Origin of the sequence: Mesorhizobium sp. NPDC059025 (genome assembly GCF_042739655.1) — a bacterium.
Taxonomy (GTDB): domain Bacteria; phylum Pseudomonadota; class Alphaproteobacteria; order Rhizobiales; family Rhizobiaceae; genus Mesorhizobium.
In genome coordinates this window covers 223,959-278,958 of the sequence record NZ_JBHYIM010000007.1, presented here as the reverse complement: position 1 = coordinate 278,958, position 55,000 = coordinate 223,959, and the positions used below count along the sequence as shown (strand labels likewise).

The following is a 55,000-nucleotide window of genomic DNA, read 5'->3' as shown; positions in this document are numbered from 1 at the left end:
CTTTTCCTTTGGAGAACGAAATGCGGATCGAGATACTGGCTGCGGTACCGGTCGTCTTCGCGCTGCTGGCGGGAAGCGTTCAGGCTCAAATCCCCGACGAGCCCGCCGTCACCGCCTGCAAATCGACCGGCTTGTTGGCCTTGCAAGAGAAGTCCAAGGACATCACCGACCTCGTGGTCGATATGGAGAGCGTCGCGGTCAGCAAGGCTGACACCAAGGTTGAAGATGTGCCGGTCAAAACCGTCATCCTCGGCGAAGCCTATATTGCTCGAAGTGGAAAAACCGGAGCGCCTGATCGCTTCGTCTGCCTTCTGGGCGAAAAGGGCAAGGTGCTGTTGACCTTCTTCACCGCACAGTAAAGCAAATTCCGGTACGGCGCGTTTCGAGAATCGCCGGGGAGGGGCGGTACGAAGTCCCCGTTTTCGTTCCAAGTGCACGCGTGCGTCCTGGCACGGATGTCTACGAATTCCACCTCGTTGCAGCTCTGAGGGAAGGGCCGCTTTGCGCCGTCCATCTCGCCGTCACGCTCAACTTTGCCGCTGCCCGAAAGCGGACATTTCGACAACGGGTAGAGTTTAAGGTTGCTCCCTTCGAGACGTTCCGATCTTAGGCAGGAACCCGTTTCGCGCGACTTGCCCCGCCTTTCCGAAGGCTGAGCCTTATTCGGCGGCCATCGCTATTCGCAATTCCGTCTCCTCCACCGCGTCCTTTTGGATCTCATCCGCGGTCGGCTTGATCCGGAACCACGCGGTATAGAGCGCGGGGAGGAAGAGCAGGATCAGCACCGTGCCGACCGCCGTGCCGCCTATCAGCGTATAGGCCATCGATCCCCAGAATATGGAGTGCGTGAGGGGTATGAAGGCCAGCACCGCTGCAAGCGCGGTCAGGATCACAGGTCGGGCGCGCTGCACCGTGGCCTCGATGACGGCATGATAGTCGTCAAGGCCGGCGGCCTGGTTTTCCTTGATCTGCTCGGTCAGGATCAGCGTGTTTCGCATCAGGATGCCAGCCAGTCCTATGAGGCCCAGAATGGCGTTGAAGCCAAAGGGCTGGTTGAAGGCAAGCAGCATGGGTACCACACCGACGAGGCCGAGCGGTGCCGTCAGCACCACCATGAACATCGTCGGAAACGACCGCACCTGCAGCATGATGACAATCAGCATGGCGGCGATCATGACCGGGAAGACCTTGGCCAAGGCGGTGTTGGCCTTTTCAGCCTCCTCGATCGATCCGCCCATTTCGATGCGATAGCCGGCCGGAAGGGATGCGATCAGCGGCTGCAAGGCCTCCATGACCTGCTTGGAGATCTCCGGAGGCTGCGTGGCCTCATTGATGTCCGAGCGGACCGTGATGACAGACATGCGATCGCGGCGCTTCATGATCGGCTCTTCCAGACGGATTTCCGAATGCCCGATCTGGTCGAGCGGAATCTGCCGGCCATCGCGGCTCATCACCGAGAAGTCTGCTAGACGCGATGGATCCAGCCGTTCCCCGCCGGCGCTGCGCGCCACGACGGGAACGTTGCGGATGTCCTCACGAACCTGCGTGACAGGAATGCCGGTGAGAAGGAACTGGAGCTGCTGGCCCACCTCCGCCGGTGATAGGCCGATGAGGTTCAGCCGATCCTGATCCGGGACAAAGCGAAGCACGGGCGTGCGATTTCCCCAATCGCGGTTTGCCTCCCGCACGTCGGGGACGGTTCGCATGATGTCGAGAGCCTTTTCGGAGATGCTGTAGAGTTGCGCCGGATCGGGTCCGATGATCCGGAACTCGACAGGGAAGACCGAGGGGGGACCGAACACGAACTGCGTGACGCGCACAAAGGCCTCGGGCGCGAGCCCCTGGGCCACCGCCTTACGGAGCCTGTGTTTCAGGGCATCGCGCGCCACCGCGTCCGGTGTCAGCACGACGATCTTTGCGAAAGCGGGATCAGGCAGCTCCGGCGACAGCGCCAGGTAGAATCTCGGCGCTCCCTGACCGATATAGCTGGTGACGATCTCGGTCTCCGGCTGATGATCAAGCCAGTGCTCGAGCTTCTCGACCGCCGCGGTTGTCGTCTCAATGCTGGTGCCTTCAGGTAAGCGAACCTCCACCAGCACTTCGGGGCGGTCGGATGTAGGGAAAAACTGCTGTTTGAGGGTGCCGATGCCAATCACGGAAAGCGCGAAGGCGATGCCCACGATGCCACTGGTCACGAATTTGTGGCGCACGGCAAAGGTGATGAGCCGCCGCAGACGCCGATAGTTTGGCGTGTCGTAGATCGCGTGCGTGCCACCGGGGATCGGCTTGATATCGGGCAGCATCTTGACGCCGAGATAAGGCGTGAAGACCACCGCGACGATCCAGGAGACGATGAGGGCAAAGCCGACGACCCAGAAGATGTTGCCGGCATATTCGCCGGCCGTCGAGTGCGCGAACCCCACCGGCAGGAAACCGGCGACCGTCACGAGCGTACCCGACAGCATCGGCGCCGCGGTGTGGCTCCAGGCATAGGCCGCCGCCTTGATGCGATCCATGCCCTCTTCCATTTTCACCACCATCACCTCGATGGCGATAATGGCGTCGTCGACGAGAAGGCCGAGCGCCAGAATGAGGGCGCCGAGCGTGATGCGGTCGAAGAACCGGCCGGTCTCCAGCATGATGAGGAAGACAGCGGCCAGCGTCAGCGGAACGGCGGCCGCAACCACGATACCGACGCGCCAGCCGAGGCTGACGAGGCTCACCAGAAGCACCACGCCAAGCGCCATCGCGAACTTCAGCATGAATTCGTCGACCGCATGCGTGATGTTGACGGCTTGGTCGGTCACCTTGTCGAGCGTCATGCCGAGCGGCAGCGCCCCTGCGATAGCCGTCGTCCTCTCCTCTAGCGCCTTGCCGAGCGCCAAGCCGTTCCAGCCTTCCTGCATGACCGCCGCGAGCATGATGGTGGGTTCGCCCTGATGGCGGATGAGATAAGTGGGAGGGTCCTCGTAGCCGCGGCGGACGTCGGCAACGTCGGAAAGCTTCAGTGTGCGCCCTCCACCAACAATCGGCGTGTCGGCGATCGCCTGGACGCTGTCATAGGCGCCGTTGAGCCTGATGAAGACCTGTGGTCCCTTGGTATCGATCGAGCCCGCAGGCGCGACGCTGTTCTGTCGTTGCAAGGCGGCGACGATATCCTGGGCCGACACGCCAAGGGTGGCCAATTTAGCGTAGGAGAACTCGACGAATATCTGTTCGGGACGCTCACCGAGAATGTTAATCTTTTTGACGCCGGGCACATGCAGGAGATCCTGACGGATTACCTCGGCCTGCCTTGCCAGTTCACGCATCGGCATCCCATTGGCCTTGAGTGCATAAAGGGCGAAGCTGACATCGGAATATTCGTCATTGACGAAGGGGCCGTAGACGCCAGACGGCAGGTTTCGGGCTTCGTCCCCGAGCTTCTTACGGGCCTGGTAGAACTCCTCCTGCACCTCCGATGGCGGCGTGCTGTCCTTCAGCGTAAGCGTCATGAGCGCGAAACCCGGCCGTGTCGTCGTATCGACCCGGTCGTACCAGGCCAGTTCCTGGAGCCGCTTCTCCAGCGGCTCGGCGACGAGATCCTGCATCTCGCGCGCCGTCGCGCCCGGCCATGCCGCCGTTACCGTCAGGTTCTTGATGGTGAAGCTCGGGTCCTCCGCCCGCCCGAGGTTGACGAAGGCGTAAGCGCCGGCAGCCACCAGCAGGAGGATGAAGAACAGGGTGATGGCGCGTTCGCGAACGGCGATAGCAGAGAGATTGAAGTTCATCACTTGTTCCCGCTTTCAGACGCAGACCTGACGCGCGCGCCCTCCTGCAGGAGATGCGCGCCAAGCGACACGATCGGATCGGCGGAGTTCAGTCCGGAAATCACAGCGGCTTCGCTGCTCATGCGGACGAGCTTAACCGGCCGGAAGTGAACGGTCGACGTAGTGCTTTCGAAAACCCAAACACCGGTCCTCTCGCCATCATCGAGCACGGCTCCGAGCGGCACCTGGATTTCCAGCTGACTCGCCTGACTTGCCAGCCGAATGGTTACCGTCGCGCCAAGCGGCGCTGCCGCAGCTTGTCCGTCAAGCACATAGCGGGCCTCATAGGTGCGCGTCTGGCCATCGGCGGAGTCCGATAGTTGCCGGAGATGTGCCTTATAGCGATGCCCATTGCTCCCGTACACACTGGCCTCGGCCACCGAGCCGATCGCTGGCCGGATCGTTTCGGGAAGCGCGACCACCGCCTCACGAGGACCGGCCCGCGCGATGCGGACCACCGGCTGACCGGCGGAGACGACCTGTCCCGGCTCGCCAAGCGTTTCGAGCACCGTTCCATCCGCATCCGCCACGAGCACCGCGTAGGTCGCCTCATTCTCGGCGACCCGTGCTTCGGCCTCGGCGGCGGCGAGTTGCGCCTGGGCTGTATCCAGCGCGGCCTTTGCCGCCTCGTAGCGCTGACGGGGAACCCATCCATTCTTGAGCAACTTGGCGTATCGCCGTTCATCCGGTTCCGCCTGGACGACTATTGCGCGCGCTGCGGCCACGGCGTTGCGCTTCCCTGTGAGCGCGAGGCGAAGGTCGGTGTCGTCGATCCGCATCAGCGGCTGGCCGGCCTTGACCTGCTGACCGACATCCACGAGGCGTTCCACGATCTTGCCGGGGACGCGAAAACCGAGATTGCTCTCGACCTTCGCCCCGACGATGCCAGTGAAGGAGCGCTCGGACCCCGTCACCGGAGTTGCCGTCACCAGCCTGACGATCGGCGGGTCCTGCCTCGGGTCGCTGACAGCGGCGGCTTCCTGCGCAGGAATGGCAAATGTGACGAAAGCGGCGGCTCCTGACCCTGCGATCAAGACACCGGCCAGCACCAGTAGATTCCTCTTTTTCTTGTCCATCGGCTCGCTTCAAAAATAGATTGCGTTCGTACTCTATAGTTGGTATAGATTTCGAATGCAATCTAAAAAGGAGGTGGCGATGCGGGTAAGTCGCATTCAGGCAGCGGAGAACCGGGAAGCCGTGATCAACGTGGCGAGCCGCCTCTTCAGGGAGCACGGCTTTGATGGTATCGGCCTCAAGGATCTGATGAAGGGCGCCGGCCTGACCCAGGGCGCCTTCTACAAGCAGTTCGCATCAAAGGACGACCTGGCCGCGCAGGCATCCAGGCGAGCGATGGAGCGCGCCTTCAGCCGCTTTTCAGCCGCGGCCGCGGAAAATCCCGACGATCCCCTTGGCGCGGCAATCGCGCTCTACCTCAGCACGGAACATCGCGAAGAGCGGATGGACGGCTGCCCGGTCGCGGCACTCGGTTCGGATGCAGCCAGACAGAGCGCCGACGTAAAGGCGTCATTCGAAGCCGGGATCAGGGAATACCTCGAGATGCTCGGCTCTGGGGTTGGCGAAGCGGAGGGCAAGGAGCGCGGTGGCAAGGCCATGGCGATTCTTTCGACAATGGTCGGCGCGATGGTCCTCTCGCGCGCCGTCAACGACGAGCAGTTGTCGAAGCAATTCTTGGAGGCGGCTGCCAAGAGCGTGAGGGAGTTGTCTGCCGGTACAGCCCAAGAAGAGCAGCGGCAATGACGATGGGTTTCTTCACCCGAGTTCCACGGCCCGGTCGAGACGGAATTTCTCCACCGCAAGAGGGGAATTAGCATGAGGCTCGGACGCAAGCATCGCCATACTGGTCGTTGGCCTCGGCGGCCTGACGGTTCCCGTTTTCGCTGCGCCGCTCGAGCGCGTTTCGCGGGACGATATTTCGCGCCAGACCCAACTCAACCCTTCCATCCACAACACGGAGCTCATCACCATGGATGACGTCATCATCATCGGCGGCAGCTTTGCCGGCCTCGCCGGTGCCCTGCAGCTCGGTCGTGCCCGCCGCAAGGTCACCGTTCTCGATACCGGCCTGCCGCGCAACCGCTTCGCCGGCCACTCACATGGCATGCTCGGCCACGATCACAAGCCACCGCTGGACATCCTGGCCGAGGCGCGGCAGCAGTTGGCGCGGTATCCCGCGATCAAGCTGGTTAATGCGCGGGCCGACAGCATCTCCGGCGCCATCGACGATTTCTCCGTCCTCACTGCCGAGGGCGAAACCCTTGGCGCGCGCCGCCTGATCCTGAGTTATGGCATTGTCGACCAGATGCCTGCTGTTCCGGGCTTTGCCGAAAGTTGGGGCACGGCCATCGTGCCTTGCCCCTATTGCGATGGCTTTGAAGTCGCCGGCCAGCATTGGGGCCTCGTCTGGTCCGGCCCGCAGTCGATGAATCAGGTCAGGTTGTTCCACGATTGGACCGACAGGTTGACCGTCTTCGCCAATGGTTACGATATTCCGCCCGATATCCGGACCGATCTGGAGCGTCGCAACACACCTCTCGTTGACGGTCGGATCACTGAAATCGCCCGTCATGGGGACCATAATGCCATCGTCAAGCTCGATTCAGGCCCCGATGTCGCGGTCGACATCCTGTTCGCGCATCCGCGCAACAAGCCGTCCGCAAGCCTGCATGAGTTACTGGGTCTCGCCACGGTCGAGACGCCGCTCGGCATCGTCCTCAAGGTCGACGAGCGCCGCGAAACCACCGTACCCGGCATCTACGCCGCCGGCGACCTCACAAACCCCCAATTGCCCTCGGTTACAACGGCATCATGGCAAGGCGCGATGGCAGGTATCTTCGCCCAGCAGTCGATGCTGGTTTGAGAGCACAGATTGGAGATGAGCATAGCAGTCGAACCGGACAGCGCCGGTGTGCGCTTCCACCGCCCCTGGTCTATCTGGGAGCGCTGCGAGCGGCGCCGCCCATTTGAGGGAGCGGCGGCTATGCGCTGTCTTTTCGGCCGTTCGCACTATCCCTAACATCTCCCGGAAGCGGACATTGCAGACCGCTCCCCCTGCGATCGTGGTTGCACCACAAGCTGACGTTGGTCATAAGTCGAGAAGGCCGACGTTCGGCTTGGGGCATTCTTACCAGTCGAGTTCCGGAAACCAATGTATGAGCCGACATTTACCTGCCAGTGTTGCAGCATGCGATTGGGACCGAGTAAACGTCTGTTCGCCGAACGGTGGGCGAATCCGGCTTCAAGCCGCACCTGAAGCCACCGCCTTAGGGCGGTGGAGCATTTCTTTACGAAGGTATTTGCAACGTTCGGTCTTGCAAGCTCATCCTATGCGAACGATCTTCAGCCTTTGCGCGTCACCGGGAAGCGAAAACTGTGCGATCTTTCGCTTCTTTACTTTCATGGACTATCCGACGCGTTACGCTGACCCCACACGAGACCAAACCAAAGCTCGCTTCGACTTGTGATCGTCCGTTCGCCGTTAGAAGCACGGCTTGACCACGGCCGTACAATTCGGAATCACGGCAATCTGCCGTGTTAGTTCCATCGACCCATAGAACCGTCCGGGCGACGACCGCGCCGCTTGAATCAAGTAGCTCGAACGGGGTTGTGTTTGACCGCGACCAACCCAAAGACCGAGCGACATATGGACAAATGGTCATTGTCGCTTCGTCCAAATCGCCGAAAAGGTTACCCCGAACATAGCAAACAAGCTTGCTCTCCGTCTGATCGTAGAGAGGCCGACGATCATCCAACGAAATGAGGCGCGGAAGGCCTTCTAAGCCTTCCTCCAAATTGAGCGGGGCGGGTAAGACCAGCCTTGTGCATTCGGCGCTCTCACGCCAAATCCTTGCCCTGAAGAAGCATTCCTCAGCCAGCACGAAGTGACCTGGGGCCAGAACCGAGTAAAGCGAATCTTCAGTGGTTTCGAGCCAATCGTCGTGCTTGAAACCGCCGTATTCTTTGCGCGGAAAAACCGGCCTCAAAGCCCACTCGGGACGGGACTCCGGTTCGATCTGAAATCCTGACAATGAGGGGCCACCGATCTTCTCCCAGACCATCGGGAAAACCCTCGGATCCACCGCCTTGGCGAGCGCCAGTTCCTGCAGAACCCTTCCAAAGCCACGGATCGCCGCCATCGGCAGCGGGCGGCGGTAGCTGAATTGCAGACTCATCCGCCGCAACTGGGCAACGATAGCTGCTTCCGCTTCCGGACCGAACGCGGATCGCCCTCCTTCTCTCCGCATGAAATCCGCGCAGCGCCGCCGCAACAAATCCAACGAGATATCGCAGCGATCGGCCAACATCTGGAAGGGAACCGGCAAGAACGCTGTCCAGGTCCACGGATCGTCGGACCAAATCTGCCTCTGGGTGGAACCGAGTCCCGGGGGTGGTTCAAAATCGAGTGCCTGGTCGGAATCCGAGGTGACCAACCGATAAAAGGCCGGCAGCGGCACGGGCGCGGAATCTTCCATCGGCTCATCGAGATGCGAAAGAACACGCGTGGCCAAACTCGAGACCACGAAGTCGTCATTTGCAGCCGCGTCCCTGGCTTCTGCGACCAGCGCCCCTTGCAAGTGAGAAGCGGTTCTAAGTTGATACATCAACGCAGCCGCCTCCCTATGTCCTTCGGTCTGCTGGCGTAGCAACTCGATCAGCTTCCGAAAGAAGCCTTCCCTTCCTTCGCGGCGTGCGATCAGAGCCGCGGCCGCGCGCGCATGATGTAGCATTTCGGGGCAGGAGAAGCTGAACGCCTTCGCGACAATGAACGCCAGGAGATCCGCGTGACTGCCTATCCCTGTCAGCGGCTCAACAGGTGCCGCGAGCCGGTACTCACGGTACTGCTTTAGATGCTCCTCGGTCTCGATCCAAAACGCCTCATAAGGCAGATCGATGGTGACTTGTTCCAGGACTTCATCGAGGTTGAGAAAAAGCGTGGGGCCGAAGGTTTGGCCTGTCGCAAGCTCGGCCAGCAGAACATCAAATCCCTTCTCACGCCCAGGATCACCTTCAAGGTCGATCCGGAGGCTCTGCACGTCCCGCTTTTGGCCACCGAGGAAGGAGGACCAATGTCCCGTATGGGCAGCCTTCTCCGCCTTGTCAAAGAAACCGAGCGCGCCTGCGCGATCCCCAAATTCGAGGAACCTTTTGGCAAACGCAACCATAACTTTGGCATCGCGCTCCAGATGCGGACGCGCTGTGAAAAAACTCGCAATCTCTTGTTTGGAGGCGGTGCTGGCTAGGCGGTCCGCGGCGCGGCCGTATGAATAGTCCACCCCATCGCCGTGATCGGAGTGGCCGTTCCCGTGCGCCAGAAGCTCGGCGAGATTTGACACGTCGATATCGAGCGACACTCCGCCATTCGACGATCGGCCACCTTCGCCGCGCTCGACTTTTGAAAGGCTTTGAGCGGCCTCGTTGGCGCGGGCAAGAGCCGACGCAATCTGGGCGCTGGTTTCCGGAGCGCATTCTATGACCTGCTCCAGCAACGCGGCGCGCTGCGAAGGCGGACACCACCGCTCGACAGCGGCAACGAGCCGTTCCACAGGTTCTTCGCGGTCAGCGGGGCTCAGCGCTTTCAAGCAGGCTGGAATGCATCGATCCAGCTTATCGTGAAAGAACGGAACGACCAGTCGGCCAAACGCGTCCAATGCAGACGCCGCCAGACCTGCTTCATGCGTCGCGATCGACGCCAGAACTGAATCGGCGAGGCTCGCCCATGAGGTCAGATCGCTTTCAATCAGGCGTGATGCAATACCTGCTGTTGCGTTTGGCACCGCTCCGGCGCCGAGCAGTAAGTCTGGAATGAGCCGCATCGCGGTCTGGTCTCCCTCGGTTTTGTCCATGCCGAGGATAAACTGGGCGAACTCCAGTGCATTGGTCTGTGCCCGGGCGGGAGATGTTCTGCAAGCATTGACGAACGACCACGCCCAGAATGTGTATTGCGGCTCCTTCTTCGCTCGAAGCCAATAGCCAAATGTTTCGTCGTGCAGCGCGCGCAGGACCGCGTGCGCTTCCGTCTTCAGGCCCACGCTGTTGAACGCACGCGCGATGTCGGCCTTCGATGCGACGACTTCCTGAGGGGTTCGGCCTTCCGACGCGTGGGCTTGAACACGTTCGATGCGCCTTCTTGCGCCGTCGATATCGCCATCCAGCTCGAAAACAAGCGACGCAAATTTCAGCTGGAATGGCAGCGACCCGGAAAGACTATTGCCTTCCCCTGTCGTTTGGTCGATGAACCCAACGACTTCCTTTAGCGCCTCGCGGTCAAGTTGACGCGCAATCCGCAGTACTGGATAGGGGAGCCAGCCAAGCGTTTGGAAAAAGCGGTATCCCTGAAAATCGCCGCCGTCGGGCCGGGCGGTGGCGAAAAACAAAATGATCCTTTTGAGCGCGGCGACCACCTGGCCGGCGTTTTCAACTTTCGCTTTCGCGCGCAGCTCGCCAAGTTCGCGAACTTTCTTGTGGGCATTAGCCAGGAGTTCGCTTCGTTCGCCGCGTGGACCAAGCGGCGCCTCGGGAAGGTTCACCCCTGCGAGACCACCAAGAACAACGGTCTCATAAATCTCTCGGCACCTAACCTCGACGCTGTCACCACCATACCCCATCTGGTCGTCGTCAAGGCGAGGGATGGTAAGCTTCTCGGTGAACCGGGTCGCCAGATCAGGCGCGCTGATCTCATGGGCAATGAATGCCGCTTCTCTTTTCCATGATGGGTGGAGCGTGGCCGTCTCGGGCATGGATGCCGCATTGCGGAGGCGTTCGAGCGCCATACCATCGCCATCGCCGGCCTCTGCCGCCGATTGCACCATCAGGCACGCCGCGTCGGATGGGCTTAGCGACAGATCGTTCTGGAGAGTCTCGATGTTCGTATCCGGATGGTCGGTGACGACACCGAGTGCAAGCCGGAATTTGAGGTTGTTCCGATCTGCGACACCGTCGTCATCGCTGAAATGCCGCAGCTTGATCGACATGGAATCGATCAGGGCAGCAAGCTTGTCGATCGGCCGGAACCTGTGCGCTATCCCGATCCAACCCTGCGCCTCACTGACATCCACTTGGCGGTCAAGGCGTCCGCCAAAGAGCACCTCAAGGGGCTCGTTTGCTTCGAATACCTGTCTCGCCGATTCGTACTCCCCTGCGTCCCACAGATGGCCGGCCAGCCGCAGCCAACCATCGCCCGCGCTTCCGGTTTCCAGCGCATGCTTGATCGCAAGGTCTACATCGCCAAGGTCGAGAAAAAGACCAACAAGATCGAGGTCGCTCACGGCTTCGAGCCGGTATTCGATTTCCTTTGAGATCAGGAGCTTGTTGAGCAGCGTAACGCGGTGGCGAGTGGGCTTCACTGCAGCGTAAGTGAGGCGAAGGTCATTGTTGATCTCGCTGGACGGCCTGAAGGCGGCCAAGGATCGACGAAAATAGTCCGCTGTTCCGATCCGCAGCACAGCGGCATCATCACCCGCGCGCGCCCGGTAGCGCAATTCCATCCAATGTTGTGAGTCTTCCGGGGGGGCGGCCGTGGCGATCTCTGCCAAAAGCTTGTTGAACCTCTTTTCGGCATCCGGATCGGGCTTTCCGAACCGTTTCCCTGTCGCCGCGGCGACGAAAAGCCGGAAGCTGTTGTGGAAAATCGCAAGCCGGTCATTGTTGCGCCACGCGAGCAAGAAGCCGGCCTTTTGAAGCACATCTTCGACGGCGCCATCGGAGGAAGCATGCGCCAATTGCTCTGGCGACAAGTCGCCTTCTGCTCGCGCCAGAGTGCCGAGTGCAGACCTTGTCGCGTCGGCCGTTTCAAGCTTTGCCCATACGCGCTCGTAAATCTGCTCCAGCGAGCGGCCAAGCCCGTTGGCGTGCGAGAGAATTGTATCCGCCGCTTCCGACGAGGACGCGACCTTCAAGGCTTCAATAAAATAGCGGGCGGTCAGCGGATGCCCTTGGCATGCGTCGAACAGGCTCTCTCGCTCTACGAAGTCAGGCACCCCGGCCGCATTGGCCATCTGGAAAATTGCGTTTCTGGACAAGGGGTCGATGATGACGCGACGCTCTGATTCGCTTGCTTGCTGGATGATTGTCGGATGCAGATCAGCGAGATCCAGCCGCTGCGTCCCGAGCACAAACAGCACGCCGCTCGGGACCGCGTTGGCGGCGGGAAGCTCCTTGAGAAACGAGAAATCCGGATTCTCCTCGCGCGGCACATGATCCAGCCCGTCAACGACAATGACGGTCTTTCGTCCCGTTTCCTGAAAACGGCGACTGGCCTGGTCAAGCTGCCTCCTGAGCTCAGACCGCAAGTTACTCAGGTCGTCTTGGGCGAACCGTGACCCGTAAAAGCCCTGACTCTTGAGCTCCGCAATCATGTCGTTGAGAAATTCTCCGGCCTCGGCGCGGCCAAGGCCGTGCCGCTGGTCCGGATGGAACGCGAGGTATCGCGATACGCTGTAATTGGCCGTCGAATACATGCTCCGCTGGAGAAGCGTCGATTTTCCGGTTCCCGGCGGCCCGCACAGAGTTATATAACCGCTCGACGCCCTCGTCAGCGCTTCAAGCAGCCTCGCCTCAGTAGCGGTGTTCTCCTGGAAGTCGGGTGGGACGGGAAACTCGTGAACGTTGAACTGGCTCAGCCTGTTCCGCCAGCCGAGCTTCTCAACCAACTCGGTTTCCGACCAAGTGCGCTTCGAGGCAGCCGTGGCAACAAGAGCCGGAAAGAGATTCCTGATCGCCTCGATTCTCCCGCGATCCTCGGGCTGAAAATTCTCGACCTTGTTGCGCGCGAGCTCGGCTCCATCGCACAGTTCAAGGCTGGCTAAGAACTTTGGGAATTGCTGCTCGTCCAAACCGGAAAGGACCTGAAGCTCCCCAAGCTTCGCACTCCATATCGAAGCGGCAATGGCATCAGTGCCGCCGTCATGTTTCGAGATGAACCGCGCAAATTCAGCGCTGTGTCTCGCGCCAGTTGCTCCGCGGTTCACCAACGAGGTGTCGTTGGTGCTGAAGAAACCCGCGAAGATATACTTGAGACGGACCTTTCCAACGCCGAACTTTTGCTCCAGCCCAATCCAGGCATCCGCCATGGTGCGAATGAGCCGGTCCGCCGTCAGGACGGTTGCAAGGGTAACGTAACCCGCGTCCTGAGTGGTCTTGACCTGCGTTGCATGTACCTGTTGCCCAGCATGCACGAGCAAATCATCAAAAATGCCGGCCGATGGCTCGGCAATGGTGATACCTTCGAGCTCGCCATCCTGCATGAGCCTGTAAAGGCGGCACGCCGAATACTCGTATTGCTTCCAGTACCCGCCGATGGCAGCGACTTCACCGGATGCGGATGCTTTCCTTGCTGAATGGAATGTCGTCACGGAGTCCTGCCTGATGCTACCACTGTAAGATAAAGCGAGGCCGGGAACAAACCAAGAATATGCCTTCCCCAACTATCGCGGTTTTTTGCTTCCCGTCCGATCGCGCCTTTTCTTCTCGTCGAGCGAGATATAGCGTGACCGCTGTCGGTCTGCCTCAGCAGCCAATTCGGCATAGTCGTTGCGTATGATTGTCGGGGCAGTGACGATGGTGCACCGAGCACCCTCAAATGTACCGCTGATGTTGCATTCCAGTATGAGAACGCGGACGCGAGGGACCTTGGCCGCGAGACAGGCGATTTCGCCCTGACGCCGGAGTTCACCTACGTTGGGGCTCAGCTTGTCGCGGGACAGCCAGATTTGAATCGGGTTCTCATTACCGAATATCACCCGTCTTGTCGGGTGCTCCGACAAGGTCGGCTTGAGGTCTCGAAGGACCGCGGCCAGATTGTCCCGGGCACTGCCGTTGAAGTCGCGAAGCTGTGCGTCAAAGCCGAGCCAGCCCCTTGGACGAGATTGATCCAAGACTCTCAGTACATCGGCGACTTCGGACGGATAGTCCTGACGCGGCACCGGCGCCGTTTGCCAGTCCTCTTGTTCGAAATGTCGGTCGATCCGGTCGCTGAATGAGTCCCAGGCTATCTTGTCAGCTTTGACGAGCTGTTCCTTCATATCCTGATCGAAGCGATTGCGGACGATGTAAGCGCCGAGATGATCTATTTCATCGAACATCATGGCACGAGGCATGCCCGCGACGGCTTGGCGAACCTCCAAATAGTGAAACAGCTCACCGGTCGTAGGCAGAAATCTGTTCAACACGAACAGGTCATCCACCGACATGGAGATAAAGGGGTGAGCGCCCAAGATGGGAGCAACTTCGGGGATCTCCTTGCACATTGACGAAAACGGCGTGAAGGCTTCCACGGTCAGTCCAATTGGCAGAATTCGACGGAAGTCGCTCAAGCGCAATTTCGCGACCTCTTCGTATTTGCCGTCGGTGAGACGATAGATCGGCATTTCGTTACCGCTCGCGAGATACTCCAGAAAGCGCTTGCACTGCCGATAGGCTTTCAGAACCAATTCCCTGATCGTGCGAATATGCCGGTCAAAGTTCGTGGCGGGGGAATGCATTGCCATAACACCCGCTTTCGCCTCCATCACGAACAACGTGTCGTCCACGCATCCGACAAGGTCGGTCTCCGCCCATTGGCCTGCCGAGTCCTTGAAATAGACCTCTTCAAAGAGTTGTGCCCCTTGCAATTGGGACGCCATCAGGGAAGGAAAGGCGCGCTCGATCAGAGTTTTCTGGTTTTTGTTCCAATCTTCCCGGTAGTCCGGCAAACGGGCGATCAACCCGCGCTGAATTGCGCGGTACGCGGAATCTCGGACGAATTGCCCGTCGGTCGCGTAGTAGCCGTCAAGCAGTTTTACTAAAGGTTTGATGCGCGCGGGAAGCGTCCGGTAAGGCGTGCCGCAGTAATCTCCTTCCGCGAAAAACTCTTTCTCCGCCCCCGGCTCATACGCCAGGTCTTGAAGAATCGTCTCAGGAAGTTTCGTATGCCGGGAAAGATTGCAGATTCCGCCAAAAAAGAGATCGCGCATTGCGCCACCCAATTCAGCGGTGAAGGTCGGATCGCTGCCCTCGATTTTCTCGATGGCCGCATTGAGCTCAACATTCTCGCCCTCGACCAGCGCGTGGCTCTGCTCCATGCGCTTTCCAAGCGTTAAGACCGCATCGCTGTATCCGCCTCGGATGGAATCCGTGATGGCCTGAATGCCCTCAGCAACAGCCGAAGCATCTATTCCGTAAGCTCGCTGGAGTGCGTCCCGGTGCGGCGCCAGAACGAAGCGAAAGAACTCATCCTCAAGGACTTGGTGGCGATGTCCTCGAATGAGTATCCAACTGCTCTTCGCCTCGAATTCAACCGTCGAAGACATGTCACCGAATTCGGACGTCCCGCTTAGCTCGCTGCTGGCCATCGCGTAGAACATGGCCTTCATGCTCAGGCTTTCACATTCCTCAAACAGTTGCGCCACCTTTGCTTCGTCGACTTGCCCTTCGGCAAAAGCGCCAGCGTGGCAACTCCAGACCGCATGAACGTATTCAAGGGCAAATTGAAACTGCTTGATGAGGTCTTGGTCCGGCCCGCTGCCTTTCCCCTTTTTCTGGTGATGCTGGAGGGCACCCATAAAGAACCGAGACCAAAGATAACCGAGGAGCGAGGTCGGCGGATGGGCTAGGATTAACGCGCGTATCCGCTCCGCGGCCTGTTCCATTTCAATTCGTAGTTCTATTGCGGCCTTTTCAAGCTGTAGCTTGCGATCCTCGCCTTTTGCCAGCAGGGCAGCCCCAGCGGCTGCTCCGGCGGGCGTTTGTGTTTTTGACGCGTCGTCGCTACCCATGGGAATCGTCACTCAAGCCAATCCAAATCAGCCATAGTATAATAGCCGCTCTACAATTGCCGGCAGCGAAATCAGCGAATGGGTGCGCCCGTCGAGGCGGACCGGCTCTTGTGAACCACGCCCTGCTTCGCCATGGCTACGCAGGGGCTGAGCGATCAGGCGTTTATCCATTGCAACTGATGGTGAAGAGGCGATCAGGCGAGGCCTCCCGGCATATGCCAATGCAGTCGCTCACACCCCAAGCTTAGGACCCCCAACCGGATGTGCTGCATACTTTCGCTCGGGAGTGGACATTCCCAGTTTCTGTTCAAGGTCACTTTGAGAAGTTCTGTCGACCGACTGCAACGTCTACTTTGTATCGTCAGGGGCCAAAAGCCGCCATTCTGCTTCCGGCCCCATTCCAGACAACAGCTCGGTCGCTGCGCGGATCCCCTATGTCACATGATCTTGAGGCGAGTGGTCCGGCAGCATGGATAAATCGCGAGGCTGAGTTAGGGAGTTTTCTGAGCGAGCTAGCGGAATTGGAAAGCGATATTGACCTCTCGTCGGAGGCGGACAGCCCCGCGTCCCGGCTTCGCCGTCGCATACTGACGCTCCTTAGACCGCCTTGTTGAACCGATCTCGCGGACGCGAATTTGCTTCGAAGCCCCGCCAACTGACTTGCAGCCGCGGATGTCGGGGCTTCTGCGCTTTATGCGCTGCATTCTTGATTGCCGCCGTTCCGGCGGAAACATGCCCTACTTGCTACGAGACAACCGCACGCCCGGTCCGCCGCCATTCGCTGGTATGAACTCGACACCAGCGTGCTCCAAGGCTCGTGTTAAAGCTTCAAGTGTAGACTCTCGCGGGACAGTCTGCGCGCTTTCTATCCTGGCAAGCGTACGAATAGTTACACCGGAGGCGTCAGCGAGGTTCTCGCGAGACCAATCTAACAAGGCGCGAGCCGCTCGTACCTGTTCGGGCGTTATGTCCTTTTTCATGACATTTCTTCTTGCTAAAGTCACAAAAAGTGACATACTTGTCGCCTATTGCGGTCGCACTGGGTGCTCGTAACACCCGGCGCGACCTGACCAAAATCAAGCTGTCTGGAGCTCGGATCATGGCTGATTCCGACAATACCACGACTTTGTCTTTCGTCACCCGCAGGAAGGCAAGCGCGGGACGGGCGGCTACAGCGCTCTTGCGCAATAATTTGGCTGAGCAATCCTCCGATCCTGCGGCTGTGGTGTGGAGAAACTGGCGCGCGGCTCATACGGAAGTTGGTCGGCTCTGCCGGCATCAGCAACGCCTTGAGGCCGATCGGACGCCCGGGACAGGGGGCGTTCGCGACTACGCGGCGGCGTTGCGGGCCGAGAGCGAGGCCGGTGAACTTGCGGTGGACCTGCTCGGCGTGTTGTCCGAGACGCCAGCCTCATCGCTTGCCGGGATTGCGGCCAAACTCGATGCAGTGCTTGGCGAAGGAGAGCCTTCGGAGGGCGATACCGAGTTTCCGTGGCCGCAGTTGCGATCGGCCCTTGAAGACCTCATTCGCATCGGCCGGCTGGGTGAGCCGCCTTTCGCGGACGGGGCGGCGCGCCAGACAGGAACAGGCAGTTCGGCATGACATGGCCCGCTTGGCGGGAGGATCAGGCTTTCGGGTCCAGGAAGCGGACGCCTTCGCCTTTCTGGCCGACGGACAGGAATTCGATGCCGGCTTTGATCAGGGCCGACTCGATCGATTGCAACGTGCTGATGCGGGAATCGACCTTGCCGTTCTCCAGCCGGGCGAGGGCATTGACCGAAACGATCGCCTTGTCTGCGAGCTTCTGCTGCGACCAACCAAGCAAAGCCCGCGCGGCTCGAATCTGTCGTGGACTGACCATGCGGCCACAATCGACAGGCCACGGGCCTCCGCCACGTATAGGGTTATTTTCAACCTCCTAAGGTGTAATAAATGGCTCTTTCGATGGGCGTGAGAAGGCCGTGAGAGAGGGAGTGACTGGTGGCGCGAAGACCGACCTTGTCGAAACCCAGGCGCTTCGGCCGTTTTGAGTCCGAAGCGCAGAGCCATGCTGCCGGCGAGCCGCATCTGGCTGACCAGCATGTCGGCAGGCAGATCGCCACGGTCAGGGTTCAGTCGGACGTTTCGCAGGCACAGCTCGCCCGCTCCATCGGCATCAGCTTCCAGCAGCTTCAGAAATACGAGAATGCGCGCAACCGTGTCAGCGCTTCCATGCTCTACGAGATAGGCAGGTCGCTGGATGTTCCCGTCGGCCGCTTCTTCCAGGGCCTGGCGGGCAACGGCGAGGCCATTGCCGCGGCGGCACCCCTGCCGGTCGACGAGCGGCTGGAGTTCATCGCCAGCGCGGAGGGGCGACGGCTGATCGAGGGGCTGATGCAACTGCCGCCGCGCGTGCGCGGCCGCGTGTCGTCACTAATTGCGGCGCTTGGTGAAGAGATCGCTACCGGACAGCAGGAAAGCTGACGCATCCGCCATCCGTGCATCTCAAGGCGGTTCGGTCCTGATCAGCCGAACTTCCGCGCTGCGGCCAGCGTGATCCGGCCTGACGTTCCCGAGATCGCAATCTCCGTGCCGAAGGCGCGCGAGCGCGCCGCGAAGCCCTGCAGGATCTCTCGCGCAGTATCTCCGGTGGCCGTCAGGGGGACCGGACGGTTTGCTGTGGATCGGGCGTTCTCGTCACCGATTACGACAGGCAGCAGGTCGACGCCGTCGAGATTGCCGCTGCTGTCGTAATGGCAGGCCGCGACAAGGCTTTGCCAGACCTCAGGCGCGCTCCACTCCGTTTCGTCGGGCGGCACGTGGAACAGGAAATTCCCGAGGCCGTAGAAGATCGGCGCGCCATTGTAGAGCTCGACGGCCTGAAGCACCGGCGCGCCATGGCTGACGAACAGGCTGGCGCCGGCGTCTATGCACAGGCGGGCAAAGCCTTGCACCCAGCGCGGGACCTCCTGCCAGCCCGGTTCCCAATGGTGATGATGTAGATAGGCCATGACGAAGTCGCCGCGCGCCGCCGCGAGCCGGATCGCGGCAAGATGGCTGCCGGCACTCTCCCGGTCGATCTCGACGATCCGGCCGTGGCTGTTCGCCCGCTTGAAGATCGTGCCGTAGAAATTGAGCTCGCTGTCGTCAGCGGCCACCACCGGATCATCCGGCTGCGCGTAGTTGGTCAGTTCCGGCGCGGACATTCGCAGCTGCCGGCCCAGCATCGCCAGCCAGTCGAAGTCGCCACCCGTCACCCCGATCTTGCGCAGGGTCTTGAGCCGGTTCACGCCTGGACGGGCGGGACGCGCGGCCGTGCGGTTTCCGGCATACATGTTGGCTGGCCCAGGTCCCGCATCGATGGCAAAAAGCGTCACGTCCCGGCTGCCCAGACGCTGGCGCCCCGGCTTCATGGCGTCCGTTTCGTCGGTTCCGATCCCGGCATGCAGGAAGCCACGCGCCCAGACATCGCCCAATGTGGAAAGAACGCCGGCCGGGCCGAGATCGAAGGCGTGGTTGTTGGCGAGTGCGAGCGTGTTGAAACCCATCGACTGCAACGCATCCAGCACCTGCGGCCTGGAATAGTCGAAATATTTCCCCTTCGTCGGCCACCCGCCATATTGCCCGAGGATGGTCGATTCGAAATTGGTGAAGACGACATCGCCCTGCTCGAGGAAGTCCAGCACCTCCAGGAACCGCCCGTCGCGGATATCGGACACGTCCGTCTTGATCAGCGATTGGCCTGTCACGGCCACGCAGAAGGAATCCGTCATTGAACCAGCCTTGATTGTGGATGAGATGAGAAGCGCCGCGGTGTTTGGCGGCGCGTGCCGATGTTACGAATGATTGCCGGCTATTGCGGGACGGCCGGTGCGATGTCGGTCTTGAACCATTTCTGGCTCAGCGCCTTGATCGTTCCATCCCTGACCGCGGCGGCGATCGCCGAGTTGAACCTGGCGAGCAGCTCGCCATCATCCTTGCGCATGCCGGCGCCGACGCCGGGACCCCACAGGCCGCCATTCACCTGCGGGCCGAAGAAGGTCACGCCGGCGCCCTCGGGCGTTTCCAGAAAATCCCGCCATGTGAAATAATCGGCGAGAGCGCCGTCGACCCTGCCGGCCGCCAGGTCGAGCTTGAGGTTGTCGAGGCTGTCATAGCTGCGCAGGGTGACGACATCGCCGAACAGTTCCTTCAGCACCGCTTCCGAATTCGAGGAGCGCAGCACACCCATCGTCTTTCCGCTCAGCGTTGCGTGCAGTCGTTCGATGGTGGCCTTGCCCTTGTCATCGACGGCGGACAGGTTGAGCCTCTGTCTGGTGTCGCCCGGATCGAGCTGCAGCTCCTTGCGCACGACCAGCTGGTTGTAGCCGGCGGCGTAGGGGCTGGAGAATGCGATCGACTTCTTGCGTTTTTCCGTGATCGCCATACCGGACATGATGACGTCGTATTTGCCGACCAGCAGGGCAGGGATGATGCCGTCCCAGTCCTGGGCCACGAACCTGCATTCGGCCTTGATACGGCGGCAAAGTTCAAGGCCGACATCGATGTCGTAGCCATAGAGCTCGCCTTTCTCGTTGGTTCCGTCCCAGGGCGGCGAAGCGCCCTCGGTGGCTATCGTGATCACCCGGGGCTCCTCCGCCCGGACGTTCAATACCGGCATCATGCAGGCGACAAACACCGTACCGGCCAAAACCATGCGCATGGGGAACCCCTCTTCGTTTCGTTGGAAATCAGGAAAGCTTGGGATCACGGCGTCGTGACCTCGGCATCGGGCAAGGCGGATGCCATCCGCGCCCCGCGTTTTTGTCTGCGAGTGCCGTCCGTGGCGAGACGGTGTTCGAGGAACCGCGTCACCTTCACTGCGACCGATGTCAGCAAAAGGTAGATGGCGCCGGCCACGATGAAGATCTCGTAAGGCGCGAAGGTCGCGGACACCATCTGCCGCGCCATGCCGGTGACTTCCAGCAGCGTCACGGTGCTGGCGAGCGACGAGCCCTTGATCATGCCCACCACCTCATTGCCATAGGCGGGCAGCGATATGCGGAAGGCAATGGGGAAGATGACCAGCCGGGCGACCTGTAAACGCTTCAGGCCGAGTGCCGCTGCTGCCTCCGTCATCCCCTTCGGCACTGACTGCAGGCCGCGGCACAGGATCTCGGTCGTGTGCGCGGTGCTATTGAGTGAGAAGGTCAGCAGTGCGCACCAGAACGGATCCCGCAAAATGACCCAGAAGATGCTTGTCCGCACCGCCTCGATCTGGCCGAGGCCGTAATAGACGAGGAACAACTGCACCAGCATCGGCGTGCCGCGGAAGACATAGGTGTAGGCGAGCACGCCGAGCGACAGGGCCGGGTGGCCGAAAGCGCGCATGAAGGCGAGCGGCACGGACAGGACGAAGCCGGCTGCCAGCGCCAGGACCGTCAGGGTGAGCGTAAGCTTCAGGCCGGAAGAAAGCACCAACGCGGCCTCGATTATCATGCTGAGGTCCATGCTGGTTTCTCCCTATCGATCGAGGGCTGGATAGCGCCGCTCCGCCAGCCGGATCGACAGCAGCGTTGCCGTCGTCAGGCTGAGATAGAGCGCCGATGCCGCGAGATAGAAGGTGAGAGGCGCCCGCATGGAGCCGGCGCCGACAAAGGCAACGCGCATGACATCGGTCAGGCCAATGACCGAAACCAGGGCGGTATCCTTGAACAGCGAAATCCAGAGATTGCCGTAGGCGGGCAGGGCGAGCCGCCACATCTGCGGCGCGATCACCAGGAGCCAGCGCTGCCAGGCACCGAGCCCGAGGGATTTGGCCGCCTCTGCCTGGCCAGCAGGGATCGCCGCGATGGCGCCGCGGAACACTTCGGTGGCGTAGCCGCTGAAGACGACCGAGAGCGCGACAATGCCGGCGCTGAAAGCATCGATCTCGACATAGTGGCCGGTGACCGCACTGGCGAGCGCCGTCCCCCCGAAAAAGATGAGCAGGATGATGACGAGTTCCGGTACGCCGCGGACGATGGTCGTGTAGACCGTGATCGGACCGGCCATCCGCTGGCCGCCGCCGCTCTTGGCAATGGCCAGCGCCAGTCCGAGCGTAGTCCCCACCACCCCGCTGACCAGAGCCAGCCCAACCGTGATCGCGAACGCGCCAAGGAACTGGCCCGCAAAACCGCTCATTGCCTGCCTCTACTGCTGTTCTTTTTTCGAATGAACCAGATCGTGATCTGGATTGCTTGATCGCTAATCAGAGGTTGCTGATTGTAAATCAGCTATCTCAAGGTTAATTTTCACCAATAACGTAACGATATAGCCAATTATTCGACGTTCAATCTATAAATTGAACTATTTGCACTATAATGTGAGGTTATATGATCTCGTAATACAATCGACAGTTGATCATATATTTCTGCTTGATCCAGCCTGAGCTAGGCCGCCGGTGAGATGTAGGTGGGGGATCCGGTACGGTGTCGTCTTCTCGGGGGATCCGATAGCCGGTGAAGCTGACATCAAGGCCTCGGTGCCTGCCGGCACCAACCACCTGCACGAGCGTCGGACGCGGTGACGCCGGCCTTGCAAGGATCTTGTGCGTCTGGCTGGGCGCGGTGCTCTTCGACGTGTGGACGTCCGCAGGTGCGCCGCGGCATCCTTTTCGACCCTGGCCCTCCGGTCGCGCGAAGGAAAGGCACTCGGAGCACCTCTGGGGCCGATGCCGACTGTCATCGCGGAGGCCGCACAGGTAGCCGCCCGAGAGCGGTTCAATCCCAGGGGCGGTCGAGCATCAGTGTCTGCGGGTCGGTATCCAGCACTTTCGCGATCCGCTCGACAACGCCCAGGCTGGGGTTACGCTGCCCTCGCTCGATCCCACCCACGTAGCTGTAAGCAAGGTCGGCTTCGGCGGCGAGAGCCTCCAGAGTCATTTTGCGCTGCAGGCGAACCCTGCGCACATTTGCTCCGAATATCTTCACCAGCCGCATGCGCGCATAGCGATAAGCAAATGGCCGACTTTACCAGTCACTATAATGACTATAGTGTAGGGGATTCGAGATTGTTTCCAGCGAGTTACAGCTTTCACCCGGGGGCATGGATCGACGCCCGAACTCGGCCGGTTTGTCAGGGACGCGAAATGGAGTTGTTGCACAACGGATTGAAGCTCCGGCAGCTGCAAGTCTTCCGCGAAGTGCTGCGCGCCGGCTCAACCCGACGTGCCGCAGCCGTGCTGGGTGTCAGCCAGCCGGCGATCAGCCAGCACGTCAAGCAGTTGGAGGCCACCCTCGGGGTTGCTCTGTTCGAACGCTCGACCAATCGTATCCAGCCCCTGCAGCAGGCCTGGGAATTGCTGCGTAACGTCGAGCTGGCGCTGAACTCCCTCGAGCGGCTGGAAGCCTCGATCTTTGCGATGAAGAATGACGGCCGGCAGCGCATCGCCATCGCCACGCCTGCTGTTTTCGGTTTCGTCACTCTTCCAAAAGTGGTTGCGATCATCCGCACGAAAACGAGTTTGAATGTCCGGACGATTTCGGGAACTTATGAACAGATCGGCGAGCACATCCTCGCCGGCCGCGCGGATCTTGCAATATCGCGGCTTCCTGTCGATCCGCGTCTGTTCGATTGGGCGCCACTCGGATCGGCGCGCAACGTCTGCATGTTCCATCCCGGCCATCGCTTCTCGAAACTTGAGCGCGTCGAGGCGCAGGATCTCGCCGACGAAACGATCGTCGACATCGATCCCCGTTTCGCCTCGCACCAGATGAACATGAACGCGCTGCGGTTCGAAGGCATCGAGCCGGACATACTGGTCGAATACGACTCCAGCGGCCACGAAGCAGGCTTCGTTTCGGCAGGACTTGGCGTGTCTATTACCAACGAAATCCTGGCACGCGAATACGCGGTATTCGGCCTGCAGACGCGGCCGGTGGAACCCTCGGCCCTCTATCACTACGTCGCGACCTGGCAGAAGGGCAGGGTGTTTTCGGAAGCACTCAAGATATCGCTGGAGGCCATCAAGGCCACGTTCGCTGCCTCGGCGTGGGGCGATTGAAATGGCAGTCCGCAGGTTCCAAGGGTTGTTGTACGCTTGGCTAAATCTGAGCTTTCGCACCGGCCGGACCTGTAGAGCGTGGCCTGGTAGTCCTTTTCCAGGTCGTCGTCCCTTCTGGGGGGCAGGATGAGGTCAAAATCTAAGAGGAGCCGTTGTGGCAGAACATCTCGTTCGATGACACGCTGGAAACTGCGGTGAAAAACTCAGGGAGTCATCAAAAGTCAACAAGCGGGTCATCATCCCACAATCCGATCTGCACGCTCAAGCCGGTTCCCAAAAGCCAGCCCTTGAATCAAAGCCGAGTCACTCGTCAAACTTTGTCCACGAAACCTGGTTTCTGACTATTCCAAATCATTTCTCAAAGCGCCTTTCCGAGTTGGTGTGGACGGCCTCCGAAGTTTTATATCTCCTATTGCGTAGATAGACCTTTTTCCGCAGTGACTACATGGCACAGCAAACTCTTCGGCGACGCTGTCAGCATTCTCGACCTTTATGAGTAAGCGACATCGAGGGCATGTGACCGTTGAACATCCCCTGCTTTCGGCCTCACTTGGTATCTGGGCACGTCCACGCGCCGTTGCAGGCCTGATTAAAGTCATTGTCCTCGCCGCTGCCAATCTTGAATACGTCGACGCTTCCACTCTTTAAACCGGCTCAGACACAGCAGCTTCACGTCACCAATTCTTGGCCAAATTCTTACCGACAGACCTATCGAGGAAGCTGATTGACTCGGTTCCAATCGCGCCGTTGCCATAAATGGATGGATCGAGGGTCGAGATGACGCAGAGATTGTGTCGGCGTTAGGTGACGCTCAGCCGTAAAGCGAGCGGCGACGGAAACTGTGTCAGTGATCGAAATAAATCGCTACGGAGAAGATATGGTCGTTTGCAGTTGTCATTGCCTGGGGTGATGCGCCATTATATATCAATGACTTGCGACGAAGTCTGGCCTGGATTGATCACGCGCCACTCACCAAATACTCACATGGGAGTATCATTTGGGCCGGGTGCCGGCTCGAAGAGGGAGCCGGCGATATGCTACCGGCGTGCCTTGCGTTTTCGCCTCGCTGTTTCCGCCACGACGAACTTCATCGCGGCCTTGTCGGCAATGCCGTCTTCCGCCGGATCAGCCTCTTGATCATGTTGCTCCTCGATTGGATCCGGTTCCAAATCTGGGTCGCGGTCAATCCTGTCCAGCAGGGTGATTAAGTTCTCGACCGTGAGTTCAATACGCAGCCGCAGTACCTTGTCGATCACAAAGCGCTTGTGGCTGTCCATCAGCTTTCCAATGGCTCCCAAACGACGTCGAGCTCACCGCCCAGATACTTGACGGCGTTCCTTACTTTCTCGATGCTGATTTTCCGGGTAGGGGTCCAGCGGCGAAAGGGCTCTCCTTTCCCTCCACATTCCGCATCAAGATCCCGCCTGCTCAGGTTGAGGTCGAAAGCACGGCGGAGTACCGCATCCATTAAGCGGTTTCCGGAAGGCTCAGGCGGCTTCTTTTCGTAGTGCAATCCGGCGTACTGCATTCTATTGGCCACCTGATTGAGGGTCATACCCAACTCGGTGGCTATAGCCCTCCTGGGCACTCCCTCTCGAACACGCTTCCTCAGCAGGCTGTCTTGTGTGCCTGTCCAGGAGAGAATTTCCTTCGTCAGATTGCATTTGCTGGCGAAGCTTTGGATGGCGACCCTGGTCCTATGCGGTATCAGGCGATGAATAGCGTCGACGTCAGGCCAGTGGCTAATGACGACCTCGTGTTCCTTCGTTGTCCAGTCATTGTGCCTACGAACCACGCGGTGAACTCGGGTAGGCGCTGCATCAACGGTCGACAGCATTCGATGATCCTTCTGGAAGTGAAAACCACCCGCGCCATCTAATGGTGATCGGCTTCTCCTCCCTGCGCCATTCTCCCACTCCAGTTCTGCCCAGAATTCCAGTTGTGGAAAGAATTGAAAGGATTGAAGGGGAAGGGCAAAGAGCCCCTCTTTTCGCTGCGCAATTCCCGCGGCACCCGATCCGGGAGGCAGGACGCGTTGCAGATAAAAACAATCTTTGATGACTATCGGGGTTCGTCGGCTGGCACTCTCTTGGCGTCGGCGCTCATTGCGATGCCAGGCGAAAGCCGCTTAGATCGCCCGAGGCGGGGAGAGACTTGTAATGTCGCGCTATAACTGGGAACGCCCAACGCGGTTTTGGGAACGCCGATGGTTTCAGGCTTTAGCGGTAGCGCTTGTCGCTTGCACGATCGTATGGGTTCGGACGCGCGCCTGAAGCGCAGAGAGATCATCTGATGAGCGGAAAACTCCTGAAGGAAGCTGGCGAGGCGCTGTATGGGCCGCGATGGCAATCCGACCTTGCGCGAGACCTGAACGTCACCACCAACACACTGCGCCGTTGGACCTTGAGCGAGGATGCCCTATCGCCTTACGTCGCAGAGCAGCTTTTCTGGATCTGCCAGGAAAGGGCCGGTTTGCTCAACGATATAGCTGAGAAATTGCAGCCTGGAACGCCCCCAAACAGCTCGACCCGCCAATGAGGAAAATCGTTGTCTGGATCGGCTTGTTATATTTCTTCGGATGCTTGGTTGGTCTCGTTGTCTTGGCGGCGAACAATTTCTGGAGTTAAGATCTAGATGCGCCTCGCGCGCGGCGGTCGGCTGGTATATCTCCCGATGTAAGAAACAACCGGCCGGCCGCTCCAACGAAGGCTATTTTCATGCGCAACCGAAGCGGTGTCATCAAATACGAAAAGGACTTGGCAAAGCTAAGCCTTGCCGAATTGGACGCAGAGATCGAACGGTGTCAGGTCCGCTTGAAAATCGCGCCAACCAGCTATCTAGGAAAATGTTTGAGAGCCGCATCCATTGGCTGGAACAGTTCCGCTTCCAGCATTGGTCATCGTAAGCAACTCGGCACTGGTGACAATTCCCGTCCCAACTAACGACAAAACCCACTCAGACTACTCCGCTTCCTCCAATTGGAAGATGCTCAGCCGTATACTTCGCGATAAAGCTGCATTGGCTCTGGCTTGCTCCCGCGCCGATGCCATGGCCGGCGCAATGAGATTGCTGTTCCCCCCTGCGCCGGCCAACCGGAGGACCACTGCATGGAAGATCGCGCAAGCCAGGAACTGAGGGCCTTTGTCTATGAAGGCATCCGCCGTGGTGCAGCGAAGGGTTTCGATCCAAGCGGCTTCATCAAGCTGCTCGACACTTACGAGATGAAGCGTGCGATCTCTAAGCTCGTAACCGGCGAAGACATTCATGGAGATTTCCAACGCCTGATCGAGCTCGAGCTCGTCGACTGGAGTGTTGAAGCTGCGGTGGTTAAATTTCCGACAGAATTCTCCGAGCGCGACATAGAGTGCGCCAAGCTCCGCCTCAGCCAAGGTCGGCAAGGGGCCTAAACATTATCGGCCGGAGCCTGCGAGACTAGGTAGACTTCGCCGTTCGGTTCATCGCGATTATGCGGCAAACATTGAGATAGCTGACCATCTCTTCGTTCGATTGCCGCCAGCCACCGGGGATAACATCATTCGCGCCAACCCAGCGTGCCAAGCCCTCGTGCTTAGCACCCGACCGAAACCTAATCCCGATCAATGTTGTGCCTCTAAGGCCGGACTTGGTGACAAACTCTTCAATGTTGCGCCACGGCACGCTCCTCGGCGACCAATGAAGCCCACCGGACAGGGTGACACCCTCATCATCGAGCAACAATTTATGAGGCCGGATCACCACCCACAGGAAAGTGAGAGAACAGAGACCGAAGAAAATCTGGCCAAGCCAAAACCACTCTTCGCCAATTCTCTCACGCCCCACGATCCCGCAAAGAACGAAACCAAGGCCAACGACAGACAGAGTGAACGCCTTCATTCGCGAGGAGGTGATTTCGGTCCGGTCCATAGAATGTGCCCCATTCGCTCAAGATAATATGGCAACGAAGGCAAAAACAAAAAGCCCGCCCAGCCAAAGCTGAGCGGGCGCATTGTTTGCAAATTCTGCAAAGAAAGTAGGGCGCATTGCCTCATCAAGTTACCGGAGAACTGACCGTCAGGATTGGGGCGGCGATACCGAATCGGATCGGTGTCGCCGATGGCAGGACGGATCAGTATGGGTGCGCGGCGCGAGATCACGGCGGTGGTAGACCGCTATCGATCTGCAGGGCGGGCAGATAAGGGGCACATTCTCAACGAGCTGTGCGCGGTGCCGGGCTGGCATCGCAAGCACGCGGTTCGGGCGCTTGCCAGCCATGTCGCAATTCGCCGGAGGGCCGGCGGCAGCGAAGGCCGACCTATGGCGCCCCGATCAGGCCTCCTGGTCGAGACCAAAATTGCCGCGGCCGACGGTAAGCGCCGGCGGGTCGGCTTTTATTCGGCGGTACGGCGTGAAGTGCCGATCGGGACGTTCAACGACTGGCACGACCAAATGCACACCACGCCCGTTCCCCTGGCCCGGCTTGTCATCTCGACCTTGAATGTCCGAAAGGCGCTCGACGCCGGCCAGGACGACTCGAATGTCGAGGAACTCGCCGCCAGCATTCGCGAAAAGGGTCTACTCTCACCGCTGACGGTCCGCCCGCTTGCGGACGGTCGGTTCTAGATTCTCGTCGGCCAGAGACGCTATCTCGCCTGCAAGCTCGTTCCCGTCGACCCCGTTCCTTGCCTGATCAAGGAGGGATTGAGGGACGCTGACGCGATCAGCCTGTCGCTGATATCATCTTCACCCGGTGCGGCGCAGGGAAGGCGACTAGAACGCCCGACCCTCGGCCATGGCAAGGACGCCTGGCTAGGAAGCCCCCTCAGCCCGATTCTTTCACTAAGTTGCCGTATTAATTGCCGTACTAATTGACAAAAAAGTACGGCATCAACCAGTTAAGCTATTGAAAAAACTGGTGATCCCGACAGGAATCGAACCTGTGACCTACAGATTAGGAATCTGCCGCTCTATCCTACTGAGCTACGGGACCACGCGGGCGAACACATAGCCGTTTCGCGCCGCTTCGCCAAGTACCGGGCGGCCAAATTGGAAGGCTCGCCCGGCAGATGATGGTTCAAGGCGCGGGATGGTCGATTATCAGGCGGCCAGCGCCTTTTCGGCGAGTTTCACCCAGTAGCTGACCCCATGCGGAATGACCTCGTCGTTGAAATCATAGGCGGGGTGATGCAGGCCGGCGCTCTCGCCATTGCCGATGAAGATGAAAGCGCCGGGGCGCGCTTCCAGCATGTAGGAGAAATCCTCGCCACCCATCACCGGCTGGATCGCCCGCTGCACCTGGGCGTCGCCGGCCACCTCGGCGGCGATATCACCGGAAAAAACGGTCTCGTCGGGATGGTTGAAGGTGACAGGATAATTGGCGTCGTAGTCGACCTCGATCGTCGTGTCGTGGGCGGCGGCAAGCCCGGCGCAGAGCTGGCGGATGCGCTGTTCGGCCTTCCTGGCAACGTCCTTTTTCAGCGAGCGCACCGTCCCGGCGATCTCGGCGGCTTCCGGGATGACGTTGTAGGCATCGCCGGCATGGAACTTGGTGACCGAGACGACGACCGATTCGACCGGATCGGTGTTGCGCGAGGCGATCGTCTGCAGGGCGCCGACCAGTTGGCTGGCGATGACGATCGGATCGATGGTGCCGTGCGGCATCGCCGCATGGCCGCCGCGGCCCTTGACGGTGATGGTGAATTCGGCGGTTGCCGCCATGATCGGGCCCGGACGGATGGCGAACTGGCCAACCGGCAGGCCTGGCATGTTGTGCATGCCGAACACCTTCTGGATGCCGAAACGGTCCATCATGCCGTCCTTGACCATCTCGTTGCCACCGCCGCCGCCTTCTTCGGCGGGCTGGAAGATGACGGCGACCGAGCCCGCGAAATTGCGCGTCTCGGCAAGGTACTTGGCCGCACCCAGCAGCATGGCGGTGTGGCCGTCATGGCCGCAGGCGTGCATCTTGCCCGGTGTCTGCGAGGCATAAGGCTTGCCGGTGGTCTCGGTGATCGGCAGCGCGTCCATGTCGGCGCGCAAACCGACGGTGGAGCCGTTGCCCTTGCCACCGCGAATGATGCCGACCACGCCGGTCTTGCCGATGCCGGTCACCACCTCGTCACAGCCGAATTCCTTGAGTTTCTCGGTGACGAAGGCCGCGGTCTCGAACACGTCGAAATTCAGTTCCGGCTTCTGGTGGATGTGACGACGCCAGCCGGCGACCTCTTCCTGCAGTTCGGCGGCGCGGTTCAGAATGGGCATAGGTCTCAAACTCGCTGTTGGTCCGGTCTCAATCCGGCGTGGACAGAATTGTGATCGCCCTATGCTTTGCCTTGGTGATGTCACATAGGCTAGATAGCAGCGCGACATTGCGGCCAGGAGGTGGCCGAATGACGAAACCTGACGATCCGTGGGCAAATCTTACGGAGACCAGGGTGATGACGGCAAGAGCGATTTCGGAACGGATGATGAGGCCAAGGCATTTGCTCAAGATTCTGTCGGCAGGCGCGGTGTTTATGACCGCCCTCGCGGCGCAGCAGGCCCAGGCCAATCCGGCCGTGCTGTTCGACCTCGACAACGGCCGCATCCTGGAACATCAGGACGCCTTCAAGCGCTGGTATCCTGCCTCGCTGACCAAGCTGATGACCGCCTATGTCACCTTCAAGGCGATCGCGAACGGCGAAGCAGCGCTCAATTCGCCGATCCGCATGACCAAGCTGGCCAGCAGCCAGCCGCCGTCGAAGATGGGATTCAAGCCGGGCTCGGTGCTGCGGCTCGATACGGCGGTCAAGATCATGATCACCAAGTCGGCCAACGACGTCGCCATGGCGATCGGCGAGAATATCGGTGGCACGCAGGAAGACTTTGCCGCGCGCATGAATGCCACCGCCGCTCAACTCGGCATGACCGGCACGCATTTCGTCAATCCGAACGGCCTGTTCTCGCCCGACCAGTACACGACCGCGCGCGACATCGCGCTGCTGGTGACGGCGCTGCGCCGTGATTTCCCGCAATACCAGCCATGGTTCTCGATCGAAGGACTTTCGCTCGGCAAGAAGAAGATCCCGAACTACAATCTGCTGGTCGGCCGCTATCCCGGCGCCACCGGCATGAAAACCGGTTTCGTCTGTCCGTCGGGCTTCAACATGGTTGGCACGGCGACGCGCAACGGCCGCACGCTGGCCGCCGTGGTGCTGGGCGAGAAATCAGCGATCGCACGCGCCGATGCCGCTGCGAAGCTGCTCGACCAGGGTTTCGGCACGTCGATGACGACATCCGCCAGCCTTGCCTCCCTGCAGCCCTATGGCGACACGCTGGCGGTCAACGACATGCAGGAAGAAGTCTGCAAGAAGCAACCGAAAGAGGCGCAATCGGAGGCGGCTCCGGCCCCCGACGCCAAGGCGCCAAAATCGCCCTGGCGCGAAAAGCTCGTCAATCCCAGGCTGGTCGCGGTCAGCCTCGGCGGTGCGACGGGACCAGTGCCAAGGGCGATGATCGGCCGCGTCGAAGTCGCCGATACGGTTCCCGAAAGCGGCAAGGCCGCCAATGTACCGGTTCCTGTCTGGCGGCCGGACCGTCCGACTCCAGCCTTCGTGGCTCCGGTCGCGACCGGCATGCAGGGCGATCAGCCGGTCAAGACGGCCAATTAGAGCGTTTCCGTTTTTCACGGAAACGCTCCAGCAGTGAGGCAGGCATCATGAGCGGCGCGACTTTTCCCATTCCCGTTACCGTGGTGACGGGGTTCCTGGGCGCCGGCAAGACCACGCTGCTCAATCGCCTGCTGAAAGATCCAGCGCTCACCGACACCGCCGTCATCATCAACGAATATGGCGACATCGCCATCGACCATCTCCTGGTCGAACAGGCCTCCGACGGCATCATCCAGCTTTCCGATGGCTGCCTGTGCTGCACGGTGCGTGGCGAGCTGGTCGATACACTGGCCGATCTCGTCGATCGCTTGCAGACCGGGCGCATCGAGAGACTGGCACGCGTCATCATCGAAACGACCGGCCTCGCCGACCCGGCACCGGTTCTGCAATCGATCATGGCGCATCCGGCTCTGGTTCAGGCTTTCCGCCTCGACGGCGTCGTCACGCTGGTCGATGCGGTCAATGGCGACGCGACACTCGATGCCCATGTCGAGGCGCTGAAGCAGGCGGCCATGGCCGACCGGCTGGTGCTCACCAAAGCCGATCTCGCCGATGCCGGACAGGTCGCATCGCTGACGGCGCGGCTGAAGGATATCAATCCAGGCGCCCGGCTTCTCGATGTTCAGACTGCCGGCGCCGCAGCGTTGCTCGACTGCGGCCTCTACAATCCGGCCGCCAAAGGCGCCGATGTCGCGCGCTGGCTGGGAGAAGCCGCGGAGGATCATCACCACCATGACCACGATCACCATCACCATCACCATGATCATGATCACCATGGGCATCGCCACGACGCGCGGGTGAGGACCTTTTCACTGGTGCATGACGGCCCGGTGGCATTCGCGGCGATCGAGATGTTCTTCGACCTGCTGCGTTCCACGCATGGCGAGCATCTCCTGCGCATGAAGGGCGTGATCGAGTTGAAGGAAGATCCGGAACGGCCACTGGTCGTGCACGGCGTGCAGAAGCTGCTGCACCCACCGGCACGTCTGCCGGCATGGCCGGATGGCCAGCGGGGTACGCGGCTGGTGCTGATCACGCTCGATATGCCGGAAGACTATGTGCGGCGGCTGTTTTCGGCGCTGACCGATCGTCCGGCCATCGACACGCCGGATCGAGACGCCCTTACGAACAATCCGCTGGCGATTGCCGGGCTCTGAAATGTCGCAGCTTCCGGGCGCTCAAGCCGTAGAAAGCGAGAGCAATTCCACGAAAAGTGCGTAACGGTTTTCCGCCCGGAAATGTGCAAAACAAGGAGCTGAAGCGTTTCCGTAGAGCAGAAGCGCTCTAAGCGCCGCGCTCGACCAGGAAGCGGTGGCCCCCCGGCATGGCTGCGGTCTCGACCAGACGGTGGCCGCTCTGGCTGCAGAAGGCAGGGATGTCGATGACGGCGAGCGGATCGGTGGTTTCCAGCCACAACAGGCCGCCGGGTTGCATGTCCGTCAGCCGCTTGCGCGCCCTCAGGACCGGCAACGGGCAGTTCAGCCCCTTGAGGTCGTAGATTGCGGCTGTCCCGGCACCGGTTTCCTGCGGCATGCCGCTCAACCGCCGAACATGCCGAGCAGTTTCTTCTTCATCTGCGACAGACGGCTCTCGTCCTCGACCGGCACCTCCGGCGCGGGTTGCACCTGAGCCGTCAAGGTCTCTGCCGGCTCGGAAGCCTTCTTCTTGGCAGCTTCCTTGGCGGCCAGGGCTTCAGCCTTGATGCGTTCCTTTTCGGCCTTGGCGAAGGCGATCGCCGCCTTCTTCTCTTCCTCGGCCTTCTTCTTGGCGGCCTGCTCGGCCTCGAGCGCCGCCATCTTGCGTCCGGCCGGGGAATCGATACGGCCCATGCGCGTGGTGGTTTCGGTCACCGAACCATCGTGGTTCATCGACGGCGGATCGATGGTGATGCGTTCACCGCGGGCGCGGCGCTTGGTCCAGTCAGAGACCAGGTTGGCTTCCTTGACCCCGGCGATCGAGGCCTTGGGCGCCGCCGGGGTGGAACTGTTCATGGCGCTGGCAAAAGCAGCGTCATAGTTCTTCTGATAGGCGCCGTAGGCGACCTTGAGCGGGTCCGGCGTGGTGCTGGTCGGGCACGCGCCGGTCGGATTGAACTTCTGGCCGTCGGGCGCGACCTGGTTGAAGACATAACGCTTCTCGCAGACGTCGACCTTCGGCGGCACCTTGGTGATCTCGAAATTGTCGTACCCCACCTTCAGCATCTTCCAGAAATCGTAGTTCGGATCGCTGCGGTAGCGCGCCATGTTGGCAGCGGTCATGCGGAAGGGATAGGCCTGGATCTGGAATTCGGTCTGGCCGCCTTTGAAGGCGTCGCGCGCGAAAGCATAGATCTCTTCGATCTGCGGGTCGTTCATCGAATAGCAGCCTGACGACGAACAGGCGCCGTGCACCATCAGATTGGAGCCGGTGCGACCGTTGGCGCGATCATAGGTATTCGGGTAGCCGATGTTGAAGGAGAGATGATAGCCAGACTTCGGGTTCATCTGGCCGGGGCGCACCGTGTAGAAACCTTCAGGCGCCTGGCGGTCGCCCTCGGTGTATTTCGGGCCGAGCTTGCCAGAATAGCGACAGATCGGATAGCTGGCGATGATTTCGTAACGGCCGTTGGTCTTCTGCTTCCAGACCTCGACGACATTCTCTTCCTTGAAAATGCGCCCGACGATCGGTGACTCGCGATTCATGCCCTTGGCGCGCATGTCGGCCAGGATCTTTTCCGGCAACTGCTTGTTGGCACCCTGCGGTACGAAGTCGGCAACCGACTTTTCGTTGCAGCCGGCCACGGCAAGAACGCTGATCATGAAGCCGGTGCGTGCAAGTTTCGCGAACATGGATGCGCTGTCGTCTTCCAATTGTACGCCACGGGCCTCAAGGCCCAGGCGTTACCCCGAACATCGATGGACCCTAAGCCCGTTAACCTTGAAATTTCCTTACTGCAAGCAGCGCCGGCAGTCTTCCCGACAAAGTGACTGAGCCGAAAGCGACGGCATTTTTGTGGCGGAAAACAGGTTCTTCGCCACATTTTGAACCATCAGGCTCCGCGCGGCCTGACGGCTGTGCTGCCGGCGATACCGTCCGTTCCGGTCAATTCGTCAGAGCGAACGCCCCATGGCGAGGTATTTCTCGCGGCGCTGCTCGCGGAAATCGGCGTTTGAGCTGGCGAAGTCCTGCATCGTCCTGGCGATCAGGTCGCCTGTGGCGCCGATCACCTTTTCGGGCTCACGATGAGCGCCGCCGAGCGGTTCGGGAATGATGGCGTCGATGATCTTGAGCTCGAGCAGGTCCTGCGCGGTGATCTTCATGTTCGTCGCCGCATCCTTCGAACGCGTGGTGTCGCGCCACAGGATGGAAGCCGCACCCTCGGGCGAAATCACCGAATAGATCGCATGCTCGAGCATGTAGACGCGGTTGGCGGTCGCAATCGCGATCGCGCCGCCCGAACCGCCTTCGCCGATGACGATCGAGATCGACGGCACTTTCAACGCAAGGCCTGCCGATGTCGAACGAGCGATCGCCTCGGCCTGGCCGCGTTCCTCGGCATCGACGCCCGGGAATGCGCCGGCTGTGTCGACCAGCGTGACCAGCGGTACCTTGAAACGGTCGGCCATTTCCATGACCCGCACCGCCTTGCGGTAACCCTCTGGGCGGACCGAGCCGAAATTGTGCTTCAGGCGGCTGGCGGTGTCGGAGCCCTTTTCCTGACCGATGACGGCGACCGATTCTCCACGGAAGCGGGCGAAACCGCAGACGATGGCCTGGTCTTCGCCGAAGCCGCGATCACCGGCCAGTGGGGTGAAATCGGTGAACAGGCCGCTGATGTAGTCGAGGCAATGCGGCCGGTCGGGGTGGCGCGCCACCTGCACCTTCTGCCATGGCGTCAACGCCTTGTAAGCCTCGCGCAGCGCTTCGCGCGCCCGCTTTTCCAGCCGCGCGATCTCGTCGGCGACATCGACGGCCTCGCCGCTCTCGGCAAGCTTCTTCAGTTCGAGGATCTTGCCCTCGAGGTCCTGAACCGGTTTTTCGAAGTCGAGATAATTGTACATTCGTGAGGGGACCGCTGCGCCGGAAAACAGATGGACAGGAAGCCGTAACGGCAGTTCCGAGCTGTGAAACGTCGCCCTCACATAGCGACACCGGGCCTAGTCGGCAAGCGGATGGTGATCGTTGACCAGCCGAACGAGCCTTTCCTCGAGAACATGGGTGTATATCTGCGTGGTCGAAATGTCGGCATGGCCGAGCAATTGCTGAACGGCGCGCAGGTCCGCGCCGTTCTGCAGGAGATGGCTGGCGAAGGCATGCCGCAGCACGTGCGGGGATATCTTCGACGCCGCGATGCCGGCGCGGGCTGCCAGGCCTTTCAGGTCGCGTGCGAAGACCTGGCGGGGCAGGTGGCCGCTGTCGGACGAGGAGGGAAACAGGAAAGCGCTTTCGGCATAGGCCGCTACCCCGGCGCGGGCGGCCAGCCATGCGGTCATGGCGAGGCGGGCCTTGGTCGAAAGCGGCACCATTCGTTCCTTGTTGCCCTTGCCGCGCACCATGAAGAAGCGGTCGTCACGCTGTGCCACCGTCACCGGCAGGCCGACAAGTTCGGAAACGCGCAATCCCGTGGCGTAGAGCACTTCCACCAGCGCATGCAGCCTGAGTGCGGCAAGGGGATCGCTGCCCGACGGCGGTTCCTTCGCTTCGGCGGCGGCGCGGTCGAGCAGGCGGCCTGCTTCGGCCTCGCCCATCGTCTTGGGCAGCGGGCGGCCTTTCTTCGGGCTGTCCAGCGTGCCGGTGGGATCGTCCTGGCGCAGGCCTTCGGCGTAGAGAAATTTGAAGAACTGGCGCAGCGCCGAAAGCTTGCGTGCCTGTGATGTCGGCGCAAAGCCCTGCGCCGCGATGCCGTCGAGATAGCCGCGGATGTCGCCCGGGGCGGCATTGGCCAGGCCACCCCTGATGGCAGAGGCGGCATCTTCGAGATCGCGGCGATAGCTGGCCAGCGTGTTCTCGGCAGCACCCCGCTCGGCACTCATCATCTCGAGGAAGGCTTCGATGCGGGCGGCACTGCTCATGGTGCAGGCTCTTTCGCTGACTAGTTTTTCTTCGGGTTGAGCTTTTCGGCCGGGATGCGCACCGAAAGCTCGGCCTGCTTGGGCGAAACGAACATCACCAGAGCGAACATCGTGCCGTAGGCAAGGCCGGCCAGGATCGCCAGGGTCACGACGAGGCGGAACAGGGTCGGCATGGGTTCTGGTGGCGCCTTGATTCTGTGGTGTTGCCGGAAACGTCCCGTTATGGGACGGCGATTCCGCCATTTCAAGGGCAGTTCGCCACGTGCGCCGCTTGACGCAAAGGGGCTTTTCATGTCGATACGCCGGCAATGAACCCGCAAGCCGCCATTCCGCAGGACGAAAGCCGCGTCGCGCTGATCGAGCGGCTTGGTGGCCGTTCGATCGTGTTTGTCGGGCTGATGGGGGCCGGCAAGACGGCAATCGGCCGCAAGACGGCCGGAGCACTCGGGCTCACCTTCATCGACAGCGACCAGGAGATCGAGGGTGTGTCGCGCATGACCATCCCCGAGCTTTTCGAACGTTATGGCGAGACGGAATTCCGGGCGCTCGAGCAGCGGGTCATCCTGCGCCTTTTGGAGCAAGGGCCGCAGGTGCTCTCCACCGGCGGCGGCGCTTTCATGAACGCGCAGACACGTGAAGCGATCGCTTCACATGGCATTTCCGTGTGGCTGAAAGCCGATCTCGATCTTCTGATGGACCGAGTGTCCAAGAAGCAGAACCGCCCGCTGCTGAAGACCGCCAACCCGCGCGCCACGCTGCAGAAACTGATGGATGACCGTTATCCAACCTATGCGCTGGCCGATATCACCGTGCCGACCCGCGACGAACGCAAGGAAGTGATCGCCGAGGAAGTGATCGCGGCACTGTGCGGTCATTTCAACATCCAGACGGCTGTTGCCGTCGGCGAGGGGCAGGCATGAGCAGGACCGTCACCGTCGAGGTCGGATTGGGTGACCGCGCCTATGACATCATGATCGGTCCCGGCTTGCTCGGCCGTGCCGGCAAGACCGTTTCTTCCCGCCTGCCGGGCACTCGTGTGGCGATCGTTACCGACGAAAATGTCGCGGCGAGCCATCTCGAAACGCTGAAGAGCGGGCTGGAAAGCGGCGGGGTGGCCGTTGCCGAGACCGTCATCTTGCCGGCCGGTGAAAAAACCAAGAGCTTCGAGCATCTGCAGGAAGTGGTCGACGCGGTCCTGGGGGCGAAGCTGGAGCGCCGCGATGCTGTTGTCGCACTGGGCGGCGGCGTGATCGGCGACCTGGCCGGCTTCGCCGCAGGCATCGTGCGGCGCGGCATGGATTTCGTGCAGGTCCCGACCTCATTGCTTGCCCAGGTCGATTCTTCGGTTGGCGGCAAAACCGGTATCAACAGCGCGCGCGGCAAGAACCTGATCGGTGTCTTCCATCAGCCGAAGCTGGTGCTCGCCGACAGCGGTGTGCTGGATACACTGCCAATCCGCGAATTTCGCGCAGGCTATGCCGAACTCGCCAAATACGGTCTGATCGACCGGCCTGCCTTCTTTGCCTGGCTGGAGAAGAACTGGCAGGAGGTCTTTGACGGCGGCGATGCCCGTATCGAGGCCATCGCAGAAGCCTGCCGGGCCAAGGCCGATGTGGTGGCACGCGACGAATTCGAAACCGGCGACCGCGCTCTGCTCAATCTCGGCCACACCTTCGGTCATGCGCTGGAGGCAGCGACTGCCTATGATGGTGCCAGGCTGGTGCACGGCGAAGGTGTGTCGATCGGCATGGTGCTGGCGCATCGGTTCTCCGCGCGGCTGAACCTGGCGAGCCAGGACGACGCGGCACGTGTCGAAGCCCATCTCAAGGCAGTCGGCTTGCCGACGCGTGTCGCCGACATTCCAGGCGAACTGCCGGGCCCGGAAAAACTGTTCGACTACATCACCCAGGACAAGAAGGTGTCGCGCGGCGCATTGACCTTCATCCTGACACGCGGCATCGGCCAATCCTTCATCGCCAGGGATGTGCCGGCCTCGGAAGTGGTGGCGTTCCTGCGGGACAGCCTCGAATGAGCGAAATGGCGGGATGGATCATTGCCGCCGGGCTGGTTGTCTTGGCGTTGCTGGCCGTCCTGTTCCGCAAGCCCCTGCTTGCTTCGTTCGGCCTGCAACTGATCAGCCGGAAGCGGCGACGCCTGACGCAGCAGGAGGCGCGCGCGGTGATCTCGCGGCTGCGCAGCGAAGCGAAAGCCATGAAAGAGGATCGCAACCGGGTCGAGGCGCTGCTGGCGCTGCGCGAGCTGGAAGTCTCCGACGTCATGGTCCATCGCACCAACATGCGCTCCGTCAACGCCGACAACGCGCCGGAGGCGATCGTGCGCGAAGTGCTGCAGAGCCCGCACACCAGGCTGCCATTGTGGAAGAGTTCGCTCGACAACATCGTCGGAATTCTTCACGCAAAGGATCTGCTGCGGGCGCTCAACGAAGTCGACAATGATTTTTCGAAGATCGACATCCTGAAGATCGCAGCGAAGCCCTGGTTCGTGCCGGACACGACCAGCCTTGAGGAGCAGCTCAACGCGTTCCTGCGCCGGCGCGCCCATATCGCCATCGTCGTCGACGAATATGGCGAGGTGGAAGGGTTGCTGACGCTGGAGGACATCATCGAGGAAATCGTCGGGGAAATTTCCGACGAGCACGACATCGATGTCCAGGGCGTGAAGCAGGAAGCCGACGGCTCCGTGGTGGTGGAAGGCACGGTATCGATCCGCGACCTCAACCGGGCGCTGGGGTGGACGCTGCCTGATGAGGAGGCGACGACGATCGCCGGCCTCATCATTCACGAGGCGCAGTCGATCCCGGTCGAGAAGCAGGCTTTCACCTTCCACGGCAAGCGCTTCCTGGTGATGAAGCGCGACAAGAACCGCATCGCACGGATCAGGATCAGGCCGGCGTCTGTAGAGATACAGCAGCAAGAGGCTCCGAAGCTGCAGTAGCCCTTGGCCAGAACAGGCGCGCGACAAGGCATGCCACGAAAGCACCGAGACATTGCGCAATGATCCAGCCGGCGACATCGCCGAGCCGGATGCCCGCCGCGGTTGCGGTGAAGGCGCGGGCAAGCGTCATGGCAGGATTGGCGAAGGAAGACGACGCGGTGAACCAGTAGGCGGCGGCGATATAGAGGCCGACCGCTGCGGCAGTCGCTGCGGGCTTGCGGGCAGCGCAGCCGAGCACGACCAGCAGCAGGCCGAATGTCGCCACCGCTTCCGAAAGCCATAGGCCGAAGCTGTCGCGTGTCGTCGCCGAGAGCTGCAACACGGGCTGTTCGAACATCGCATGTGCCACCCAGATGCCGATGATCGCGCCGATGATCTGGGCAGCGCAATAAGGAAGGCATTCGCGCCAGGCGAAGTCGCCGGTGGCGGCAAGTCCGAAGCTGACGACAGGGTTGATGTGCGCGCCCGACACCGGTCCGAAGGCGGAAATCAGCACAAACAGCATGCCGCCGGTAGAGGTCGACGTGACAAAGAGCGCAAAGGCCGGATTGGCGGGTGCCAATGTCGTGCCCATGATGGTCGAGCCGATGACCGTGGCGAGCAGCAGCGCCGTCGCCAGCGTCTCCGCTGCCAGTCGCGTGTGAAATGGCATGTCGCTGATCTCCCCCAGCCTGGAAGTTTCCCAAGCGGAAGGCAGGGCGTCTACTCTCGGCGACAGCAGAAGTGTTTCAAGTTTTGGACTACCAGCGCGTCTTTTCGCCGGGGGCTGCCGGCTCGATCGCCAGGGCGTGCAGGCCAGCTTTCAACTCGTCGGCCAGCAGGGCATTGACGGCACGATGGCGCTCGATGCGGCTCATGCCGGAAAAGGCAGGCGAGACGATGCGGATGCGGAAATGTGTCTCACCGGTTCCGTCGAAGGTGGCATGATGATCGCTTTCGGCGTGATGATGGCCAGCATGAAGGTGGCTTTCGTTGACAATGGCCAGTCTTTCGGGCGCAAAAGCTTCAGTCAGCTTTTTTTCCATCGCCGTCTGCATGGACATTGTCGTTCTCCTTCACCACATAGGCTTGATCGCCAACAATTTTCGTCGCCGGCCGGCTGTCGTTCGCCCCGTTTAAGCCGCGATTCAGCGGTTAGGGCGATCATCGCCGAAATGTCAATTCTTGTATCGTCGGGCGAACAGCCCATAAATGGGGTCAGATGAAGCCCTATCCAAAATATTTCGAAAAACTCCGCATTCGCCCGGAAAAGGACGCGGAGCTGAAGTCGCGCGCACCGACCTGCCAGTGGGATGGCTGCAAGGAACCGGGTACGCATCGTGCGCCTGTGGGGCGCATGGCCGAAGGCCAGTATTTCAAATTCTGCTTCGACCACGTGCGCGAGTACAACAAAGGCTTCAATTATTTTTCGGGCGTTCCCGATTCCGAGATCGCGCGTTTCCAGAAGGAAGCGGCGACCGGGCATCGCCCGACATGGACCATGGGCACCAATGGCGGCACCCATACCGCGCCCGATTTCGCGAAGCAGCGTTCCGGCCGCGCCGGCTACTACAATCGCATGCGCGACCCCTACAACCTGTTCAATGAGCCGCGAGACCACGGCGCCCCGCGCGAACGCAAGGCGAAGCCACTTGAGGCCAAGGCGCTGGAAACGCTTGGCCTTGACACAAAGGCGACTGGCCAAGAGATCAAGGCGCGGTATAAGGAACTCGTGAAGCGCCACCATCCGGATGCGAATGGCGGCGACAGAGGTTCGGAAGACCGGTTCCGCGATGTGCTGCAAGCCTATCGCGTGCTCAAGCAGGCAGGCCTGTGTTGAGCTCAAGCTGAGCTGAGGCGTGCCTTTTTCCAACTATCCTCGGGTTGGAAAAGGTTTTATGACCGCCCCGAACAATTTGGGTTGCCGGCGAAGCGCAACGCTTCGCCCGTGGAGACGTTGAGACGCATGAACAAGGTCGATCGCGATATCGCCAACCTGCCCGACACGACGGTGTCGGTGAAGGAAAAATTCGGCTTCGAATCCAAGATGGTCGTGCCAGCCTATTCGGTGGCCACGGAGCATGTTCCGGATGTCGACCCGGACTATCTGTTCGACCAGCACACCACCATGGCGATCCTCGCCGGCTTTGCCTACAACCGTCGCGTCATGGTGTCGGGTTATCACGGCACCGGCAAGTCGACGCACATCGAGCAGGTTGCCGCCCGCCTCAACTGGCCCTGCGTGCGCGTCAACCTCGACAGCCATGTCAGCCGTATCGATCTCGTCGGCAAGGACGCGATCGTCGTGAAGGAAGGCATGCAGGTCACTGAATTCCGCGACGGCATCCTGCCATGGGCCTACCAGCACAATGTCGCGCTCTGCTTCGACGAATACGATGCCGGGCGGCCGGACGTGATGTTCGTCATCCAGCGCGTGCTGGAAAGCTCGGGCCGTCTGACCCTGCTCGACCAGAGCCGCGTCATCCGCCCGCATCCGGCCTTCCGCCTGTTCGCCACCGCCAACACGGTCGGCCTCGGCGATACCACCGGCCTTTATCACGGCACGCAGCAGATCAACCAGGCGCAGATGGACCGCTGGTCGATCGTGACCACGCTGAACTACCTGCCGCATGACAACGAAGTCGCCATCGTGCTGGCCAAGGCCAAGCATTACAAGAACGACAAGGGCAAGGACATCGTCAACAAGATGGTGCGGGTCGCCGACATGACGCGCTCGGCCTTCATCAATGGCGATCTGTCGACCGTGATGAGCCCGCGCACGGTGATCACCTGGGCCGAAAATGCCGAGATCTTCGGCAATGTCGGCATGGCGTTCCGGTTGACCTTCCTGAACAAGTGCGACGAGCTAGAGCGTTCGGTGGTGGCCGAGTTCTATCAGCGTGCCTTCGGTGAGGATCTCCCGGAGAGCTCCGCCAACGTGGTGCTCGGCTAAGCAGGAAGTTCCATGGCCGGCCCCGGCGACAACACGCGCAACAAGCCGAAGAACGGCTCGGACACGGATGCCTTCAAGCGTGCCGTGACCGTGTGCATGCGTGCCATCTCCGGCGACAAGGAGATGGAAGTCGGCTTCGCCAAGGAGCGACCGGCGCTGGCCGGCAGCCGCGCCCGCCTGCCGGAATTGCCGAAGAAGGCCTCAGCCGTCGACATCGCGGTGACCCGCGGCCTCGGCGATTCCATGGCGTTGAAACGCGCCTGCCACGATGCCCGCATCCACACCAAGCTAGCCCCGGAAGGCAAGCAGGCGCGCGCGATTTTCGATGCGGTCGAGCAGGCCCGCGTCGAGGCGATCGGTTCGCGCATGATGGCCGGCGTTGCCGACAACATCGGCACGATGCTGGAGGACAAATACGCGAAGGCCAATCTGGCCGACGTGCGCGATCGTGCCGATGCGCCGCTCGAGGAAGCGCTGGCGCTGATGGTCCGCGAAAAGCTGACCGGACGCGCGGTGCCGAAGAGCGGCGAACGCATGGTCGATCTCTGGCGGCCATGGGTCGAGGACAAGGCCGGCGCCGATCTCGACGGACTGGCCGGAAAGCTGGAAGACCAGCAGGCCTTCGCCCGTGTCGTGCGCGAGATGCTCGCTTCCATGGAAATGGCCGAGGAACTTGGCGACGACCAGGAAACCGAAGATACCGAGGACGACAACGAGAACCAGCCGCAAGGCGAGGAGCAGAGCGAGGAAGGCGGCGAGGACGATTCCGGTTCCGACCAGTCGCAGGCCGAGGACGCCGACGCTTCCGACGATGACGAGGACTCCGCCGAGGCCGAGGCCACGGACGCCACTTCGCAGGACCTGTCCGATGAAGAGGAAGCCGACGCCGAGACCCCGGGCGAAGCCAAGCGCAACGACAACCCCTTTGCCACGATCTCGAAGGATGTCGACTACAAGGTTTTCACCACCGCCTTCGACGAGACGGTGGGAGCGGAGGAACTGTGCGACGAGGAGGAACTCGACCGCCTGCGCGCCTTCCTCGACAAGCAGCTTGCCAATCTGCAGGGCGTGGTCGGCCGTTTGGCCAACCGGCTGCAGCGCCGCCTGATGGCGCAGCAGAACCGCTCGTGGGACTTCGACCTCGAAGAGGGCTATCTCGATCCGGCGCGTCTGGTGCGCGTCGTCATCGATCCGATGCAGCCGCTCTCCTTCAAGCAGGAGCGTGACACCAAGTTCCGTGACACGGTTGTCTCGCTGGTGCTCGACAATTCCGGCTCGATGCGCGGCCGGCCGATTACGGTTGCGGCGACCTGCGCGGACATCCTGGCGCGCACGCTGGAGCGTTGCGGCGTTTCGGTGGAGATCCTGGGCTTCACGACGCGCGCCTGGAAGGGCGGGCAGGCGCGCGAGAAGTGGTTGAAGGACGGCAAGCCGCCGGCGCCCGGCCGCCTCAACGACCTGCGCCACATCGTCTACAAGTCCGCCGATGCGCCGTGGCGGCGCGCCCGGCGCAATCTCGGCCTGATGATGCGCGAGGGCCTGCTCAAGGAGAACATCGACGGCGAGGCGCTGTTGTGGGCTCACAACCGGCTGATCGCCCGGCCAGAGCAGCGCAAGATCCTGATGATGATCTCGGACGGCGCGCCGGTCGACGATTCCACGCTTTCGGTCAATCCGGGCAACTACCTCGAGCGGCATCTGCGCGCCGTGATCGAACTGATCGAAGAGCGTTCGCCGGTGGAGTTGCTGGCCATCGGCATCGGCCATGACGTCACGCGCTATTATCGCCGGGCCGTCACCATCGTCGATGCCGAAGAGCTGGCCGGTGCCATGACCGAGCAGCTTGCCTCGCTGTTCGGCGAGGAGACCGCGCGCGACATGCGCCGCGGCGGCTTCAGGCGCGCTTCGTGAGCCGTTCGAGGCGGCCAGGATGGCTGCGGCTCTCTTCTTTCCTCGTCGCCGGCTTCCTTGCCACCTCAACTGGTTTCGCGGCCGGGCGACAGGCCGTCGAACCGGTCGAGATCAGCGTGCGGCAGATCACCCAGTTCCATATCGGCCGGGATGAGAGGAAATTCGGGCCGCTGGAATTCGTTGGCGGGCTGGAAATGACCGGCTCATCGCGCGATTTCGGCGCCCTGTCGGCTTTCCGGTTCCTCACCCCGGGCAGTGATTTCATCGGCGTGACCGACACCGGATTCTGGTATTTCGGTTCCATTGCACGCATGGCGCAAGGCCAGCCTTTTGCCATCTTCAACTTCACCATGCAGCAGATGGTGGACGACGCCGGGCAGCCGATCGACAGGAAATGGGAGGTCGACGCCGAAGGCCTGAACGTCAAGGACGGCATCGCAACCGTCGGCTTCGAGCGCAACCATCGTGTCGCGCAGTTCAAGATCGACCCGGCTGGCATGAAAGCGCCGTTCAAGCTGCTCGACTTCCTCATCCCGGCAAACGAACTGCGCAGGAACCGCGGCTTCGAGACCGTGACACGCGCGCCGGCCGATGGGCCGCTGGAAGGCGCTCTGGTGGTCGTGTCTGAAAAGAGCCTGGACAAGGATGGCAACATCTATGCGGCCATCATCGAAGGGCCGGGCAAGGGCATCTTCACGGTGCGTCGCAACGGCGAGTTCGACATCACCGATGGCGCATTTCTTCCTGGTGGCGATCTGCTGCTTCTCGAGCGATCCTTCTCAATGGCCGGCGGTGTCAAGATGCGGTTGCGTCGTATCGGCGGCACCGAGATCGCCAAAGGCAACGTCGCCGATGGTTCGGTTCTGCTGGAGGCCGACATGGCCTACCAGATCGATAACATGGAAGGCATGGATGTCTGGCGGCGCGACGACGGCAAGCTGATCATCTCGCTTGTCTCCGACGACAATCATTCGATCCTGCAGCGGAACCTCTATCTGGAATTCATCCTCAACGAGGATTGAGAGCACGCTGGCGCCGGTGCTTGAGCAATTCCAGGAAAAGTGCGTAGCGGTTTTCCGCCCGGAATTGCGTAAAAATAAACTTAGAGCGTTTCCGCGTTTCCGTTAAGAACGGAAACGCTCTAGGCTAGGGATCGCGCACGCTTCGAGGCCAGCCGATGCCCTCAAATGTCACAGACCTGATCGATCGTTATTGCGCCGTCTGGAATGAAGCCGACGATGCACGTCGTGCGACGCTTCTGCACGCAGTCTGGGCCAAGGACGCCACCTACACCGATCCGCGCGCGGCCACGACCGGCGCTGAAGAGCTGCTCGCTCATATCGTCAGGATCAGAGCGAGCCGTCCCGGCGCACGGATTGAGCGTACCACCGCTGTCGACATCCATCACGGCATCGCGCGTTTCGGCTGGCGCGTGGTTGAAGCCGACGGCACGGAACTGCCGGAAGGTCTCGACATTGCCGTTTTCAGTTCTGACGGCAGCCACATCGAGAGCATCATCGGCTTCTTCGGACCATTGCAGTCTCCCAAGTGATCCAGCGTCCATCGTTTCGCCCTGGTGGCTCGACAGCCTTGCTCAGGCTTTCTTGAGCTCGAGGCGCATGGCGGTCTCGTCGCCCAGGATCTGGCCGGTCTCCCGAAACCCTTCCTGTCGATAAAAGGCGGCAGCGGAGCGGTTCTCCTTAACGACACCGAGGTAGATGGCGTCGCAACCGGGAATGGCGGCCATCCTTTCGACCACGGCACGCAAGCCGGCGCGGCCGTAACCGCGCTTCTGGAAGCGCTCGTCGATCATCAGGCGGTAGATCCACCAGTTTCCGTCGTCTGCGTCGAGCGTGTACATGGCGAAGCCGACCGGCTGGTCGTTCACGAAGATTCCGAGCGGCACGCAGGCTGGATTCTCGTCGGCTTCTTCCAGGGATTCAGCGTTCGTTGCGACGAAGTCGGACTGCTCATCAGCGACATGGAGAGCAACAACGGCTTCCCGCTCGGTTTCGCCGAGCGTTTTCAAAACAACAGTCATTTGGCTTGGGTCCGTCAGTTGGGGATGGTCAATCAAAGACTGGGCGGAAAAAAGAGCGCTCGTAGCTCAGGAAGCACTGGGTCTCCTCGTAGTAACGCATGGCCGCCTGACATTCTGGATCCTCCGCGGCCTTTGTCCGGTACTCCTCATAGGTTGCAAGGCTTGGGAAGGTGAACAAGGCGAGCGCAACATTGCTCGCCCCTTCGGAGGGCATGAAATAGCCGTGGTGGGTGCCGCCGAACTTTTCGACAAGCGGGATCCACAGCCGGCCGTAATGTTCGAATTCCTTCAGGCGCGCGGGGTTGAGAATGTAGCGCAGGTAACAGGTGACCATGATTTCTCCGGCAGTCTGTTGAGAGCGGAGAAAAACATCGGCGCCGACCGCCCGGTAGGGCCAGCGACTTCTTTGCGATGTGCAGCGCCCGGAGTGGTTCCGTTTTCACGGAAACACGGAAACGCTCCACTGTTGTTCTTACGCAATTCCGGACGGAAAACCGTTACACACTTTTCCTGGGATTGCCCAAGTGTGGTTTGACGGCGAGCCAGATGGTATGCTTGGCGCCGCGTTTGCCGTGCGCGCGCACGGTGACCGCCTCGGCGATGAAGCCGCTCTGCTGCAAGCGGCGAGTGAAGCCGCGATCCGGTCCGGACGACCAGACAGCCAGGACGCCTCCTGCCGTCAGCGCGTTGTGGGCAGCCTTGAGGCCGGTGAAGCCGTAGAGCGTGTCGTTGCTGTCCTGCGTCAACCCTTCGGGCCCGTTGTCGACGTCGAGAAGGATGGCGTCGAATTCGCGGCGAGCGGCATCGATCGCGGCGATGACATCGCCTTGGCTGATGGCGACACGCGCATCCTCGAGACAGCCGTTGAAGATTGTGGTCATCGGGCCGCGTGCCCAGGCGATCACCGCCGGCACCAGTTCGGCGACGGTGACCCTTGCATCGCTGCCGAGTTCGGCAAGTGCGGCGCGCAGGGTGAAACCCATGCCGAGCCCGCCGATCAGGACGTTGATGCGATCGCGCCTGCCGAGTTTCTCCAGCGAAAGCCGGGCGAGCGCTTCCTCCGAGCCGCTGAGACGGCTGTTCATCAGCTCGTTGGAGCCGAGCATGATCGAGAATTCGCTTCCGCGCCGCTTCAGCCGCAGCTCCTGCTTGCCGTCAGGCGTCCTGGCGGCGTCGAGCTGCTCCCAGGGGATCAAGGCTGGACCGTTGCCGGCTGGCCCCAACGCGCTGCGATCAGGCGGTAGGGAATCAGCGCGAAGACTGCGATGATGAGCTTCACCGACAGGTCGCCCAGCGCCCAGGACAGCCAGCGCATGGTTTCCATCGGAAAGATGCCGAGCAACGGCGCATTCTCCAATGCGAAAGCATCGTCAGGGCCGATAAAGGCGAAGGTAGCGGAAAAGGCGATCGAGAAGAAAATCAGCGTGTCGAACACCGAACCGACCAGCGTTCCGAAGATCGGAGCACGCCACCAGCTCTGGCGGCGCAACCAGTTGAACACCGTGACATCAAGAAGCTGGGCGGTCAGGAAGGCAGCACCGGAAGCGCAGGCGATGCGCACCAGGCGGGCAGCCGCCGTGTCGAATTCGATCAGCCCGGCGCGGAACAGCAGCGGCGGCGCGACGATGGAGCAGATCACGGCGGCCATGAAGCCGACGAAGACGATCCGGCGTGCCACAGACGGCCCGTAGCGGCGGTTGGCGAGATCGGTGACGAGGAAGGCGAACGGATAGGTGAAGGCGCCCCAGGTCAGGATATCGGCCAGCGACAACGCGCCGACCTGTCCCTGCATCGGAAACTGAACGAGGATGTTCGAAGCCACGACGACAAGCGCCATGGCGACCACAAAGGGCAAGTAGCGCGAAAGGAAACGCATTTTTTTATCCTGGGTAATGGAACCAGCGGAGCGCCTGGCCGGGACGGGCGGCGCATCCATCATTCGAGCATCGGATGTTCAAGCTATGCGCCAGCCAATCCGATGCTCAGGCGGTCGTCCCCCGCCCGAAATCAATCAGGCAGCGATCTCGCCGGCAGTCTTCTTGGCGATCTGCTTCTTCAGCAGGCGAGCGCGCTGCGACAGTTCCTTCACGTCGGCCTTGGCCAGGAAGGCGTCGAGGCCACCGCGGTGCTCGACCGAACGCAGTGCGTTGGCCGAAATGCGCAGGCGCACGTTCTGGTTCAGCGCTTCCGAGATCAGCGTGACATTGACCAGGTTCGGCAGGAAGCGACGACGGGTCTTGTTGTTGGCGTGGCTCACATTGTTGCCGGTCTGGACGGCTTTGCCGGTGAGTTCGCAAGCGCGGGACATTTTTGCTACCTTCAGTTCATACCGGCCAAACCTTCGAGCCACGCCAGATGGCGCGCGATGCTCTCGGCGGCCTTAAGGAAAAAGTTGGCGTTCCATAGTGCCATTTCGTGGGGGCGTCAAGCGTTGTTCGGCTTAGGAACCGGCCTGTCACCATTGGCGGGCACAGCTTGCGGGCATCGATCCGCCGCATGCCTGCGCGACCTATCATCTGTAAAGCCGTGTTTTCAAGTGTCATCCCGGCTGGTTGTGCGCATGGCCATGAAGAACAAGGCGATTGCGCCCAGGCCGAAGACAATGTTGCCGGTCATCGCGACTGTGACCGGGATGTCCAGGGCGCGGGCCTGCAGGAACCCGACCCAGACGTAGGTCATCAAGGCACCGCCGGCGAGAGCGGTCCTGTGCGCGGAGCCCCATCGCGGGGAGCGGGACCACCGCAGGATGAGGACGATGCCAGCCATGACCGGAACGAACCATAGCCCGACGACGAACCATTTGGACGTCAGCTCGGCAATGAAGTCTCGGGCCATCAGCACGCCGGTGAGGAGAAAACTCGCCATGCAGATTGTTCGTGGCGAGGGTGTCGCCACTGCTGTTCGGACTGGCAGTGCAGGGGCTGCGAAGGCCGCAGCCGCAAGAATGGCGATGGCGAGGCCTGCAGCGGCGAACTGGCTCGGCGTGGCAATGAACTTTTCCGAATCGATCTGGCTGTAGGTCAGGAAGGCCGAGCCGGCGACGAAAATCGCAGCCGTAATGGAAAGGCCAGGCGCTCCGAGCCATGGGCGCTGTGGTGTCGGGTCGAAGGCCTCGATCAAGGCGATCGGCACAGCGATGCTCCAGATGGTGTGGAGCGTCAGAACATCCTGGATGAGGCCGAGGCTGGTGCCGAGCGCATCGACGCGGGTATCGGCATAGGCAGCAGCCATATCGATGCCGCCATAGTGGGGGTTCCAGAGCATCTGGTCGATCGGACCTTCCTCCAGCAGCGCATAGGCGGCTGCGAGGAGGAATATCGTCAGCCAGCCTCGACCGAGGTGGCGGGAGGCCTCCCGGATCAGAAGCGCGCCGCATCCGTATAGGGGCGCAAGCAGAATGATGCCGCCGAGGCCTGTTATCGGCTGGTTGCCAAGCAGCCATTCGCCGACAAGCGGTGAAAGCAGCACGAGTGATATGGCGAGCACGACGGGCCGGCGCTTTGCGGGCGGCATCTGCTGGACAAGCCTTCGACAATGAGGAAACGATCTCCATAAATAATAGAGTATGTACTCTATTATTTCAACAGCACAGATTATCGCTGGCCGACGCGAAACGCATATCGTTGGTCAAGGATCGGAAAAGGGCATCGGGTGGTTAAGGGGCGACGTGACCGCGGTTGAGTCGCACATTTTCGAAGCCGGAACCGGCGATACCGCTGCACAAGTCGAACCATTCGCAGCCATGGCAAGCCTGTCGTGTGGTTCCGGCATGAAACGCCTCGCGCATGCGCTTTATCGTCGATGCATCGAGGGAAAAACGCTCGCCAACGCAGATCGGGCGACCGATCAAATTCTCGACCGCATCGGCGGCAAGCCGATCGCGTTCAGGCACGGTGTCGCGGAAACAATGGGGATCAGGGTCGGCCAGCAGCGGTTGGCAGATATCGTCAGGACCGGCGACGAGGAGCATGTCCTCGCCGCGGTTCAGTCGTTGCACCACCTTGTCATAGCCCTTGGTGAAGGCCTCGCTGTAGCCCTTGCCGACATAGGTCAGCATGCACAGCAGGTGGTGGCCGCGGATGCGGACGGTCACGTCAGCCCCGCAAAGAAGGTCTCAGAGCGAGATCTTGCCGCGGCGTACGGCTTCGATGGTCGCGGTCGCCAGGACGGCCTTCAGGATGCCGCCGAGCACGAACGGGGCGAAACCGAAGGTGTAGGCCTTTTCGGCACCGATCATGCCGGCCAGCACCAGCGTGCCGAAAACCAGGATGAAGGCGTTGCCTGCCAGCATGGCGACGACGTTGCGAACCAGACGGCCTTCGGCGGTCCAGCCACGCTCGGCCAGCCAGCCGACAAAAGCGGCGGCGATCGGGAAGGCGGCGAGGTAACCGGCAGTCGGGCCGGCAAAATAGGCGAGGCCACCGGCACCGCCAGCGAGAACCGGGAAGCCGACGGCAGCTTCACCCAGCCAGGCGAGAACCGTGACGAGGCCGAGACGCCAGCCGAAAAGCGCGCCGACCAGCGTGACGGCGAACGTCTGCATGGTCATCGGCACCGGGAACATCGGCACCTCGATCCAGGAGGAGGCGGCGAGGAACAGCGTGCCGAGGAAGACGGCGGTTGCCTGGACGGCAACCGAACGGCCGGCGAGGCGCAAGGGGACGAAAGTGGTGGAAGTCGCGGCGGGAGCGTTCATCGGGCCTCTCCGGGTCAAATTTTGGTTCGCCGGCTCTGCGGCGTTTTGCAGGATGCATATTTCACAGGCTGATGGTGCAACGCAACAGCATTTGCGGCGTTGAGGGACAAGCCATGCTCGAGATCATCAAATGCCTTGACGGCGTCCCCATATATTCGCCGGATTTGCCCGCTTGAGAAGCTGTCAGAGCATGATCCCGAAAAGGTGCGGACTTCTCGGACGAGGATCATGCGGCAAGACAAAGAGACGGAGCGTTTCCGCGTTTCCGTGAAAAGACGGAAACGCTCCACGGAGATCCAGGCTGTTTCAGCCAACATTGAAAGGACCGACGTTTCGATGCCGCGCCCGACCCTTGTCCTTGCAGCCCTGCTCGCCGGCACAACCATGGCGACCTCCGCGGCGCCTGCCGCGGAAGCTTTCCACGGCGAATACACGATTTCCTTTCTCGGCATCACCGTGGCCCGATCAAGCTTCGACAGCCGCTACGAGGGCGACAAGTATACCATAGACGGCAGCGCCTCGGCGGCCGGACTGGCGCTGATCTTCGACGACACGACTGGCACGTTGACGGCATCCGGCCGCTTTTCGCGCGCCGGCATCCAGCCGCAGGCTTTCCGCGCGGACTACACCTCGGGGAAGAAAGTCTCGATGGTCGACATCCGCTTTTCCGCCGGCGCGGTATCGTCTTCCAAGGTACTGCCACCCCCCAAGCCACGCGGCGACGACTGGCTGCCGCTCGATGCCGGGGACCTGAAGGGCGTCGCCGATCCGATCGGTGCTACTGTCATCCGTGCCGGCAGCCTCGATGAGGTCTGTGGCCGCACGGTGAAGATGTATGATGGCGAGATGCGCGCCAATCTGGTGCTGACGCCAGTCAGCAAGGGGAAAATGGCGGTGAAGGGCTACCAGGGCCCGACCGTGACCTGCCTGATGACGTTTCAGCCGGTGTCCGGCTATGCGCAGCGGCGCAAGGCGTTGAAGTTCCTGCGGGACCGTTCGAAGATCATGGTGACGTTTGCGCCGCTCGGCCAAACCGGGATATATGCGCCAATCCATGCCACGGTCGGCACGGAAATCGGCACGATCACCGTCAAGGCGCGACGGTTCGAGGCAAAGAGCTAGGCGCACGAAGATGCGCCATCGGAGGGGGCATGGCGCGCGCGACATTGATAGGCTTCTCGGCAGTGGCGATGTGGGCCTTGCTGGCTCTGCTAACCGATGCTTCCGGCACGATGCCGCCCTTCCAGCTTTCGGCAGTCACCTTCGCCATCGGTACCTGTGTCGGCCTCGCGGCCAGGCTGTTCATGCCGGCTGCCAAACCGGAGCCGATCCCGGCGATCGTGTGGGTGATCGGCATCGGCGGCTTGTTCGGTTACCATTTCTTCTACTTCACGGCGCTGCGCAACGCGCCGGCGGTCGAGGCGAGCCTGATCGCCTATCTGTGGCCGCTGCTCATCGTGCTGGGCTCGGCGCTGATGCCGGGTGAGAGGCTTGCCTGGAACCATGTCGCCGGTGCATTGCTCGGCCTGGCAGGCACCTTCCTGATTGTCACAAAGGGTGGCGGATTGGCCTTCGATCCCCGCTATGGCTTCGGTTATGCAATGGCTGCGGTGTGCGCCGTATTGTGGTCGTCCTATTCGCTTCTGTCGCGGCGCTTTCCATCGGTGCCAACCACCATCGTCACCTGGTTCTGCCTGGCGACATCGGTGCTCTCCCTGGTCTGCCACCTGCTGCTTGAGCAGACCGTATGGCCCGCAAATGCCGGCCAGTGGCTGGCCGTAATGGGTCTCGGCCTGATGCCGGTGGGGGCTGCCTTCTACGCCTGGGACATCGGCGTGAAGCGCGGCAACATCCAGGTGCTGGGGGCGGCGAGCTATGCGGCGCCGCTCCTGTCCACGCTGGTGCTGATCGTCGCCGGTTTTGCGGAACCCAGCCTGCGTATTCTTGCCGCCTGCGTGCTCATCACCGGTGGCGCCGTGCTGGCGGCGAAATCGTTGTTGTTCGGCAAGCGTCAGGCGGTCGAGAATGGAGCCGGCGCATGATGCCCTTTCCCGGTGGCATCGAAGCGACACCGAACGGCACGCTGATCTTCTCGATCGTGGCAGCGGTGCTTTATGCCTTCGTCCTCGACGGCGCGCCGTCGTGGAAACGTTCGGCTGCAAAGACACTTGCGACCGCGTTGCTCGCCGTGCTCGCCTACCTGCAAGGCGGCCCAGCGCTGCTTGTCGCCGCGCTGGCGCTTAGTGCGCTCGGCGACGCATTCCTGTCGCAAGCCGGTGACAGGGCCTTTCTCGGCGGACTGGGCAGTTTCCTCGCTGCCCATCTTGCCTATGTCGCGCTGTTCGCCGTCGCCGGCGATGGCTTGTCGGCGCTGACCGGAGCACCCTGGCACATCGTGGCAGCCCTGATCATGGCTGTTTTCGCGCTCGGCATGCTGCGCCTGCTGTGGCCGCATATCGGTTCGGACCTCAAAGTCCCGGTTGCTGTGTATGTCACCGCCATCTTCGCCATGGGCGTGACCGCGCTGACCACCAACAACGCGCTTGTGATCGCGGGCGCGGTCCTGTTCATGGCTTCGGACGCGCTTCTGGCGATCGAAAAGTTCCTGGCCGAGGCGGTGGAGCGCCATCGGGTCTGGATGCGCTACGCGGTATGGGGGCTCTACTACCTGGCGCAACTGGCGATCACGCTGGGCTTTCTGCTCGCGGCTTAGCCTCGAAAATCGGCATCGATTTTTCGGCAGGAAGGATGTGCTAGGAGGGGCGCCAGCCGGGCGCTGCCATTTCGAATGCGCCGAAATTGAAGCCCGGCGCAACGGTGCATCCAACGAGTGTCCAGTCGCCAAGGCTTGCCGCGGTCTGCCACCAGCCCGCCGGCACGACAATCTGCGGCCGTTGGCTGGCGACAAGGTCGACGCCCAGCACATGCCGGGTCACGCCGTGGCCCTCACGATGCAACGAGAGTTCCAGCGGAGCGCCGGCGTGATAGTGCCAGATTTCGGAAGCATCCTTGACCCGGTGCCAGACCGAGACCTGGCCGCGTTCGAGCAGGAAATAGATCGCCGTCGAAAAGCCACGTCCGCCTTGCGGCGCGTCGCGAAAGGTCTCGACGTACCATCCACCTTCCGGGTGCGGCTGCATGTCGAGAGCTGCGACGATTTCCGCCGGCGTCATGGTCAGAACACGTCCTTGCGCTTGCGGATTTCGGCGAAGACCTCGGCGTCGCTGGCTTTTTCCATGCCGAGATGGCGGCGGATCGCCGGGTCGTGCCAGCGCAGGAACGGGTTGGTGGAGAGTTCCTCGCCGATCGTCGTCGGCAAGGTCGGCTTGTCCGTGGCGCGCAGTTTTTCGATTCTGGTGGCGCGCTCCTTCAGGGCCGAGTTGGTGGGGTCCACCGTCAGTGCGAAACGCGCATTGGACAAGGTGTATTCGTGGCCGCAATAGACCTTTGTGTCGGCGGGGAGTGCAGCGAGCTTCTTCAGCGATTCGAACATCACCGCGGCGGGCGCCTCGAACAGTCGGCCACAGCCGAGCGCAAACAGCGTGTCGGCGGTGAAGACGACGCCGGATTGCGGAAAATAATAAGAAACATGGCCGGCGGTATGACCAGGAGTGAAGATCACCTCGACCGTCTCTTCGCCCAGGCTGAAGCGATCGCCGCCCTTCACGGTGCGGTCGATGCCGGGGATCTTGGTCTTCTCGGCCTCCGGCCCGACAATCTCAAGATTGTAGCGCTGCTTCAGCGTCAGGTTGGCCTCGACGTGGTCGGTGTGGTGATGGGTGGTCAGGATGGTTTTCGGTGTCCAGCCGGTGCGTTTCATGGCGGCTGAGATCGAGGCTTCCTCCGGCGCGTCGACGAGAGCCACCGCGCCGCTTTTCGGCTCGCGCAGCAGAACGCCGAAATTATCCTGACGGCACATGAACTGTTCGATTTCGATCGCCATCGCCAGTCTCCTCTGTCGCCCGCACAGATAGGGTGATCGGCCGTTCCTGTCACCCTCTAATGCATGTCGCGATCTTTCACATTCGCTCCTTGCGCATAAGGTTCTTCATCTCCCGCATGTCGTTATCGCAAAACCGCCGCGCACTTTTGCGCGACATGCTTTAAAGATGCCGACGCGACCCTACTTGTCGGGAGATACGGTCATCAGCATCGCTGTTTGTTGACACCAGCCTTCCCGCAGATACGGTCCAGCCCATGCATTCGGAT

The 55,000-nt window shown here is 61.2% G+C and carries 55 protein-coding genes and 1 tRNA gene (1 of these 56 running past the window's edge); 23 read left to right on the top strand and 33 right to left on the bottom strand.

Annotation, left to right across the window (positions count from 1 at the left end; all coding sequences use genetic code 11):
* Positions 1–20: 20 nt before the first annotated feature.
* Positions 21–359, top strand: coding sequence for a hypothetical protein (locus tag ACFWYE_RS18930; protein WP_379113454.1), 339 nt, complete (start codon positions 21–23; stop codon positions 357–359).
* Positions 360–659: 300 nt separating this feature from the next.
* Here the strand turns inward: ACFWYE_RS18930 and ACFWYE_RS18925 are convergent, their stop codons facing one another.
* Both ACFWYE_RS18925 and ACFWYE_RS18920 read right to left on the bottom strand, forming a co-directional pair.
* Positions 660–3,770, bottom strand: coding sequence for an efflux RND transporter permease subunit (locus tag ACFWYE_RS18925; protein WP_379113452.1), 3,111 nt, complete (start codon positions 3,768–3,770; stop codon positions 660–662).
* Positions 3,770–4,885: an efflux RND transporter periplasmic adaptor subunit gene (locus tag ACFWYE_RS18920; protein WP_379113450.1), complete on the bottom strand. Its 1,116-nt coding sequence runs from the start codon at positions 4,883–4,885 to the stop codon at positions 3,770–3,772. The genes ACFWYE_RS18925 and ACFWYE_RS18920 overlap by 1 nt, the downstream gene beginning before the upstream one ends.
* 79 nt (positions 4,886–4,964) lie before the next feature.
* Between ACFWYE_RS18920 and ACFWYE_RS18915 the strand changes: the two genes are divergently transcribed.
* Entirely contained in the window at positions 4,965–5,567 is a 603-nt protein-coding gene (locus tag ACFWYE_RS18915) for a TetR/AcrR family transcriptional regulator (protein WP_379113607.1), read from the top strand.
* Positions 5,568–5,793: 226 nt separating this feature from the next.
* Positions 5,794–6,687 (top strand): NAD(P)/FAD-dependent oxidoreductase, encoded by an 894-nt coding sequence (locus ACFWYE_RS18910; RefSeq protein ID WP_379113448.1) that lies wholly within the window; start codon positions 5,794–5,796, stop codon positions 6,685–6,687.
* Positions 6,688–7,180: 493 nt separating this feature from the next.
* On the opposite strand, the gene ACFWYE_RS18905 is transcribed toward ACFWYE_RS18910, so the two are convergent.
* The 3 genes from ACFWYE_RS18905 to ACFWYE_RS18895 form a co-directional block, all read right to left on the bottom strand.
* Entirely contained in the window at positions 7,181–13,177 is a 5,997-nt protein-coding gene (locus ACFWYE_RS18905; protein WP_379113446.1) for an AAA family ATPase, read from the bottom strand.
* A gap of 72 nt (positions 13,178–13,249) precedes the next feature.
* Positions 13,250–15,577 carry a hypothetical protein gene (locus tag ACFWYE_RS18900; RefSeq protein WP_379113444.1) on the bottom strand — a complete coding sequence of 776 codons (2,328 nt, stop codon included), beginning with the start codon at positions 15,575–15,577 and terminating at the stop codon, positions 13,250–13,252.
* 737 nt (positions 15,578–16,314) lie between these two features.
* Positions 16,315–16,557 carry a multiprotein-bridging factor 1 family protein gene (locus ACFWYE_RS18895; protein ID WP_379113605.1) on the bottom strand — a complete coding sequence of 81 codons (243 nt, stop codon included), beginning with the start codon at positions 16,555–16,557 and terminating at the stop codon, positions 16,315–16,317.
* A gap of 119 nt (positions 16,558–16,676) precedes the next feature.
* Between ACFWYE_RS18895 and ACFWYE_RS18890 the strand changes: the two genes are divergently transcribed.
* A complete protein-coding gene (locus tag ACFWYE_RS18890) occupies positions 16,677–17,180 on the top strand; it encodes a hypothetical protein (protein WP_379113442.1) in 504 nt (167 codons plus the stop codon).
* Positions 17,181–17,202: 22 nt separating this feature from the next.
* Here ACFWYE_RS18890 and ACFWYE_RS18885 read toward each other — a convergent pair whose 3' ends face one another.
* Positions 17,203–17,439: a multiprotein-bridging factor 1 family protein gene (locus ACFWYE_RS18885; RefSeq protein ID WP_379113440.1), complete on the bottom strand. Its 237-nt coding sequence runs from the start codon at positions 17,437–17,439 to the stop codon at positions 17,203–17,205.
* A 119-nt stretch (positions 17,440–17,558) separates the two neighbouring features.
* On the opposite strand from ACFWYE_RS18885, the gene ACFWYE_RS18880 reads away from it, so the two are divergent.
* Positions 17,559–18,041, top strand: a complete 483-nt coding sequence (locus tag ACFWYE_RS18880) for a helix-turn-helix domain-containing protein (RefSeq protein WP_379113438.1) — start codon at positions 17,559–17,561, stop codon at positions 18,039–18,041.
* Between the two features lie 41 nt (positions 18,042–18,082).
* On the opposite strand, the gene ACFWYE_RS18875 is transcribed toward ACFWYE_RS18880, so the two are convergent.
* The 5 genes from ACFWYE_RS18875 to ACFWYE_RS18855 form a co-directional block, all read right to left on the bottom strand.
* The gene (locus tag ACFWYE_RS18875) at positions 18,083–19,330 is read right to left on the bottom strand and encodes a CapA family protein (protein ID WP_379113436.1); all 1,248 of its coding nucleotides are present in this window, start codon (positions 19,328–19,330) and stop codon (positions 18,083–18,085) included.
* An 80-nt stretch (positions 19,331–19,410) separates the two neighbouring features.
* The gene (locus ACFWYE_RS18870; protein WP_379113434.1) at positions 19,411–20,259 is read right to left on the bottom strand and encodes a transporter substrate-binding domain-containing protein; all 849 of its coding nucleotides are present in this window, start codon (positions 20,257–20,259) and stop codon (positions 19,411–19,413) included.
* 44 nt (positions 20,260–20,303) lie between these two features.
* The gene (locus ACFWYE_RS18865) at positions 20,304–21,047 is read right to left on the bottom strand and encodes an ABC transporter permease (RefSeq protein WP_379113433.1); all 744 of its coding nucleotides are present in this window, start codon (positions 21,045–21,047) and stop codon (positions 20,304–20,306) included.
* A 12-nt stretch (positions 21,048–21,059) separates the two neighbouring features.
* Positions 21,060–21,719, bottom strand: coding sequence for an ABC transporter permease (locus tag ACFWYE_RS18860; protein ID WP_379113431.1), 660 nt, complete (start codon positions 21,717–21,719; stop codon positions 21,060–21,062).
* Between the two features lie 578 nt (positions 21,720–22,297).
* Positions 22,298–22,516 carry a helix-turn-helix domain-containing protein gene (locus ACFWYE_RS18855; RefSeq protein WP_379113429.1) on the bottom strand — a complete coding sequence of 73 codons (219 nt, stop codon included), beginning with the start codon at positions 22,514–22,516 and terminating at the stop codon, positions 22,298–22,300.
* A 149-nt stretch (positions 22,517–22,665) separates the two neighbouring features.
* On the opposite strand from ACFWYE_RS18855, the gene ACFWYE_RS18850 reads away from it, so the two are divergent.
* Positions 22,666–23,580, top strand: coding sequence for a LysR family transcriptional regulator (locus ACFWYE_RS18850; protein WP_379113427.1), 915 nt, complete (start codon positions 22,666–22,668; stop codon positions 23,578–23,580).
* Between the two features lie 1,037 nt (positions 23,581–24,617).
* Here the strand turns inward: ACFWYE_RS18850 and ACFWYE_RS18845 are convergent.
* On the bottom strand, positions 24,618–24,857 hold the full coding sequence (locus ACFWYE_RS18845; RefSeq protein WP_379113425.1) for a hypothetical protein: 240 nt from the start codon (positions 24,855–24,857) through the stop codon (positions 24,618–24,620).
* Positions 24,857–25,417, bottom strand: a complete 561-nt coding sequence (locus ACFWYE_RS18840) for a hypothetical protein (protein WP_379113423.1) — start codon at positions 25,415–25,417, stop codon at positions 24,857–24,859. The genes ACFWYE_RS18845 and ACFWYE_RS18840 overlap by 1 nt, the downstream gene beginning before the upstream one ends.
* Positions 25,418–25,872: 455 nt before the next feature.
* Between ACFWYE_RS18840 and ACFWYE_RS18835 the strand changes: the two genes are divergently transcribed.
* Complete coding sequence (locus tag ACFWYE_RS18835; RefSeq protein WP_379113421.1) at positions 25,873–26,118, top strand: hypothetical protein; 246 nt, start codon at positions 25,873–25,875, stop codon at positions 26,116–26,118.
* A gap of 569 nt (positions 26,119–26,687) precedes the next feature.
* Positions 26,688–26,987, top strand: a complete 300-nt coding sequence (locus ACFWYE_RS18830) for a hypothetical protein (protein ID WP_379113419.1) — start codon at positions 26,688–26,690, stop codon at positions 26,985–26,987.
* A gap of 25 nt (positions 26,988–27,012) precedes the next feature.
* On the opposite strand, the gene ACFWYE_RS18825 is transcribed toward ACFWYE_RS18830, so the two are convergent.
* Positions 27,013–27,483 carry a hypothetical protein gene (locus ACFWYE_RS18825; RefSeq protein WP_379113418.1) on the bottom strand — a complete coding sequence of 157 codons (471 nt, stop codon included), beginning with the start codon at positions 27,481–27,483 and terminating at the stop codon, positions 27,013–27,015.
* A gap of 207 nt (positions 27,484–27,690) precedes the next feature.
* Between ACFWYE_RS18825 and ACFWYE_RS18820 the strand changes: the two genes are divergently transcribed.
* Positions 27,691–28,179: a ParB N-terminal domain-containing protein gene (locus ACFWYE_RS18820; protein ID WP_379113417.1), complete on the top strand. Its 489-nt coding sequence runs from the start codon at positions 27,691–27,693 to the stop codon at positions 28,177–28,179.
* 290 nt (positions 28,180–28,469) lie between these two features.
* Here ACFWYE_RS18820 and ACFWYE_RS18815 read toward each other — a convergent pair.
* Positions 28,470–28,546: transfer RNA gene (locus tag ACFWYE_RS18815), tRNA-Arg, on the bottom strand.
* Between the two features lie 107 nt (positions 28,547–28,653).
* Positions 28,654–29,817, bottom strand: a complete 1,164-nt coding sequence (locus ACFWYE_RS18810) for a M20 aminoacylase family protein (protein ID WP_379113416.1) — start codon at positions 29,815–29,817, stop codon at positions 28,654–28,656.
* A 206-nt stretch (positions 29,818–30,023) separates the two neighbouring features.
* Here ACFWYE_RS18810 and ACFWYE_RS18805 point away from each other — a divergent pair, with 206 nt between their 5' ends.
* Both ACFWYE_RS18805 and ACFWYE_RS18800 read left to right on the top strand, forming a co-directional pair.
* Positions 30,024–31,205 (top strand): D-alanyl-D-alanine carboxypeptidase family protein, encoded by a 1,182-nt coding sequence (locus tag ACFWYE_RS18805; protein WP_379113604.1) that lies wholly within the window; start codon positions 30,024–30,026, stop codon positions 31,203–31,205.
* A 47-nt stretch (positions 31,206–31,252) separates the two neighbouring features.
* Positions 31,253–32,362 (top strand): CobW family GTP-binding protein, encoded by a 1,110-nt coding sequence (locus ACFWYE_RS18800; RefSeq protein ID WP_379113414.1) that lies wholly within the window; start codon positions 31,253–31,255, stop codon positions 32,360–32,362.
* 127 nt (positions 32,363–32,489) lie between these two features.
* Here the strand turns inward: ACFWYE_RS18800 and ACFWYE_RS18795 are convergent, their stop codons facing one another.
* From ACFWYE_RS18795 to ACFWYE_RS18775, 5 genes are all read right to left on the bottom strand, one after another.
* A complete protein-coding gene (locus tag ACFWYE_RS18795; protein WP_379113412.1) occupies positions 32,490–32,738 on the bottom strand; it encodes a sulfurtransferase TusA family protein in 249 nt (82 codons plus the stop codon).
* A gap of 5 nt (positions 32,739–32,743) precedes the next feature.
* A complete protein-coding gene (locus ACFWYE_RS18790; RefSeq protein ID WP_379113410.1) occupies positions 32,744–34,033 on the bottom strand; it encodes a L,D-transpeptidase family protein in 1,290 nt (429 codons plus the stop codon).
* Between the two features lie 261 nt (positions 34,034–34,294).
* Positions 34,295–35,245: an acetyl-CoA carboxylase carboxyltransferase subunit alpha gene (locus tag ACFWYE_RS18785; protein ID WP_379065944.1), complete on the bottom strand. Its 951-nt coding sequence runs from the start codon at positions 35,243–35,245 to the stop codon at positions 34,295–34,297.
* Positions 35,246–35,341: 96 nt separating this feature from the next.
* Positions 35,342–36,256, bottom strand: coding sequence for a site-specific tyrosine recombinase XerD (locus ACFWYE_RS18780; RefSeq protein ID WP_379113408.1), 915 nt, complete (start codon positions 36,254–36,256; stop codon positions 35,342–35,344).
* A gap of 20 nt (positions 36,257–36,276) precedes the next feature.
* Entirely contained in the window at positions 36,277–36,429 is a 153-nt protein-coding gene (locus ACFWYE_RS18775; protein WP_379065948.1) for a histidine kinase, read from the bottom strand.
* Positions 36,430–36,564: 135 nt separating this feature from the next.
* Between ACFWYE_RS18775 and ACFWYE_RS18770 the strand changes: the two genes are divergently transcribed.
* Genes ACFWYE_RS18770 through ACFWYE_RS18760 form a run of 3 tightly spaced genes read left to right on the top strand, consistent with a single transcriptional unit; the run spans position 36,565 to position 39,211 of the window.
* Positions 36,565–37,176 carry a shikimate kinase gene (locus ACFWYE_RS18770; RefSeq protein ID WP_379113406.1) on the top strand — a complete coding sequence of 204 codons (612 nt, stop codon included), beginning with the start codon at positions 36,565–36,567 and terminating at the stop codon, positions 37,174–37,176.
* Positions 37,173–38,288: a 3-dehydroquinate synthase gene (aroB, locus tag ACFWYE_RS18765; RefSeq protein ID WP_379113404.1), complete on the top strand. Its 1,116-nt coding sequence runs from the start codon at positions 37,173–37,175 to the stop codon at positions 38,286–38,288. The genes ACFWYE_RS18770 and aroB overlap by 4 nt, the downstream gene beginning before the upstream one ends.
* Positions 38,285–39,211: a transporter associated domain-containing protein gene (locus tag ACFWYE_RS18760; RefSeq protein ID WP_379113402.1), complete on the top strand. Its 927-nt coding sequence runs from the start codon at positions 38,285–38,287 to the stop codon at positions 39,209–39,211. The genes aroB and ACFWYE_RS18760 overlap by 4 nt, the downstream gene beginning before the upstream one ends.
* Here ACFWYE_RS18760 and ACFWYE_RS18755 read toward each other — a convergent pair.
* Both ACFWYE_RS18755 and ACFWYE_RS18750 read right to left on the bottom strand, forming a co-directional pair.
* Positions 39,159–39,863 carry an aquaporin gene (locus ACFWYE_RS18755; RefSeq protein WP_379113400.1) on the bottom strand — a complete coding sequence of 235 codons (705 nt, stop codon included), beginning with the start codon at positions 39,861–39,863 and terminating at the stop codon, positions 39,159–39,161. The genes ACFWYE_RS18760 and ACFWYE_RS18755 overlap by 53 nt on opposite strands.
* An 88-nt stretch (positions 39,864–39,951) precedes the next feature.
* Positions 39,952–40,254 (bottom strand): BolA family protein, encoded by a 303-nt coding sequence (locus ACFWYE_RS18750; protein ID WP_379065956.1) that lies wholly within the window; start codon positions 40,252–40,254, stop codon positions 39,952–39,954.
* Between the two features lie 158 nt (positions 40,255–40,412).
* On the opposite strand from ACFWYE_RS18750, the gene ACFWYE_RS18745 reads away from it, so the two are divergent.
* The 5 genes from ACFWYE_RS18745 (at position 40,413) to ACFWYE_RS18725 (ending at position 45,606) form a co-directional block, all read left to right on the top strand.
* Positions 40,413–41,030: a J domain-containing protein gene (locus tag ACFWYE_RS18745; protein ID WP_379113398.1), complete on the top strand. Its 618-nt coding sequence runs from the start codon at positions 40,413–40,415 to the stop codon at positions 41,028–41,030.
* A gap of 126 nt (positions 41,031–41,156) precedes the next feature.
* Positions 41,157–42,143 (top strand): cobaltochelatase subunit CobS, encoded by a 987-nt coding sequence (cobS, locus tag ACFWYE_RS18740; protein ID WP_129412806.1) that lies wholly within the window; start codon positions 41,157–41,159, stop codon positions 42,141–42,143.
* 12 nt (positions 42,144–42,155) lie between these two features.
* Positions 42,156–44,054, top strand: coding sequence for a cobaltochelatase subunit CobT (gene cobT, locus ACFWYE_RS18735; RefSeq protein WP_379113396.1), 1,899 nt, complete (start codon positions 42,156–42,158; stop codon positions 44,052–44,054).
* Positions 44,051–45,076, top strand: coding sequence for an esterase-like activity of phytase family protein (locus tag ACFWYE_RS18730; RefSeq protein WP_379113394.1), 1,026 nt, complete (start codon positions 44,051–44,053; stop codon positions 45,074–45,076). Before cobT ends, ACFWYE_RS18730 begins: the two co-directional genes overlap by 4 nt.
* 155 nt (positions 45,077–45,231) lie before the next feature.
* The gene (locus ACFWYE_RS18725; RefSeq protein ID WP_379065964.1) at positions 45,232–45,606 is read left to right on the top strand and encodes a nuclear transport factor 2 family protein; all 375 of its coding nucleotides are present in this window, start codon (positions 45,232–45,234) and stop codon (positions 45,604–45,606) included.
* Positions 45,607–45,648: 42 nt separating this feature from the next.
* Here ACFWYE_RS18725 and ACFWYE_RS18720 read toward each other — a convergent pair whose 3' ends face one another.
* The 8 genes from ACFWYE_RS18720 to ACFWYE_RS18685 form a co-directional block, all read right to left on the bottom strand.
* Complete coding sequence (locus ACFWYE_RS18720) at positions 45,649–46,095, bottom strand: GNAT family N-acetyltransferase (protein WP_379113392.1); 447 nt, start codon at positions 46,093–46,095, stop codon at positions 45,649–45,651.
* 28 nt (positions 46,096–46,123) lie between these two features.
* Positions 46,124–46,429: an NIPSNAP family protein gene (locus ACFWYE_RS18715; protein ID WP_379065968.1), complete on the bottom strand. Its 306-nt coding sequence runs from the start codon at positions 46,427–46,429 to the stop codon at positions 46,124–46,126.
* A gap of 163 nt (positions 46,430–46,592) precedes the next feature.
* A complete protein-coding gene (locus ACFWYE_RS18710; protein WP_379113391.1) occupies positions 46,593–47,291 on the bottom strand; it encodes a spermidine synthase in 699 nt (232 codons plus the stop codon).
* On the bottom strand, positions 47,288–47,971 hold the full coding sequence (locus ACFWYE_RS18705) for a queuosine precursor transporter (RefSeq protein ID WP_379065971.1): 684 nt from the start codon (positions 47,969–47,971) through the stop codon (positions 47,288–47,290). The genes ACFWYE_RS18710 and ACFWYE_RS18705 overlap by 4 nt, the downstream gene beginning before the upstream one ends.
* A gap of 135 nt (positions 47,972–48,106) precedes the next feature.
* Complete coding sequence (gene rpmB / locus ACFWYE_RS18700; RefSeq protein WP_379065973.1) at positions 48,107–48,403, bottom strand: 50S ribosomal protein L28; 297 nt, start codon at positions 48,401–48,403, stop codon at positions 48,107–48,109.
* A gap of 224 nt (positions 48,404–48,627) precedes the next feature.
* On the bottom strand, positions 48,628–49,608 hold the full coding sequence (locus ACFWYE_RS18695; protein WP_379113389.1) for a hypothetical protein: 981 nt from the start codon (positions 49,606–49,608) through the stop codon (positions 48,628–48,630).
* 142 nt (positions 49,609–49,750) lie between these two features.
* The gene (locus ACFWYE_RS18690) at positions 49,751–50,188 is read right to left on the bottom strand and encodes a DUF1284 domain-containing protein (protein ID WP_379113387.1); all 438 of its coding nucleotides are present in this window, start codon (positions 50,186–50,188) and stop codon (positions 49,751–49,753) included.
* Positions 50,189–50,209: 21 nt separating this feature from the next.
* On the bottom strand, positions 50,210–50,791 hold the full coding sequence (locus ACFWYE_RS18685) for a biotin transporter BioY (protein WP_379065976.1): 582 nt from the start codon (positions 50,789–50,791) through the stop codon (positions 50,210–50,212).
* Between the two features lie 336 nt (positions 50,792–51,127).
* Between ACFWYE_RS18685 and ACFWYE_RS18680 the strand changes: the two genes are divergently transcribed.
* From ACFWYE_RS18680 to ACFWYE_RS18670, 3 genes are read left to right on the top strand one after another with little or no spacing between them, the layout of a single operon-like run.
* Positions 51,128–51,913, top strand: coding sequence for a DUF3108 domain-containing protein (locus ACFWYE_RS18680; RefSeq protein WP_379073266.1), 786 nt, complete (start codon positions 51,128–51,130; stop codon positions 51,911–51,913).
* Positions 51,914–51,942: 29 nt separating this feature from the next.
* Positions 51,943–52,833 carry a DMT family transporter gene (locus ACFWYE_RS18675; RefSeq protein WP_379065978.1) on the top strand — a complete coding sequence of 297 codons (891 nt, stop codon included), beginning with the start codon at positions 51,943–51,945 and terminating at the stop codon, positions 52,831–52,833.
* Positions 52,830–53,504 carry a lysoplasmalogenase gene (locus tag ACFWYE_RS18670; protein ID WP_379113385.1) on the top strand — a complete coding sequence of 225 codons (675 nt, stop codon included), beginning with the start codon at positions 52,830–52,832 and terminating at the stop codon, positions 53,502–53,504. Before ACFWYE_RS18675 ends, ACFWYE_RS18670 begins: the two co-directional genes overlap by 4 nt.
* A gap of 40 nt (positions 53,505–53,544) precedes the next feature.
* On the opposite strand, the gene ACFWYE_RS18665 is transcribed toward ACFWYE_RS18670, so the two are convergent.
* Positions 53,545–53,964 carry a cupin domain-containing protein gene (locus ACFWYE_RS18665; RefSeq protein WP_379065982.1) on the bottom strand — a complete coding sequence of 140 codons (420 nt, stop codon included), beginning with the start codon at positions 53,962–53,964 and terminating at the stop codon, positions 53,545–53,547.
* 2 nt (positions 53,965–53,966) lie between these two features.
* Positions 53,967–54,734: a hydroxyacylglutathione hydrolase gene (gene gloB / locus ACFWYE_RS18660; RefSeq protein ID WP_379113383.1), complete on the bottom strand. Its 768-nt coding sequence runs from the start codon at positions 54,732–54,734 to the stop codon at positions 53,967–53,969.
* Between the two features lie 254 nt (positions 54,735–54,988).
* On the opposite strand from gloB, the gene ACFWYE_RS18655 reads away from it, so the two are divergent.
* A protein-coding gene (locus ACFWYE_RS18655) for a class I SAM-dependent methyltransferase (protein WP_379065986.1) crosses the window boundary here: on the top strand, positions 54,989–55,000 show its 5' end (the start). 771 nt of this gene lie beyond the right edge of the window; only the first 12 of its 783 coding nucleotides appear in the window; it begins with the start codon at positions 54,989–54,991; its stop codon lies off the right edge, out of view.

What these genes read in the sequence shown, in the direction of transcription:
- ACFWYE_RS18850 (WP_379113427.1), top strand. Translation starts at nt 22,666, where the DNA reads ATGGAGTTGTTGCACAACGGATTGAAGCTCCGGCAGCTGCAAGTCTTC.
- ACFWYE_RS18875 (WP_379113436.1), bottom strand. Translation starts at nt 19,330, where the DNA reads ATGACGGATTCCTTCTGCGTGGCCGTGACAGGCCAATCGCTGATCAAG.
- ACFWYE_RS18830 (WP_379113419.1), top strand. Translation starts at nt 26,688, where the DNA reads ATGGAAGATCGCGCAAGCCAGGAACTGAGGGCCTTTGTCTATGAAGGC.
- ACFWYE_RS18895 (WP_379113605.1), bottom strand. Translation starts at nt 16,557, where the DNA reads ATGAAAAAGGACATAACGCCCGAACAGGTACGAGCGGCTCGCGCCTTG.
- ACFWYE_RS18750 (WP_379065956.1), bottom strand. Translation starts at nt 40,254, where the DNA reads ATGTCCATGCAGACGGCGATGGAAAAAAAGCTGACTGAAGCTTTTGCG.
- gloB (WP_379113383.1), bottom strand. Translation starts at nt 54,734, where the DNA reads ATGGCGATCGAAATCGAACAGTTCATGTGCCGTCAGGATAATTTCGGC.
- ACFWYE_RS18820 (WP_379113417.1), top strand. Translation starts at nt 27,691, where the DNA reads ATGGGTGCGCGGCGCGAGATCACGGCGGTGGTAGACCGCTATCGATCT.
- ACFWYE_RS18760 (WP_379113402.1), top strand. Translation starts at nt 38,285, where the DNA reads ATGAGCGAAATGGCGGGATGGATCATTGCCGCCGGGCTGGTTGTCTTG.
- ACFWYE_RS18840 (WP_379113423.1), bottom strand. Translation starts at nt 25,417, where the DNA reads ATGCTGTCGACCGTTGATGCAGCGCCTACCCGAGTTCACCGCGTGGTT.
- ACFWYE_RS18805 (WP_379113604.1), top strand. Translation starts at nt 30,024, where the DNA reads ATGAGGCCAAGGCATTTGCTCAAGATTCTGTCGGCAGGCGCGGTGTTT.
- rpmB (WP_379065973.1), bottom strand. Translation starts at nt 48,403, where the DNA reads ATGTCCCGCGCTTGCGAACTCACCGGCAAAGCCGTCCAGACCGGCAAC.
- ACFWYE_RS18915 (WP_379113607.1), top strand. Translation starts at nt 4,965, where the DNA reads ATGCGGGTAAGTCGCATTCAGGCAGCGGAGAACCGGGAAGCCGTGATC.
- ACFWYE_RS18900 (WP_379113444.1), bottom strand. Translation starts at nt 15,577, where the DNA reads ATGGGTAGCGACGACGCGTCAAAAACACAAACGCCCGCCGGAGCAGCC.
- ACFWYE_RS18675 (WP_379065978.1), top strand. Translation starts at nt 51,943, where the DNA reads ATGGCGCGCGCGACATTGATAGGCTTCTCGGCAGTGGCGATGTGGGCC.
- ACFWYE_RS18775 (WP_379065948.1), bottom strand. Translation starts at nt 36,429, where the DNA reads ATGCCGACCCTGTTCCGCCTCGTCGTGACCCTGGCGATCCTGGCCGGC.
- ACFWYE_RS18870 (WP_379113434.1), bottom strand. Translation starts at nt 20,259, where the DNA reads ATGCGCATGGTTTTGGCCGGTACGGTGTTTGTCGCCTGCATGATGCCG.
- ACFWYE_RS18745 (WP_379113398.1), top strand. Translation starts at nt 40,413, where the DNA reads ATGAAGCCCTATCCAAAATATTTCGAAAAACTCCGCATTCGCCCGGAA.
- ACFWYE_RS18860 (WP_379113431.1), bottom strand. Translation starts at nt 21,719, where the DNA reads ATGAGCGGTTTTGCGGGCCAGTTCCTTGGCGCGTTCGCGATCACGGTT.
- ACFWYE_RS18855 (WP_379113429.1), bottom strand. Translation starts at nt 22,516, where the DNA reads ATGCGGCTGGTGAAGATATTCGGAGCAAATGTGCGCAGGGTTCGCCTG.
- cobS (WP_129412806.1), top strand. Translation starts at nt 41,157, where the DNA reads ATGAACAAGGTCGATCGCGATATCGCCAACCTGCCCGACACGACGGTG.
- ACFWYE_RS18865 (WP_379113433.1), bottom strand. Translation starts at nt 21,047, where the DNA reads ATGGACCTCAGCATGATAATCGAGGCCGCGTTGGTGCTTTCTTCCGGC.
- ACFWYE_RS18885 (WP_379113440.1), bottom strand. Translation starts at nt 17,439, where the DNA reads ATGGTCAGTCCACGACAGATTCGAGCCGCGCGGGCTTTGCTTGGTTGG.
- ACFWYE_RS18845 (WP_379113425.1), bottom strand. Translation starts at nt 24,857, where the DNA reads ATGGACAGCCACAAGCGCTTTGTGATCGACAAGGTACTGCGGCTGCGT.
- ACFWYE_RS18800 (WP_379113414.1), top strand. Translation starts at nt 31,253, where the DNA reads ATGAGCGGCGCGACTTTTCCCATTCCCGTTACCGTGGTGACGGGGTTC.
- ACFWYE_RS18685 (WP_379065976.1), bottom strand. Translation starts at nt 50,791, where the DNA reads ATGAACGCTCCCGCCGCGACTTCCACCACTTTCGTCCCCTTGCGCCTC.
- ACFWYE_RS18810 (WP_379113416.1), bottom strand. Translation starts at nt 29,817, where the DNA reads ATGCCCATTCTGAACCGCGCCGCCGAACTGCAGGAAGAGGTCGCCGGC.
- ACFWYE_RS18910 (WP_379113448.1), top strand. Translation starts at nt 5,794, where the DNA reads ATGGATGACGTCATCATCATCGGCGGCAGCTTTGCCGGCCTCGCCGGT.
- ACFWYE_RS18780 (WP_379113408.1), bottom strand. Translation starts at nt 36,256, where the DNA reads ATGAGCAGTGCCGCCCGCATCGAAGCCTTCCTCGAGATGATGAGTGCC.
- ACFWYE_RS18670 (WP_379113385.1), top strand. Translation starts at nt 52,830, where the DNA reads ATGATGCCCTTTCCCGGTGGCATCGAAGCGACACCGAACGGCACGCTG.
- ACFWYE_RS18835 (WP_379113421.1), top strand. Translation starts at nt 25,873, where the DNA reads ATGAGCGGAAAACTCCTGAAGGAAGCTGGCGAGGCGCTGTATGGGCCG.
- ACFWYE_RS18665 (WP_379065982.1), bottom strand. Translation starts at nt 53,964, where the DNA reads ATGACGCCGGCGGAAATCGTCGCAGCTCTCGACATGCAGCCGCACCCG.
- ACFWYE_RS18925 (WP_379113452.1), bottom strand. Translation starts at nt 3,770, where the DNA reads ATGAACTTCAATCTCTCTGCTATCGCCGTTCGCGAACGCGCCATCACC.
- ACFWYE_RS18680 (WP_379073266.1), top strand. Translation starts at nt 51,128, where the DNA reads ATGCCGCGCCCGACCCTTGTCCTTGCAGCCCTGCTCGCCGGCACAACC.
- ACFWYE_RS18770 (WP_379113406.1), top strand. Translation starts at nt 36,565, where the DNA reads ATGAACCCGCAAGCCGCCATTCCGCAGGACGAAAGCCGCGTCGCGCTG.
- ACFWYE_RS18920 (WP_379113450.1), bottom strand. Translation starts at nt 4,885, where the DNA reads ATGGACAAGAAAAAGAGGAATCTACTGGTGCTGGCCGGTGTCTTGATC.
- cobT (WP_379113396.1), top strand. Translation starts at nt 42,156, where the DNA reads ATGGCCGGCCCCGGCGACAACACGCGCAACAAGCCGAAGAACGGCTCG.
- ACFWYE_RS18695 (WP_379113389.1), bottom strand. Translation starts at nt 49,608, where the DNA reads ATGCCGCCCGCAAAGCGCCGGCCCGTCGTGCTCGCCATATCACTCGTG.
- ACFWYE_RS18705 (WP_379065971.1), bottom strand. Translation starts at nt 47,971, where the DNA reads ATGCGTTTCCTTTCGCGCTACTTGCCCTTTGTGGTCGCCATGGCGCTT.
- ACFWYE_RS18785 (WP_379065944.1), bottom strand. Translation starts at nt 35,245, where the DNA reads ATGTACAATTATCTCGACTTCGAAAAACCGGTTCAGGACCTCGAGGGC.
- ACFWYE_RS18720 (WP_379113392.1), bottom strand. Translation starts at nt 46,095, where the DNA reads ATGACTGTTGTTTTGAAAACGCTCGGCGAAACCGAGCGGGAAGCCGTT.
- ACFWYE_RS18930 (WP_379113454.1), top strand. Translation starts at nt 21, where the DNA reads ATGCGGATCGAGATACTGGCTGCGGTACCGGTCGTCTTCGCGCTGCTG.
- aroB (WP_379113404.1), top strand. Translation starts at nt 37,173, where the DNA reads ATGAGCAGGACCGTCACCGTCGAGGTCGGATTGGGTGACCGCGCCTAT.
- ACFWYE_RS18890 (WP_379113442.1), top strand. Translation starts at nt 16,677, where the DNA reads ATGGCTGATTCCGACAATACCACGACTTTGTCTTTCGTCACCCGCAGG.
- ACFWYE_RS18725 (WP_379065964.1), top strand. Translation starts at nt 45,232, where the DNA reads ATGCCCTCAAATGTCACAGACCTGATCGATCGTTATTGCGCCGTCTGG.
- ACFWYE_RS18825 (WP_379113418.1), bottom strand. Translation starts at nt 27,483, where the DNA reads ATGGACCGGACCGAAATCACCTCCTCGCGAATGAAGGCGTTCACTCTG.
- ACFWYE_RS18795 (WP_379113412.1), bottom strand. Translation starts at nt 32,738, where the DNA reads ATGCCGCAGGAAACCGGTGCCGGGACAGCCGCAATCTACGACCTCAAG.
- ACFWYE_RS18715 (WP_379065968.1), bottom strand. Translation starts at nt 46,429, where the DNA reads ATGGTCACCTGTTACCTGCGCTACATTCTCAACCCCGCGCGCCTGAAG.
- ACFWYE_RS18755 (WP_379113400.1), bottom strand. Translation starts at nt 39,863, where the DNA reads ATGCCATTTCACACGCGACTGGCAGCGGAGACGCTGGCGACGGCGCTG.
- ACFWYE_RS18790 (WP_379113410.1), bottom strand. Translation starts at nt 34,033, where the DNA reads ATGTTCGCGAAACTTGCACGCACCGGCTTCATGATCAGCGTTCTTGCC.